51 protein-coding genes (2 of these 51 cut by a window edge) are annotated in these 57,671 nt (G+C 39.5%); 38 read left to right on the forward strand and 13 right to left on the reverse strand.

Annotated features, from left to right (window positions below; genetic code table 11):
* A protein-coding gene (gltX, locus tag ACO6S0_RS17550) for a glutamate--tRNA ligase (protein WP_422349588.1) crosses the window boundary here: on the reverse strand, positions 1 to 130 show its beginning. It extends 1,379 nt beyond the left edge of the window; the window shows 130 of its 1,509 coding nt (coding positions 1-130); its start codon is at positions 128 to 130; its stop codon lies off the left edge, out of view.
* A gap of 675 nt (positions 131 to 805) precedes the next feature.
* Between gltX and ACO6S0_RS17555 the strand changes: the two genes are divergently transcribed.
* The 5 genes from ACO6S0_RS17555 to ACO6S0_RS17575 all read left to right on the forward strand — a co-directional run bounded on the left by ACO6S0_RS17555 (position 806) and on the right by ACO6S0_RS17575 (position 7,713).
* Positions 806 to 3,703: a hypothetical protein gene (locus tag ACO6S0_RS17555; RefSeq protein WP_422349589.1), complete on the forward strand. Its 2,898-nt coding sequence runs from the start codon at positions 806 to 808 to the stop codon at positions 3,701 to 3,703.
* Positions 3,696 to 4,115 (forward strand): rRNA maturation RNase YbeY, encoded by a 420-nt coding sequence (gene ybeY / locus ACO6S0_RS17560; RefSeq protein ID WP_422349590.1) that lies wholly within the window; start codon positions 3,696 to 3,698, stop codon positions 4,113 to 4,115. The genes ACO6S0_RS17555 and ybeY overlap by 8 nt, the downstream gene beginning before the upstream one ends.
* 2 nt (positions 4,116 to 4,117) lie before the next feature.
* Entirely contained in the window at positions 4,118 to 5,986 is a 1,869-nt protein-coding gene (gene mnmG / locus ACO6S0_RS17565) for a tRNA uridine-5-carboxymethylaminomethyl(34) synthesis enzyme MnmG (protein WP_422349591.1), read from the forward strand.
* A gap of 150 nt (positions 5,987 to 6,136) precedes the next feature.
* Positions 6,137 to 6,967: a class I SAM-dependent methyltransferase gene (locus tag ACO6S0_RS17570; RefSeq protein ID WP_422349592.1), complete on the forward strand. Its 831-nt coding sequence runs from the start codon at positions 6,137 to 6,139 to the stop codon at positions 6,965 to 6,967.
* A gap of 239 nt (positions 6,968 to 7,206) precedes the next feature.
* On the forward strand, positions 7,207 to 7,713 hold the full coding sequence (locus ACO6S0_RS17575) for an OmpH family outer membrane protein (RefSeq protein ID WP_422349593.1): 507 nt from the start codon (positions 7,207 to 7,209) through the stop codon (positions 7,711 to 7,713).
* A gap of 54 nt (positions 7,714 to 7,767) precedes the next feature.
* Here the strand turns inward: ACO6S0_RS17575 and ACO6S0_RS17580 are convergent, their stop codons facing one another.
* From ACO6S0_RS17580 to ACO6S0_RS17590, 3 genes are read right to left on the reverse strand one after another with little or no spacing between them, the layout of a single operon-like run.
* Positions 7,768 to 9,759: an amidohydrolase family protein gene (locus ACO6S0_RS17580; RefSeq protein ID WP_422349594.1), complete on the reverse strand. Its 1,992-nt coding sequence runs from the start codon at positions 9,757 to 9,759 to the stop codon at positions 7,768 to 7,770.
* Between the two features lie 22 nt (positions 9,760 to 9,781).
* Complete coding sequence (locus ACO6S0_RS17585; RefSeq protein ID WP_422349595.1) at positions 9,782 to 10,177, reverse strand: DoxX family protein; 396 nt, start codon at positions 10,175 to 10,177, stop codon at positions 9,782 to 9,784.
* 12 nt (positions 10,178 to 10,189) lie between these two features.
* Positions 10,190 to 11,341 carry an ATP-binding protein gene (locus ACO6S0_RS17590; RefSeq protein ID WP_422349596.1) on the reverse strand — a complete coding sequence of 384 codons (1,152 nt, stop codon included), beginning with the start codon at positions 11,339 to 11,341 and terminating at the stop codon, positions 10,190 to 10,192.
* Positions 11,342 to 11,473: 132 nt separating this feature from the next.
* Here ACO6S0_RS17590 and ACO6S0_RS17595 point away from each other — a divergent pair, with 132 nt between their 5' ends.
* The 3 genes from ACO6S0_RS17595 (at position 11,474) to ACO6S0_RS17605 (ending at position 15,416) form a co-directional block, all read left to right on the forward strand.
* Positions 11,474 to 12,664, forward strand: coding sequence for a phosphoglycerate kinase (locus tag ACO6S0_RS17595; protein ID WP_422349597.1), 1,191 nt, complete (start codon positions 11,474 to 11,476; stop codon positions 12,662 to 12,664).
* A gap of 118 nt (positions 12,665 to 12,782) precedes the next feature.
* Positions 12,783 to 14,414: a LysM peptidoglycan-binding domain-containing protein gene (locus tag ACO6S0_RS17600; protein WP_422349598.1), complete on the forward strand. Its 1,632-nt coding sequence runs from the start codon at positions 12,783 to 12,785 to the stop codon at positions 14,412 to 14,414.
* Between the two features lie 12 nt (positions 14,415 to 14,426).
* Positions 14,427 to 15,416, forward strand: a complete 990-nt coding sequence (locus tag ACO6S0_RS17605; protein WP_422349599.1) for a DUF4837 family protein — start codon at positions 14,427 to 14,429, stop codon at positions 15,414 to 15,416.
* A gap of 86 nt (positions 15,417 to 15,502) precedes the next feature.
* On the opposite strand, the gene ACO6S0_RS17610 is transcribed toward ACO6S0_RS17605, so the two are convergent.
* The 3 genes from ACO6S0_RS17610 to tatA all read right to left on the reverse strand — a co-directional run bounded on the left by ACO6S0_RS17610 (position 15,503) and on the right by tatA (position 18,418).
* A complete protein-coding gene (locus tag ACO6S0_RS17610) occupies positions 15,503 to 15,673 on the reverse strand; it encodes a DUF6747 family protein (RefSeq protein WP_422349600.1) in 171 nt (56 codons plus the stop codon).
* Between the two features lie 261 nt (positions 15,674 to 15,934).
* A complete protein-coding gene (locus ACO6S0_RS17615) occupies positions 15,935 to 17,995 on the reverse strand; it encodes an OmpA family protein (RefSeq protein WP_422349601.1) in 2,061 nt (686 codons plus the stop codon).
* Positions 17,996 to 18,223: 228 nt separating this feature from the next.
* Positions 18,224 to 18,418 (reverse strand): twin-arginine translocase TatA/TatE family subunit, encoded by a 195-nt coding sequence (gene tatA / locus ACO6S0_RS17620; RefSeq protein WP_138836833.1) that lies wholly within the window; start codon positions 18,416 to 18,418, stop codon positions 18,224 to 18,226.
* A gap of 170 nt (positions 18,419 to 18,588) precedes the next feature.
* On the opposite strand from tatA, the gene ACO6S0_RS17625 reads away from it, so the two are divergent.
* The 17 genes from ACO6S0_RS17625 to ACO6S0_RS17705 all read left to right on the forward strand — a co-directional run bounded on the left by ACO6S0_RS17625 (position 18,589) and on the right by ACO6S0_RS17705 (position 38,293).
* Positions 18,589 to 19,458 (forward strand): M23 family metallopeptidase, encoded by an 870-nt coding sequence (locus ACO6S0_RS17625; protein WP_422349602.1) that lies wholly within the window; start codon positions 18,589 to 18,591, stop codon positions 19,456 to 19,458.
* Positions 19,459 to 20,955, forward strand: a complete 1,497-nt coding sequence (locus ACO6S0_RS17630) for a GH3 auxin-responsive promoter family protein (RefSeq protein WP_422349603.1) — start codon at positions 19,459 to 19,461, stop codon at positions 20,953 to 20,955.
* Between the two features lie 379 nt (positions 20,956 to 21,334).
* Positions 21,335 to 22,240 (forward strand): sulfate adenylyltransferase subunit CysD, encoded by a 906-nt coding sequence (cysD, locus tag ACO6S0_RS17635; protein WP_422349604.1) that lies wholly within the window; start codon positions 21,335 to 21,337, stop codon positions 22,238 to 22,240.
* A gap of 12 nt (positions 22,241 to 22,252) precedes the next feature.
* Positions 22,253 to 23,506 (forward strand): sulfate adenylyltransferase subunit 1, encoded by a 1,254-nt coding sequence (locus ACO6S0_RS17640; protein WP_422349605.1) that lies wholly within the window; start codon positions 22,253 to 22,255, stop codon positions 23,504 to 23,506.
* Between the two features lie 140 nt (positions 23,507 to 23,646).
* Positions 23,647 to 25,332 carry a DUF6909 family protein gene (locus ACO6S0_RS17645; RefSeq protein WP_422349606.1) on the forward strand — a complete coding sequence of 562 codons (1,686 nt, stop codon included), beginning with the start codon at positions 23,647 to 23,649 and terminating at the stop codon, positions 25,330 to 25,332.
* 1 nt (position 25,333) lies between these two features.
* Positions 25,334 to 26,392 carry a hypothetical protein gene (locus ACO6S0_RS17650; protein ID WP_422349607.1) on the forward strand — a complete coding sequence of 353 codons (1,059 nt, stop codon included), beginning with the start codon at positions 25,334 to 25,336 and terminating at the stop codon, positions 26,390 to 26,392.
* Positions 26,393 to 26,399: 7 nt separating this feature from the next.
* Positions 26,400 to 27,416: a UDP-N-acetylglucosamine 4,6-dehydratase (inverting) gene (pseB, locus tag ACO6S0_RS17655; RefSeq protein ID WP_422349608.1), complete on the forward strand. Its 1,017-nt coding sequence runs from the start codon at positions 26,400 to 26,402 to the stop codon at positions 27,414 to 27,416.
* Entirely contained in the window at positions 27,417 to 28,568 is a 1,152-nt protein-coding gene (gene pseC, locus ACO6S0_RS17660) for a UDP-4-amino-4,6-dideoxy-N-acetyl-beta-L-altrosamine transaminase (protein WP_422349609.1), read from the forward strand. It begins immediately after the preceding gene.
* Entirely contained in the window at positions 28,561 to 29,265 is a 705-nt protein-coding gene (gene pseF / locus ACO6S0_RS17665; protein ID WP_422349610.1) for a pseudaminic acid cytidylyltransferase, read from the forward strand. Before pseC ends, pseF begins: the two co-directional genes overlap by 8 nt.
* Positions 29,243 to 30,253, forward strand: coding sequence for a UDP-2,4-diacetamido-2,4,6-trideoxy-beta-L-altropyranose hydrolase (gene pseG / locus ACO6S0_RS17670; RefSeq protein WP_422349611.1), 1,011 nt, complete (start codon positions 29,243 to 29,245; stop codon positions 30,251 to 30,253). Before pseF ends, pseG begins: the two co-directional genes overlap by 23 nt.
* The gene (locus ACO6S0_RS17675) at positions 30,250 to 31,131 is read left to right on the forward strand and encodes a methionyl-tRNA formyltransferase (protein ID WP_422349612.1); all 882 of its coding nucleotides are present in this window, start codon (positions 30,250 to 30,252) and stop codon (positions 31,129 to 31,131) included. The genes pseG and ACO6S0_RS17675 overlap by 4 nt, the downstream gene beginning before the upstream one ends.
* A complete protein-coding gene (gene pseI, locus ACO6S0_RS17680) occupies positions 31,115 to 32,161 on the forward strand; it encodes a pseudaminic acid synthase (protein WP_422349613.1) in 1,047 nt (348 codons plus the stop codon). Before ACO6S0_RS17675 ends, pseI begins: the two co-directional genes overlap by 17 nt.
* 200 nt (positions 32,162 to 32,361) lie before the next feature.
* Positions 32,362 to 33,522, forward strand: a complete 1,161-nt coding sequence (locus ACO6S0_RS17685; RefSeq protein ID WP_422349614.1) for a hypothetical protein — start codon at positions 32,362 to 32,364, stop codon at positions 33,520 to 33,522.
* A 114-nt stretch (positions 33,523 to 33,636) separates the two neighbouring features.
* Positions 33,637 to 34,788 carry a hypothetical protein gene (locus tag ACO6S0_RS17690; RefSeq protein ID WP_422349615.1) on the forward strand — a complete coding sequence of 384 codons (1,152 nt, stop codon included), beginning with the start codon at positions 33,637 to 33,639 and terminating at the stop codon, positions 34,786 to 34,788.
* Positions 34,789 to 35,086: 298 nt separating this feature from the next.
* Positions 35,087 to 36,064 carry a hypothetical protein gene (locus tag ACO6S0_RS17695; RefSeq protein ID WP_422349616.1) on the forward strand — a complete coding sequence of 326 codons (978 nt, stop codon included), beginning with the start codon at positions 35,087 to 35,089 and terminating at the stop codon, positions 36,062 to 36,064.
* The gene (locus ACO6S0_RS17700) at positions 36,061 to 37,071 is read left to right on the forward strand and encodes a hypothetical protein (protein WP_422349617.1); all 1,011 of its coding nucleotides are present in this window, start codon (positions 36,061 to 36,063) and stop codon (positions 37,069 to 37,071) included. Before ACO6S0_RS17695 ends, ACO6S0_RS17700 begins: the two co-directional genes overlap by 4 nt.
* 157 nt (positions 37,072 to 37,228) lie before the next feature.
* Positions 37,229 to 38,293: an O-antigen ligase family protein gene (locus ACO6S0_RS17705; protein WP_422349618.1), complete on the forward strand. Its 1,065-nt coding sequence runs from the start codon at positions 37,229 to 37,231 to the stop codon at positions 38,291 to 38,293.
* 1 nt (position 38,294) lies between these two features.
* On the opposite strand, the gene ACO6S0_RS17710 is transcribed toward ACO6S0_RS17705, so the two are convergent.
* The gene (locus tag ACO6S0_RS17710; RefSeq protein ID WP_422349619.1) at positions 38,295 to 39,365 is read right to left on the reverse strand and encodes a glycosyltransferase; all 1,071 of its coding nucleotides are present in this window, start codon (positions 39,363 to 39,365) and stop codon (positions 38,295 to 38,297) included.
* Positions 39,366 to 39,405: 40 nt separating this feature from the next.
* Here ACO6S0_RS17710 and ACO6S0_RS17715 point away from each other — a divergent pair, with 40 nt between their 5' ends.
* The 8 genes from ACO6S0_RS17715 to purD all read left to right on the forward strand — a co-directional run bounded on the left by ACO6S0_RS17715 (position 39,406) and on the right by purD (position 49,610).
* Entirely contained in the window at positions 39,406 to 40,377 is a 972-nt protein-coding gene (locus ACO6S0_RS17715; RefSeq protein WP_422349620.1) for an NAD-dependent epimerase/dehydratase family protein, read from the forward strand.
* A 304-nt stretch (positions 40,378 to 40,681) separates the two neighbouring features.
* On the forward strand, positions 40,682 to 41,356 hold the full coding sequence (locus ACO6S0_RS17720) for a DUF4956 domain-containing protein (protein WP_422349621.1): 675 nt from the start codon (positions 40,682 to 40,684) through the stop codon (positions 41,354 to 41,356).
* A 21-nt stretch (positions 41,357 to 41,377) separates the two neighbouring features.
* Complete coding sequence (locus tag ACO6S0_RS17725) at positions 41,378 to 44,386, forward strand: hypothetical protein (RefSeq protein ID WP_422349622.1); 3,009 nt, start codon at positions 41,378 to 41,380, stop codon at positions 44,384 to 44,386.
* Positions 44,367 to 45,080 carry a polyphosphate polymerase domain-containing protein gene (locus ACO6S0_RS17730; RefSeq protein ID WP_422349623.1) on the forward strand — a complete coding sequence of 238 codons (714 nt, stop codon included), beginning with the start codon at positions 44,367 to 44,369 and terminating at the stop codon, positions 45,078 to 45,080. The genes ACO6S0_RS17725 and ACO6S0_RS17730 overlap by 20 nt, the downstream gene beginning before the upstream one ends.
* Positions 45,081 to 45,158: 78 nt before the next feature.
* Complete coding sequence (locus ACO6S0_RS17735; protein ID WP_422349624.1) at positions 45,159 to 45,788, forward strand: inorganic diphosphatase; 630 nt, start codon at positions 45,159 to 45,161, stop codon at positions 45,786 to 45,788.
* 70 nt (positions 45,789 to 45,858) lie between these two features.
* Positions 45,859 to 47,211: an undecaprenyl-phosphate glucose phosphotransferase gene (locus ACO6S0_RS17740; RefSeq protein ID WP_422349625.1), complete on the forward strand. Its 1,353-nt coding sequence runs from the start codon at positions 45,859 to 45,861 to the stop codon at positions 47,209 to 47,211.
* A 1-nt stretch (position 47,212) separates the two neighbouring features.
* A complete protein-coding gene (locus tag ACO6S0_RS17745) occupies positions 47,213 to 48,199 on the forward strand; it encodes a UDP-glucuronic acid decarboxylase family protein (RefSeq protein WP_422349626.1) in 987 nt (328 codons plus the stop codon).
* A gap of 139 nt (positions 48,200 to 48,338) precedes the next feature.
* Positions 48,339 to 49,610 (forward strand): phosphoribosylamine--glycine ligase, encoded by a 1,272-nt coding sequence (gene purD, locus ACO6S0_RS17750; protein ID WP_422349627.1) that lies wholly within the window; start codon positions 48,339 to 48,341, stop codon positions 49,608 to 49,610.
* 49 nt (positions 49,611 to 49,659) lie between these two features.
* Here purD and ACO6S0_RS17755 read toward each other — a convergent pair whose 3' ends face one another.
* Complete coding sequence (locus tag ACO6S0_RS17755; protein WP_420401455.1) at positions 49,660 to 49,881, reverse strand: DUF6341 family protein; 222 nt, start codon at positions 49,879 to 49,881, stop codon at positions 49,660 to 49,662.
* A gap of 39 nt (positions 49,882 to 49,920) precedes the next feature.
* Between ACO6S0_RS17755 and ACO6S0_RS17760 the strand changes: the two genes are divergently transcribed.
* The 3 genes from ACO6S0_RS17760 to ACO6S0_RS17770 are packed head-to-tail and all read left to right on the forward strand — an operon-like array spanning position 49,921 to position 52,528.
* Entirely contained in the window at positions 49,921 to 50,853 is a 933-nt protein-coding gene (locus tag ACO6S0_RS17760; RefSeq protein ID WP_422349628.1) for a DUF6427 family protein, read from the forward strand.
* Positions 50,854 to 50,889: 36 nt separating this feature from the next.
* Complete coding sequence (locus tag ACO6S0_RS17765) at positions 50,890 to 51,495, forward strand: DUF4254 domain-containing protein (RefSeq protein WP_422349629.1); 606 nt, start codon at positions 50,890 to 50,892, stop codon at positions 51,493 to 51,495.
* Positions 51,479 to 52,528 carry a glycosyltransferase family 9 protein gene (locus ACO6S0_RS17770; protein ID WP_422349630.1) on the forward strand — a complete coding sequence of 350 codons (1,050 nt, stop codon included), beginning with the start codon at positions 51,479 to 51,481 and terminating at the stop codon, positions 52,526 to 52,528. Before ACO6S0_RS17765 ends, ACO6S0_RS17770 begins: the two co-directional genes overlap by 17 nt.
* A 520-nt stretch (positions 52,529 to 53,048) precedes the next feature.
* Here the strand turns inward: ACO6S0_RS17770 and ACO6S0_RS17775 are convergent.
* Positions 53,049 to 53,666, reverse strand: a complete 618-nt coding sequence (locus ACO6S0_RS17775) for a TetR/AcrR family transcriptional regulator (RefSeq protein ID WP_422349631.1) — start codon at positions 53,664 to 53,666, stop codon at positions 53,049 to 53,051.
* Positions 53,667 to 54,196: 530 nt separating this feature from the next.
* Between ACO6S0_RS17775 and ACO6S0_RS17780 the strand changes: the two genes are divergently transcribed.
* A complete protein-coding gene (locus ACO6S0_RS17780; RefSeq protein ID WP_422349632.1) occupies positions 54,197 to 54,802 on the forward strand; it encodes a hypothetical protein in 606 nt (201 codons plus the stop codon).
* Between the two features lie 300 nt (positions 54,803 to 55,102).
* Positions 55,103 to 56,005 carry a class A beta-lactamase, subclass A2 gene (gene bla, locus ACO6S0_RS17785; RefSeq protein WP_422349633.1) on the forward strand — a complete coding sequence of 301 codons (903 nt, stop codon included), beginning with the start codon at positions 55,103 to 55,105 and terminating at the stop codon, positions 56,003 to 56,005.
* Between the two features lie 23 nt (positions 56,006 to 56,028).
* Here bla and arsS read toward each other — a convergent pair whose 3' ends face one another.
* The 3 genes from arsS to ACO6S0_RS17800 form a co-directional block, all read right to left on the reverse strand.
* On the reverse strand, positions 56,029 to 57,117 hold the full coding sequence (gene arsS / locus ACO6S0_RS17790) for an arsenosugar biosynthesis radical SAM (seleno)protein ArsS (protein ID WP_422349634.1): 1,089 nt from the start codon (positions 57,115 to 57,117) through the stop codon (positions 56,029 to 56,031).
* A 76-nt stretch (positions 57,118 to 57,193) separates the two neighbouring features.
* Positions 57,194 to 57,529: an arsenosugar biosynthesis-associated peroxidase-like protein gene (locus ACO6S0_RS17795; RefSeq protein ID WP_055397919.1), complete on the reverse strand. Its 336-nt coding sequence runs from the start codon at positions 57,527 to 57,529 to the stop codon at positions 57,194 to 57,196.
* A gap of 102 nt (positions 57,530 to 57,631) precedes the next feature.
* Positions 57,632 to 57,671, reverse strand: partial view of a TIGR04282 family arsenosugar biosynthesis glycosyltransferase gene (locus tag ACO6S0_RS17800; protein ID WP_422349635.1) — the final stretch only. The gene runs 620 nt beyond the window's last position; the window shows 40 of its 660 coding nt (coding positions 621-660); the start codon falls outside the window, past its right edge — the gene reads right to left on this strand; the stop codon is at positions 57,632 to 57,634.

Consider the following 57,671-nt stretch of genomic DNA (forward strand, 5'->3'; position numbering starts at 1 on the left):
CAATACGGAGGACAAAATCTCCGTTATGTTTTTTAGCAAACAGATAGTTAAAGAGGGCGGTACGAACACCGCCAATATGCAATGGGCCTGTTGGGCTGGGTGCAAAGCGAACCCGAACTTTAGTGGGCATAGAAATTTGATTTGCCTGCAAAGATAGTTCGGTTTAAAAGACGAAAAAAGGCCTAATCGTATCTGTTTTGGGCTTTTTGTATGGGTTTTAACAAATAATTTTCGATTGTATTGTGTTGTATCGGGTATCTTGGTTATAAATATAAAAGAGTTGGGTGAGTATCAACACATATTGGATAAGCTGGAGGACTTCACAAAAAAGTTCTATACCAAGCGCCTAATTAAGGGAGTACTACTTTTCTTGTCTTTGGGCTTATTGTTTTGGATACTTGTTTTGTCCTTGGAATATATGTTGTGGTTAAATCAGCTTGGCCGGCTTGTTTTGTTAAGCGTCTTCGTAGTAGCGGAGTTGGCACTTTTGTATCAATTCGTTGTTGTTCCTTTGATTTTCCTGTTTGGCTTAAGAAGGGGAATTTCAAATAGGGATGCTGCAAAAATTATTTCCATACATTTTCCAAATGTTAGTGACCGACTTCATAATCTGTTAGATCTAGCGGATGACACAAACTCCAGTGAACTTTTGTTGGCTAGTATTGATCAGCGGGCAAAGGACTTGAAACCTATTCCTTTTGCTCGTGCTGTTAAGGTAATGGAAGGATTTAGATATTGGAGATATTTGCTTATCCCGGCTGTTATATTGGTTGGTTTTTGGATGCTAGGGGACATAAGTTCTTTTATGAGTTCCCATTCTCGAATTATCAATTATGATGTTGCCTATGAAAGACCCGCTCCTTTTAAGTTTGTTCTTTTAAATGATAAGCTTGAGGTTTTGGATTCAGAGCCGTTAGAGATTAAGGTAGGGGTTGTTGGCGATGCTATTCCGGAGGATGTTTTCTTGGTTACTGAGGGCAAGGAGATTTTAATGAAGTGGGATGGAAGTTCCTTTGTTCATTTGGTTAATTCATTTAGTGGGGATATCAGCTTTCATTTTACTGCGAATGGTTGGGATTCCAGGGTTTATGCGATACGCAAATTACAGAGTCCGGTTCTAAAGGATTTTGTTATGAAGTTGAAGTATCCTGCTTATTTGGCCATGGCTGATGATGTGATTTCGGGTACAGGTAATGGTGTAGTACCTGAAGGAACCCGAATAGAATGGATGATAGAGGGAAACAATGTTGACGAAGTTAGTTTTGGTTATGCCGACACGTTAGTTTTGATGGGTCGATTGGATGATGGATTTCTATGGCAAAGGCAGATTTTTGAAGATTTTAGGTACGAGGTATCAACCTCAAACGGGGACGTTAAGGATTATGAGCGATTGGGATATGAGATAGAGGTAGTGAAGGATGCTTATCCTACATTAAATATGGAACAAGCGGTGGACTCATTGAACCCTAATGTGCTTTGGTATACCGGCTTGGCCAATGATGATTACGGGATTAGGGAGATAAGGGTGGTGTGTAGTGCCGTAGGTAGTAAAGGGGAGACTCAAAGGCTGGTTTTGGAGCGACCCAATACTGCGGTAAGGGAATTTTATTATACGTTTCCTTCTGGATTGAGCTTGGAAGAGGGGCAGGATTATCTCATTTACTTTGAGGTGGTTGATAACGATGGTCTTCGAGGGGGAAAAGTTTCTAGAAGTCGGACGTTTGAAACGAAAATTCATGACAATAAAGAACTGAAAGACAATGAGTTAGAGAATTCCAAACAAAGTTTGAGAGATTTTGAAAGGTCTTTGTTGGAGTATAAAAATAATGGCCAGGCGGTAAGTGAGTTTAACAAGAAGGAAGTTGTGAACAAGAATTCGTCTTTTGAAAAGGAGGGGGAGATAAGGGAACTGTTACAAAAGCAACAGGCTCGGGAATTAATGATGGAGAAGTTTGCTAAGGATTTAAAAAGGAGTGTTTCTGAATCTGATAGAAATGACGAATTTAAGAGAATGCTTGAAGAACGTTTGGAACGGCAAGAATTGGAAGCTAGGAAGAATAAAATGTTATTGGAGGAACTTAACAAGATAGCGGATAAGATCAACAAGGAGGAATTAAAGAGTAAGCTTGAGGAACTTGGCAAAAAGCAAAATTCTGGTGCTCGAAATCTGGAGCAGATTCTTGAACTCACAAAAAGGTATTATGTAACAGAGAAGATGAAGTGGCTTTCACAGGAACTTGATAAGTTGTCTGGGGAGCAAAGCAAGCTTTCGGAAGAGGAATTTGGAGAGAATTTGGATGATGAACGTCAAAGGGATTTGAATGATAAGTTTGAGCAATTGTCCAATGAACTTGATGAACTAAGGAAGGATGATCAGGATTTACGTAAGCCTGTTGGTCTTGAGGTTACACCGAAGGATCAAGATGGGGTTAGGGAGGACCAAAAGGATGCATTGAAGGAGATACAGAACGGCACTGAAAGTGAACAGGGCATAAGTGATGAGGAGGAAAGGGAAAGAGCCAATAAGGTAAAACAGAAACAGAAGTCTGCTGCCCAGAAAATGAAGGAAATGAGTGAAGCTCTAGGTGAAAGCTCCTCTGGTGGCGGCGGGTCTGACATCGTGGAGGATGCGGAAATGTTACGGCAGGTGTTGGACAATTTAGTAGTGTTTTCATTCAAGCAGGAAACCCTGTTTGACAAGGTTAGTGAGGCAGATGTTGATATTTCACGCTTCTCTGAAACTGTTAGGGATCAGAAGGAACTTAGGAGACTGTTTGAACATGTGGATGACAGCTTGTTTGCGCTGTCTCTACGCAGGGTTGAATTATCTGAGTTTGTTAATGAGGAGATAACCGAGGTTTATTATAACATTGATAAGGCTTTGGAAAGTATTGCCGACAACCAAATTTATAAGGGTGCTTCATATCAGCAATATGTGATTAATGCCACTAATTCATTGGCTGAGTTTTTGGCAGATGTTTTGGGGAATATGCAGCAGAGTATGAAGCCTGGTCAAGGAGGTGGTCAGGGAAATGATTTTCAACTTCCGGACATTATTCAAGGACAGCAGAGTGTAAAGGATAAAATGAACGGTTCCTCAGGTCAGGGTAAATCGGGCAAGGAGGGTGAACAAGGGGGTGAAAATGGTGATGGCAAGGATGGAAGTGAAGATGGAAGTAATGGACAGCAGGAAGGTAGCAAGCAGGGCAGCAAAGAAGGTAAAAGTGGAGAAGAAGGTCAGGGTTCGGAACCCGGTGGCCAAAATGGATCTGGTCAGGAGGATGAATTGGGATTGAATGAAATCTATGAGATTTATAAACGGCAACAGGCACTGCGAAGGGAATTGGAGGAGCAGTTAAATAATTTGATTGAGAAGGCAGACAGAAATTTGGCTAAAAAGCTAGTTAGGCAGATGGAAGATTTTGAAAATGATTTATTGGAAAATGGGATTACCCAACGCACCCAAAACAAGGTGAACCAAATCCAGCATGAGTTGCTGAAGCTGGAGAATGCTGCATTGAAACAGGGAGAGAAGAAAGAAAGAGAAAGTGATACCAGTAATGATGAGTTCGCTAACCCTATAACTACCAAGCCATCACTTTTGAATAGGGGGAACAATAACATTGAGATTTTAAACAGACAAGCCTTACCTTTGCGGCGAAATTATGAAAACAGGGTAAAGGGTTATTTCAATAATGATTGAGTTTCATTATAAAACCGATTTTGAACTTGAGGAGTCAGTAAAATATGTTGATTGGATAGAAAAGGTTCTTCATTCTGAAGCTTTTGTCTGTGGTGAGATTGATTATATATTTTGTTCCGACGAGTACTTACTGGAACTAAATCAGGAGTACTTGAATCACGACACTCTTACCGACATAATTACATTTGACTACACAGATACAAACCGGATTTCGGGCGATATTTTTATATCTGTTGATAGGGTAATGGAGAATTCAATGGCATTTGAAGAGGCTTTTGAAAATGAGCTGAAGCGGGTGATGGCACACGGTGTGCTGCACCTTATGGGATATAAGGACAAAAGCATAGATGATGCCAAAGTCATGCGACAGAAGGAAGAGGAAAAGATTAAATTGTTCCACGTGGAACCATAGGTATGTTTGATAAGGAATACGATGTAATAGTTGTTGGTGGCGGACATGCTGGAGCTGAAGCTACGGCTGCGGCCGCCAACATGGGCTCTAGGACTTTACTGGTGACTATGAATCTGCAAACCATTAGTCAGATGTCTTGTAATCCGGCCATGGGCGGTATTGCAAAGGGCCAGATTGTAAGGGAAATTGATGCGTTGGGAGGTTATAGCGGTATTATAACGGACAAGTCTGCAATACAATTTAAGATGCTCAATAAGTCTAAAGGCCCTGCCATGTGGAGCCCTAGGGCACAGAATGACAGAATGAGATTTGCTGAAGAATGGAGGATTGCTTTGGAAGGAACTCCAAATGCCGATTTCTATCAGGAAATGGTGTCTGGACTGTTGGAAGAGAATGGCAAAATCGTTGGTGTTAGAACTTCTTTAGGAATTGACATTAGGGCGAAGGCTGTCGTACTTACAAACGGGACTTTTTTGAATGGATTGATTCATATTGGAGAAAAACGATTTGGCGGTGGTAGAGCAGGGGAAAAGGCTGCCACGGGTATTACTGAACAGCTAGTTGATTTTGGTTTTGATAGTGGCAGGATGAAGACGGGAACACCACCAAGAGTTGATGGAAGATCGCTGGATTATTCCAAGATGATTCCGCAACCAGGAGATGAAAAACCGGAAAAGTTCTCCTATTTGGACACCCAAAAATTGACTTCTCAGAGGGACTGTCATATGACCCACACAAGTGCGCTGGTTCATGATTTGTTGAGAGAAGGTTTTGACCGATCTCCTATGTTCAACGGAAGAATAAAAAGTATTGGGCCTAGATATTGTCCGTCCATTGAGGATAAAATAAATCGGTTTGCTGACAAAGATTCCCATCAAATTTTTGTGGAGCCAGAAGGATGGAATACGGTTGAGGTTTATGTAAATGGTTTCTCAACTTCGTTGCCTGAAGACATCCAGTATAAGGCCTTAAAATCTGTAAAAGGATTTGAAGAGGTTAAGTTTTTTAGGCCTGGTTATGCTATTGAGTATGATTATTTCCCTCCAACTCAACTACGGCACACCTTAGAAACCAAATTGGTGGACAACCTCTACTTTGCGGGCCAGATAAATGGAACTACGGGATATGAGGAGGCGGCATCCCAGGGACTCATGGCTGGAATCAATGCGCATCTTAAGATTAACCAAAAGGAGCCTTTTGTGCTTAAAAGAGATGAAGCCTATATAGGGGTGTTGATTGATGACTTGATTACCAAAGGAACCGAGGAGCCCTATAGAATGTTTACATCAAGGGCAGAATACAGAACCTTACTGCGTCAAGACAATGCTGATTTAAGACTTACCCCCAAAAGCCATGAGATTGGGTTGGCAACGGAGGAGCGAATGAGAAAGATGGAACAAAAAGAAGCTCAGTCCGATAAGTTCATTGAGTTTTTTAGAAAAACTAGTTTTGTTCCAGAGGAGATAAATCCAATTTTAGAGTCATTGGATTCTTCCAAAGTGAAACAATCGGATAAGTTGTTTAAGGTTTTTTCCAGACCAAGGGTAACTATGGATCATATGCTACAATTGGAGTCCGTTTCAAAATTCGTGGATGAAAATGATTTTAATTCTGAAATTTTAGAGCAAGCCGAGATACAAGTAAAATATTCAGGTTACATCGAAAAGGAAAAAAACAATGCAGATAAGTTACATCGCTTAGAAAATGTTCGAATTCCTGAAAACTTTGATTATGCCCAGTTAAAATCGCTTTCATCTGAAGCCAGGGAAAAATTAAAAGTGATAAAACCTGTTACAATCTCTCAAGCTTCTAGAATAAGTGGTGTTTCTCCTTCGGATATTAGTGTTCTTTTGGTTTTCTTGGGAAGATAGACCAAAAATGTTCCACGTGGAACAAAATATACCCTTGATTATTTTATTAGTTTCTTTCCACAGGGAATATCTGGAGAATCTTGTTCTGTTCAAACAAGCTTATAGTGTATCTTCGAAATCCCAGTAAAGAAGTTTAGTTGTCACCCTTTTATGAAGTTGTTTCTTAAAACCAAAGATTATTCCGTCTCCAATGAAGAGTTTGATTTGCTCTATGATTCGGAATTGGATATGCTGGTTACACAACCACAACCAGAAGATCTGTTTCGGTATTACGAAAGTGAAGCCTATATATCCCATACAGACGCGAAGACTTCCGTTGTGGACAAGTTATATCAGCTTGTAAAGAGGTTTAATCTAGGAAGAAAAATTCAAATAGCTGAAAATCAGAATATTAGAAGTAAAAGTCTCCTAGATTTTGGTGCCGGCACAGGGGATTTTTTAGCCACCGCAAAAGAAAGGGGATTTGAAGTTTATGGCGTAGAACCTAATCAAAAAGCTAGGGACAGAGCCAAACAAAAGGGAATTGAACTCAGTGAAAGCCTTTCGAATTTAAAAGGCAGTAAGTATGGGGTAATTACGTTATGGCATGTATTGGAACACCTTCCAAATTTGGATGGGCAGCTGGAGGAATTAAAGGAGCTTTTGGAAGAGGATGGCTTATTGGTTGTTGCCGTACCAAACTATAAATCCTTTGATGCCAAACACTACAAATCGCATTGGGCCGCTTATGATGCACCTAGACATTTATGGCATTTTTCACGAACATCCATTTCCAAATTGTTTGAGCGGCATCAAATGGAGGTAATCCAAACACATCCAATGATTTTTGATTCCTTCTACGTATCCCTGCTATCAGAAAAGTACAAGGGAAACAAATTCTATTTCTTCAAAGCATTTGCCATAGGCCTATGGTCCAATATGAGTGCTTGGTTTAGCAAGGAGTATTCCTCAGTGATCTACCTCATCAAAAAGAGGCAATAGCCATTTTAAGCTGATTTACGGACATTTCGGGCTTTATAGCAAACCTATTGCCCGTGTTCAAAAAATAAGCGCACAGTATGCGTGTTAAGACTTCAAGAAAATAATTGAACCTTATCGACTCCCCCTGGAACAATAGATGTTTTCTATAGGCCTTGATTTGGGCCATAACGACTTATCAAAAAGATAATGAGGAGCATTAAAAAAGCTTTTCTATTTTAGCGCATCCTTAAAAGAAAAAGATGAAAAAATTAGTGATGGTTGTTTTGGCGATGAGCGCAATGGCTTGTCAACAGAACAAAATTGGATATGTAGATAATGTAAAACTGCTGGACGATTATCAGGAGAAGGTAGATATTGAGGCAAAGTACAAAACCAAGGTTGATGCCTTGACCAAAAAAAGGGATAGTATTTCCCAAGCTTTTCAATTGGAGCTTCAGGAGTTTCAGACCAAATCGCAAAAAATGTCCCAGAAAAGTGCTCAGGAGGAATACGCCTTGTTGCAACAAAGAGGGCAATTTATGGGACAGCAACTACAACAGGAAGAACAGCAATTACAGTTGAGCAGTCAAACCGAAATGGACTCATTGGTAAGCAAAGTAAGAAAGGAAGTTAAGGAGTATGGAAAAGCCAACGGCTTCACCTATATTCTTACTGGGGGAACAGGAGGCGCCGTGCTTTACGGACAAGACCCTCAAAACCTTACAGATGCCATTGTCAAAATCTTGAACGACAAGTACAAAAAGTAAGACCTAAGAAAAAATCAAATTAGGAAATGGCCCGTTCTTTGGAACGGGCTTTTTTTATTTGTAATGTTGAATACCGAGGGATTCATAAAGTTCCTTCGCATCGAAAACTTTACCGTCCTTAATGGTAAGTTCCACCCGTCGGATATCACTGATGTTTTCAACTGGATTTCCATCAACCAAAACCAGATCGGCCATTTTCCCTTTTTCAACAGATCCCAACCGATTGTCCATACCCACATTTTTTGCGGATACAATGGTGGCGAGTTGAAGTACTTCGTTGGCAGGAATACCGGCCTTCACATAATTTTCCAACTCCTTGTGCAAAGCAAATCCTGGCATGGCGTCTGTACCGGGAAGAAGCGTGACCCCATTGGAATGCAGGTTCTCAAGAATTTCCAAGAGTTTGGCAAAAGAATCCTTGTACTGTTGCTCCTTCCCTTCGGGAATGGGAAGCCCCCCAGAATAATAGCCACGTTGAACTTGGATGGGCAGACGGTCTATGATAGCTTCAAATTGGGGGTCTGGCTCTCCAGCTTTTGTAGAGAACATACCCTCAAAAATGGAAACTGTGGGGTCTATTTCTATTTCTTTCTCCTTTAAAAGTTGGACAAATGCTTTGAATTCAACCCCATCCAAATCCAAATTATGGGTGTTTTCGGCAACAGCAGAAAACCGCAAAGGCGTTCGGGTATCAATAGTATCTGACAAGAAGTTCAAAGCGACCATGTTTACGTGCTGAATTTCATCAAAACCATCTTTTATCGCATCTTCTGCCAACATATGCGCAGGAATATGCCCACTGAGCTTCATGTCCAAATCATGGGCTTTTTGCACAAGTGGCTTTACCCAGGAGGGATCAATGGAACTGTAGAGCTTAATTTGATGATAGCCGTGGTCCTTATAGTTTTGGATTGCTTCTTCCCCTTCGGCAACATTGGTAATGGTAAGGCCAGGTCCAGCAAAGGGCCCTTTCTGATCTATGAACCCAGCCAAGGTAACCACCCGAGGCCCAATATTGCTGTTTTCATCAAATTGTTTTTTGATTTCCAGAAGCTCCATAGAATTGGCCATGTCCCTAACCGAGGTCACGCCAGCTGCCAAATGCAATATGCCATCCTCTTTTTGCACATGGCAATGGTTATCAAAAAGCCCTGGCAAGAGCGTTTTCTCGGTTCCATCGATTATTTTGGTTCCTTCTGAAAGGTTTGGAGCCACGCTGGAAATTGATTCAATTTGGTTCCCATTGACCACCACATATTGGCCAGGAACAATACGTCCATTTTTTGCATCGAACAGGTTCACATTTTGAATCAGGGTTTTAGCTTCGGGAGTTTCTGTTAGTTCCTTGGCCAAGGAAGCAAAAAATGCATCTTCCTTTTTCTTCTGGATTTCCAATAAGGATTCAATCATTCCGGAATGTTCTTCGGAAATGATACTCAACCAGGAAGAGACGGAGGCAAAAATCCGATTATCCTCATCAATCCATTCATAGAATGGGGTAAACCCAAAACCTGTGATTTCAACCAAACGCAAAGGAATGGAATCCACAGTGATGGTTTCAATATTTGAAATGGCGGCCGTTCCACTGGGGAGTAATTCCACGGTATGGTTTTCAGCAGAGAGCAGGCGACGAATCAACAATTCGTTATCCCCAAGTGTACTGTTTACACTGGAATAAAATGGACTGCCGTCTGTTGCTTTTTCACCAGCTTCGGAGGTGCTTTTCCATTCTGCTGAGCCATTCAGGTAGGAATAGGCCTCTGCAACGGTATCTTTTAAATAATTGATTCCAGTAATTTCCAAATAGGAAATGTTGCCCGCCTTATCCAGTTTGATTTTTTCCAAAATCTCAGGGCCTCTTCCCCGATCATTAAACTCAAAAGTATATACATAGTTGCCCAAGGAATCCATTGAACTGGTATGGGAACCGGCAAGGTTGTCGCGCATGTATACTTGATAGGTTTGGGAGGCATATTCCTTTGTTGAGTCGGATCCTTGACAGGAAATCAAGAGTGCTATCAGAAGTAAGGGAAAACACGTTTTCATGAGGTTGAATTTGACTAAAATGTTATTGTAGAATGTAAACCAAAAAGATGGCCAAAATAAGATAAACGACAATGGTCTTGGCCCCTTCATAATCCTTGGCAATTCGTTGTCCAAGAAGCAGCATCAATAAGGTGATGGAGGAAAGGATCGCACCACAAAATGCCATGGAGCCGCCTCCGGAATACAGAAATTCATAAATACCAATAGCACATAAAACCCCTGAAGCCAATTCCCCAAAAAGAACCACGCCAAGGAGTACGGGCACCATGGCTTTGAAGACCGTTTTGGAAAAGTGTCCAGTAAGCCAGCTTAGATTGCCCTTCCAATCCAAGATTTTGTCAAATCCGCTCTGTAAAAATGTAATGGTGAGGCCTGCGAGCAAAAGTACTTGTGCCGCATTGGATGTAAAGTGTTCCATGATATGTTGGTTTTATGCCGCTTTGGTATGAAGCAGACGAGTTAGTTTTATAGACAGGTCCGTAAAGATGATTTTGGCATTCCCATTGCGTTCCACGTGAAAAATGGCCTTTTCCAGTTCCTCAACTATGGCCAAGATGTTGTTTTCATGTATAAAGGGAGCAAACTTGTTGAGATCAAATCCCTCCAAATGGATTTTTAGATAAACCAAATCATTGGCATTGTAATTCAGAAGTAGGGCTTGTCTCATTACGGTAAGACAATAGTGCAAAAATTGCTTTTGTACTTCCCGTCCGGTTTTGGCCACTTCATCACTCCACATAATAAGTTCTTGAATTGCCGTTTTATTGCCTTTTGCCTTAAAGGCACTTCTTACCCATTGTACAAACCAGCGTTCAAAAACTAGATCTTCGGAATCTTTGTTGAGCAGATCCAGTGCCTTGTTGAAGTTGCCGTTGGCTTCTTGTGCAATGGAATTGGCCTCGGAATCGGCCACACCCTTTTGTAGCAATGCATTTAGGATTGCAGTTTCGGGCAGGGGCGGAAAATGTAAAATTTGACAGCGTGAGCGAATGGTGTTGATGATCAACTCCTCATCCTCTGCAATTAGAAGAATAACTGTTTTTTCTGGAGGCTCCTCAATCAATTTCAGCAGTTTGTTGGAGGCGGAGATGTTCATTTTTTCGGCTATCCAGATAATCAAAACCTTGTATCCCCCCTCGTATGATTTTAAGGAGAGTTTTTTAACCACATCCTGAGCTTCATCAACTCCAATTTGACCTTGCTTCTTTTCTATCCCGATCAAGCGGTACCAATCAAAGAGGTTTCCATAAGGTTGATCCTGCACAAACTGTCGCCATTCTTCCAGATAATGATCACTGACCGCATGGGATTTAACTTTATCTGAATTCGAAACAGGAAATGCAAAATGAAGATCGGGATGGGTAAGTGAATGGCACTTGGTATTGCAGACCACATCGCCTCCCTCATTTTCTCCGCCAGTGTTTCCGCAAAGAAGGTATTGCGCATAAGCAATGGCCATGGGAAGTGTTCCGCAACCCTCAGGGCCAACAAAAAGTTGGGCATGCGCAACCCTACCGGTTTCTGCAGTGGTCACCAGGTGTTTTTTTATATGCTCGAGCCCCAAAACGTCTTTGAACAGCATAAGCCAAAGATACATTTTTTAGGTTCTGTGTGGTTTCCCATCTTTTTTGTTGAAAGTTTAAAAATATGGCACATCCCCAAGGTGGAGAAAGTAGGAAATCTTTACATTTGGGCTTACCTTAAACCAAGATAGATGAAGACCATAGATGATTATAATTTTGAAGGGAAGAAAGCACTGATCCGTGTTGATTTTAATGTGCCGTTGGATGGGGATTTCAATGTAACCGATACCAGTAGAATTGAGGCGGCCAAGCCAACCATTCTTAAGGTTTTGGAAGACGGTGGAGCTGCTGTTTTGATGAGTCATTTGGGTCGGCCCAAAGGGCAGGCCAATCCGGACATGTCATTGTCCCATATCGTTGAAAAGGTTTCAGAAATTATTGGGGTACAGGTAAAATTTGCCAATGACTGTATTGGAGACACTGCGGAAGCTGCTGTCTCCGAGTTACAGGATGGCGAGGTATTGCTTTTGGAAAACCTTCGTTTCTATGCGGAAGAAGAGAAAGGGGATTCAAGTTTTGCAGAATCGCTTTCCCAGTTAGGGGACATTTATGTAAATGATGCCTTTGGAACAGCGCATAGAGCACATGCCTCAACAACCATAGTAGCCAACTATTTTACGGATGCCAAATGCTTTGGGTATTTGTTGGCCAAGGAAATCAAAGCGATTGAAAAAGTGATGCAAACAGGAGAGAAACCTGTTACCGCCATTTTGGGCGGGGCCAAAGTTTCATCCAAGATCACCATTATCGAAAATATTTTGGACAAGGTGGATAACTTGATCATTGGTGGCGGAATGACCTATACGTTTGTCAAAGCCCAGGGAGGTACGGTAGGCGATTCTATTTGCGAGGACGACAAAATGGAATTGGCCTTGGACATTTTAAAGCAGGCCGATGAAAAAGGAGTAAAGATTCATTTACCCGTGGACGTCTTGGCCGCGGACGCATTTGATAACGGGGCCAATACCCAATTTATGGATGTGAATCAGATTCCCGATGGCTGGCAGGGTCTGGATGCCGGACCACAAACTCTGGAAAACTTCAAGCAAGTTATTTTGGAATCCAAGACCATACTTTGGAATGGACCTGTAGGTGTTTTTGAAATGGAAAGCTTTGCCAAGGGAACCATCGCTGTGGGAAATGCTATTGACGAAGCTACCCAAAGCGGGGCGTTTTCTTTGGTTGGCGGAGGGGACTCCGTAGCCGCCGTGAAGCAATTTGGGTTTCAGGACAAGGTCAGTTATGTATCTACTGGAGGAGGTGCCATGCTGGAGAGTTTAGAGGGCAGAACCCTACCTGGAATTGCTGCAATATTGGGCTAACCCACACGTTATGAATTAATAGGAGAAATCCTAAAAGTGTTAGGTTTTTGACCGAAAACTTTAATTTTTCGGAAAAAAACCCCATTTTCGTTTGCCCCAAAATCAAACCCAATCCAGCATGAACCAAGTTTTTAGAAAAGCTGTTATAGTGGCGCTGATATTCTCAGCTCCATTGATGAACGCCCAAGAGGCGAAGTCTACAGCGACTACCCAAACCGATTCTGGGGAGCAAAATGCACAGATTACCGATTCCGTTTCTACCCCCAATGCGAGCTCATTCGAGATAAAAAATACCGAAAAACCTATTGATGGTGTTCAGGTGATTGAAGCCAATGGCGAAAAAAAGTATGTGCTCAAGGATAGGAAAGAAGCCAGAAAATATGATAGTCTTTGGTTGAGGGAATTGCATCAAAGTGCCCAACTGTTCAGTGAGTTGGAGCTGGAAATTATCAACCCGAACGAGGACGAAATAGAAATGGTAGACCTGCCAACGGATACGCTAAAGGCAAGGTTGGCCCTGTTGGACGAAAAAACACCCTTCAATATTTCTTACAACTCTTCTTTGGAATCTGTCATCAAATCCTTTTTAGTCAGAAAGAAGGACTTGATGCAACGCATGATCACGGCAAGCCAATTTTACTTTCCATTATTTGAACAGGAACTGGATAACCATGATATTCCCTTGGAAATAAAATATTTGGCCATTGTGGAGTCTGCCCTAAATCCAAAGGCGCGTTCCCGAGTTGGTGCAAAAGGCCTTTGGCAATTTATGTATGGCACAGGAAAAATGTATGGGTTGGATGTGAGCAGTTATGTGGATGAACGCCACGACCCCATTTTGGCCACCAAGGCAGCCAGTAAATATTTGTCCAAATTGTATGACATTTTTAATGATTGGGATTTGGCTCTTGCGGCCTATAATTCTGGCCCAGGAAATGTGAACAAAGCGATTAGACGTTCTGGGGGATATAAAAACTATTGGAACATCCGTAGAAATCTTCCCCGTGAAACAGCTGGATATTTACCCGCTTTTTTGGCTACAATGTACATTTTTGAATATGCGGAGGAACATGGCCTGCATTATAAAAAGGCAGAACGACCCTATTTTGAAACGGATACAATCCATGTAAAGCAACTGATAACCTTTGACCAGATTTCCAAGTTGGTGGATATAAGCACTGAAGAACTGGAAATGTTGAATCCTTCCTACAAGCTCAATATCATTCCAAAGGTAAAGGGGAAGGACTATGCATTGCGATTACCGGTGACCAAAATTGGTCAGTTTGTAAGTAATGAAGATGAGATTTATGCTTTTGTAAAAAAGGAGCTGGATTCCTTGGAAAAACCTTTGCCCCAATTTGTTGAGACCAAGAACCAGATTCGCTATAAGGTTAGAAGTGGGGATTATTTAGGAAAGATTGCAGAGCGATACGGCGTAGGGGTAAGCCAGATCAAAAGATGGAATGGATTGCGAAGCAATAATTTAAGAATTGGGCAGCGACTGACTATTTTCCCAAGGAAACCCTATATCCCTAGAAAAACGACGCCCAAGCCAACAGCCTCAAAGACCAGTTCAGGTTCTGTGGCTAGCGGCAACAAGGTTCATACGGTGCAAGAAGGGGACTCCCTTTGGACCATTTCCAGAAAGTATCCTGGAGTTTCCATTGAAAATCTTCGAGAATGGAACGGTCTTAGCGGGAACAATCTTAAACCCGGCACAAAACTAAAATTGTGCGATTGTTCTTCGTAAATTGAACACGATATGAAAAAATTTGGAACACTATGCTTCACCATTTTTCTTTTGGTGGGGATATCATGTGGGGATTCTGGCCCCAAGAAACGCTTTTTACCCCCCTCTACCGGAGGAATCAACTCTTTGATGGTTGTAATGGACACCGAACTGTGGAAGGGCGGTGTAGGAGATAAGATAAGGGAGCATTTTGCCGCACCTATCCTAGGACTTCCCAGGGCGGAACCCAAGTTCACCATTACCCAAATACCCCCTCAGGTATTCAAGGGAGCTACGGCGTATTCGCGATCTGTTCTTTTTGTGGAACAGGATTCGGTATCCGCCGCCCACATAAAGACAAACGTGTATGCCAAACCTCAAAGGATTGCCGTGGTTACTGGGGAAACCTATAACGATTTGGCCGGTAATTTGGACTCTATTGCAGGAATGGCCATTGCCGCTTTTAAAAAGGTGGAGATTGCAGAGGCCCAACGTAGGTTTACCCGCTCTCTTACCAAAGAAACGGTTTTCGAAGACGAATTCGGAATCAGTTTAAAGGTGCCTTCGTTGTATACCGTTGGAAAGCATGAAGATAATTTTGTTTGGATGGATATCCAGATACCCAAAGGCTCCATGAATATTTTGGCCTATGAAATGCCATGGGACAGTTTTGCCACAGACTCCACTTTTGTTCAGGATATTGTTAAAATGAGGGACAGTATTGGAAAGAAATACATTCCAGGACCGTATGATGGCACTTATATGATTACGGAAAAGGCTTTTTCGCCCTATGTTTTCCCAGCTCAAGTGGGTGGAAAGAAGGCCGCTGAAACGCGAGGTACCTGGGAAATTGAGGGATATCCAATGGCAGGTCCTTTCGTCACCTATATTATCAACGATAAGGAAAACAATCGAAAAATGGTACTGGAAGGTTTCACCTTTGCACCAAACGAGGAAAAGCGTGATTATATGTTTGAACTGGAGGCCATCTTAAAGACAGTGGAGTTCAAATCAGGACCTTGAGGAAATAGGATAAAATAGAAACAGAAAAGCCCAGTATGCCGGAACATACCGGGCTTTTTTGTTCTCTAAATGCTTAAACGTAATTTTTAGTCAAAGGCAAATCCTGTAGCAATTCTGTAAACAAAAGCATAAAGAACTATAAAGAACATGATGAAACAGAACCAGGAAAAGGCCTTAAAATATTTTTCCAAGAGAATATGACCTAAGTTTCGGAATCCCTCTAAGTAGATTTCTTTAATGAGTACTAGTTTTTTCATAAGTATAAGTTTTAAGATTTAAAGACATTACAAAGATTATGCAAGCTCAAACCGATCAGAAAACAATGGGATAAACGGGCGTAAAAATTTGATAAATGCAATCAAATTAGTGGAAAACCCCACTAACGTAGAACTTTCATCGACCAACGGTAAAGGGAAGTATGTTGCTTTATCGAGAGACTTGATCGATAAAGTGCATGGACGGATTTATAAACTAAAAAAGGCCCCGTTTTCGGGGCCCAATATTTGGTTGATTAGTTGTTACATGTTCACAATGATAAATTCCGATCGGCGGTTTTCGCTGTGTTTGGTTCTGCCGCACCGTACTCCATCTGAGCAGTGGTTGAGCAGCTGCTCCTCTCCGTAGCCCACAGCACTTTCTATCCTGCCAGGGTCTATCCCGTGTGCAATAATATAATCCCGTGTTGATTTGGCCCGTTTGTCAGATAGATATTTGTTGTACGCGCGGGTACCAATGGCGTCCGTATGGGATTCAATTTTGATGACCATATCGGGGTATTCGGTCATGACCGCTACCAGTTTGTCCAATTCTTGCGCTGCTCTAGATTTAATATTGAATTTGTCAAAATCAAAATAGATGGTCTCCACCTCTAGCTTTAAGACCCCCTCCTCTTCTGCAATGATCTCTTCCACAGGAATAAGCGATTGTATCAATGAGATATCCTCATTTTCTTTGGTGTCAACATTGGTTGCAGCATCAAAATATCCTTTTTTAACGGTTTTTAAAGTATACCGGGTTGTCGGCTGAAGGTTCTTGAAGATAAAACTTCCATCTGGCTCTGTTCGCAATTGTGCGATTTGGATTTCGTCCTTATCGAAAAGCATCACTTCGGCCTCGTCAATGGCTTCACCCGTTATGTCGTCCAAAACATTTCCAGAAATGGCATTTAGGTTGAGGATGTTTTTAAAGGAATAGATATCATCATCTCCCTTACCACCTTTTCGGTTGGAGGCAAAATATCCTTTTTCGCCACTTTCGTCAATAATATAGGAGAAATCGTCTCGGTTGCTGTTTATGGGTTCTCCAAGGTTGATACCTACACTAAAGATTCCATCAACATGATCAGACTTATATATGTCCAATCCACCGAGCCCCATAGTTCGGTCCGAAGAGAAGTAAAGCGCATCATTGGTGATGTATGGAAACATTTCCTTTTTACTGGTGTTAACAGTTCGCCCTAGGTTTTGGGGCTCTGAGAATTTGCCATTGCCAAGAATATCAGCCACGTAAACATCAGTTCCCCCAAATCCACCAGGTCTGTCAGAAACAAAATAGATTTTTTTGCCGTCAGGACTTACCGAAGGATGCCCCGTGGAGTAGTCTTCGCTGTTGAAAGGCAATTCAACAGCCTTGGTCCATTCGCCGTCCACTAGTTGGGACTTATAAATTTTAAGGTGGTTGATTCCATTTTTGCCCCGCTTTAATTTTTTACCATAGTTGTTACGGGTAAAATAGATGGTTTTTTGGTCAGGGGAGAAGGATACGGAAGCTTCGTGATATTTGGTGTTGATTTTCCTTGAGAACTTTTTAGGCTGGGTCAGATTATCGTTCTCAACATCCGCTTTTGCCACATAAAGGTCCAAAAACGGTTGGTTGTTCCAGCGGTATTTTCTGGTGGCAAGAAAGGAGGAATCCAAGGAAGAAGCAAAAACCACTTCAGAATCGTTATGGAACATAGGTGAAAACTCGGAATATTTGGAGTTAATGGCCAAATTCTTGACCTCCACCAACCGTGGACTCTTCCAAGTGGTTGGGTCTTTTCCTAGCTCGTTCAGGGGCTCGTTTCGTTTTTGCCTAAACAGTTGTGTAAGTTTGGCGGCCCTGCGGTAACGTCCAGTACCCTTAAGAGCGTGGGCATATTTAAAAAACTTTTCTTCGGAGATGTCATCAGTAAAGGTCAAATACAATTCATGGTACCATTTATAGGCTTTTTCCATGTTGCCGGAGAAGTAGTGTGAGTCCCCTGCCCTGGACAACAGCTCAAAAGTGTGTTCTGCTTCACTTTTTTCAAGAACAATGTCGAAAATACGTGCAGCTTCTGCATACCACATCTTATCAAAGAATTCGTTGGCTTGCTTTATAAGCTTTTCCGTTACTCCTTTTTTGCGTACAAATTTGGAAAGGGATTTATTGCTCATCCCCTCCAGATGTTTTAAAAATGCGGTTTGGGAGGAATATGTTTCGCGAACGCTTTGGGTTTCCTTGTATAGATCTTCATCCTCAAATTGCAAAAAGGACACAGATTGGGCATTAAGCCCCAAGGCCAGCATTAGGAATAAAATAAAAACAGGTCTTTTCATAGTCCCTCCTTCTGAACTACACACCATTTGGTATGGTTGCTACATAGGCCTTTTACCTATTAGTAGCATATCTACCGCTAAAATAAAATATGGTATTAGCGCAAATAAGTTTTTGTTGTGAAAGGGGGGAATTATGGCATGAACTAGTCAAATATGTTGTTTTTCATCGACAATCCCCTATAAATACAGGGAATTCGTGAGTAAGAAAAATCTGCCAAAAAAATGGATTTAAGCTTCGGGTTCCTTGCCGCTTTCCAGCTTTTCGTCTTCTTTGGAAGCATCTTTGAATTCTTTAATGCCGCTTCCCAAACCTCGCATGAGTTCAGGAATTTTTTTGCCTCCAAACAGCAAAAGAACAACTACCACAATAAGTACAATTTGCCATGGGCCTAGCATACCAAGAAAAAAAGTTTGAGCAATCATAATCGCAATGCCTTTAAATGAAAGGTAAAATTAGTAAAAAGAACTGTAAGGCTCTAGGTGATTAACGAAAATTAGCAGTTTCAGCAGTTTCTGGAACAAATAGTTGCTCAAGAAGGGGTTTTATAAAAGCTTAACATCTATATAAAAATCTAAGGCTATCTTTGTCCATCATGGCAAAGGACAAGAAGAAAAGAAAAGAAATCAAGCAAAAGCTTCTGCACAAGTATCGTTTGGTGATTTTGAACGAGAGCACTTTTGAGGAGAAGATCTCATTTAAACTGAGCAGACTCAATGTTTTTGTTACCGGAACTCTTTTTATAATCGTCCTAATAGGACTGACCACCTTGATCATTGCCTTTACACCCTTAAGGGAATACATTCCGGGCTACTCTTCAACTCGCCTAAAAAGACAGGCTACGGAGCTTACCTATAAAACGGATTCCTTGGTCACTGTGCTCAATTATACCAACAGGTATTTGGACAATGTGCGTTTGGTCCTCAGAGGAGACGTGGAAAACAATGAGGTCAACCGGGATTCGCTTTTTGAAAAGTACAAATTAGATCCTTCAACGGTGGATTTAACCCCCATTCGGGAGGACCTGTTGCTTCGGGAAGAAGTGGACTTGGAAGACAAGTACAATCTTTTTGAAAGGAACATCGAAAATGTAGGCACCTTGTTGTTTGCCCCACTTAGCGGAACGATATCGCAAAACTTTGACCCCAATAGCAAGCATTATGCAGTGGATGTTGTGGCGCCCAAGGACACTCCCGTTAAGTCCATAGCTGATGGAACGGTACTTTTTTCTGAATGGACGGCAGAGACGGGCTATGTGATCATTGTTAAACACCAGGATGACTTGACCTCCGTGTACAAACACAATGGCTCCTTGAGCAAATCACAGGGAGACTTGGTCAGGGCAGGGGAAGTGATTGCTTCTATTGGAAATACCGGCGAATTGACCACGGGGCCCCATCTTCATTTTGAACTTTGGAAAAAGGGCAAGCCCGTAAACCCACTAAATTATATCGACTTCAAATAAATGTCCCTAAAGTCATTTGCAGCAAAACTTTTTGCCAAAAGAATAGCCAAAAAAACAAGGGCATGGTCCAGCAACCCTATCCAAGTTCAGGATAGGCTGTTTCAAAATCTAATTGCAAAGGCCAAAACCACCCAGTTTGGTTTAGATCATGGTTTTGATGAGATTAAATCGCATGCGGATTTTACCAAAAAGGTTCCTGTACGGGACTATGAGGAGCTCAAGGACTACGTGCATAGAATTATTGATGGCGAAAAAGATGTGCTATGGCCCGAAAAGCCGGTTTACTTTGCAAAAACTTCCGGAACTACTTCTGGAGCCAAATACATACCCATTACCAGGGAATCCATTAAAAATCAAGTTGAAGCCTCCAGAAACGCAATTCTGAGTTACATTCATGAAACGGGGAACGCAGATTTTGTGGATGGCCGTATGATTTTTTTACAGGGAAGTCCGGAATTGGAGGATAAAGGAGGTATAAAATTGGGGCGACTTTCTGGAATATCGGCCCATTACGTTCCCAACTATTTACAGAAAAATAGACTTCCTAGTTGGGAAACCAACTGTATTGAAGATTGGGAAACCAAAGTGGACAAAATTGTAGAGGAGACCGAAAATGAAAATATGACAGTCATAGCCGGCATTCCGTCCTGGGTCCAGATGTATTTTGAAAAGCTGAATGCTAAATCAGGCAAGAAAGTAGGGGAGCTTTTCAAAAATTTTCAATTGTTCATTTATGGAGGAGTGAATTACGAACCCTACCGGGCCAAATTTGAGGAATTGATGGGTAGAAAGGTGGATAGTATTGAATTGTTCCCTGCAAGTGAAGGCTTCTTTGCTTTTCAAGACTCCCAGAAGGAGGAGGGAATGCTCTTATTGCTTAATGCGGGCATTTTCTATGAATTTATCAAGGCGGACGAGTTTTTTGACGAAAACCCCAAACGAATAACCATTAAGGAGGTGGAAGCCGGGGTGGACTACGCCATGATTATTTCAACCAATGCTGGACTGTGGGCCTATAACCTGGGAGATACCGTTCGGTTTGTTTCTACAAAACCCTATAGGGTTGTGGTATCTGGGCGAATCAAACATTTCATTTCTGCTTTTGGCGAACATGTAATTGCCAAAGAAGTGGAGGAAGCCATTCAAACGGCCATTTCAAAGTCAGATGCCATTGTCAATGAATTTACTGTGGCACCACAAACTTCCCCACCTTCTGGAGAACTTCCCTATCACGAATGGTTAATAGAATTTGAAAAGCAACCCTCTGATGTGTCAACCTTCATTTCCCATTTGGAAGAAAGTATGAAGGGCCAAAACAGCTATTATTTGGATTTGATCGCTGGAAATATTCTACAACCGCTAAAAATTTCCAAAGTACAAACAGGCGGATTCCAAGAATACATGAAGACCATAGGAAAACTGGGCGGACAAAACAAGGTGCAACGTCTTTCCAACGACCGTAAGGTGGCTGAAGGCCTGCAACCTTTTCTCTTGTAGAATTCATGAATTATTTTGATTCGATTTCACGAGGTAGCCACTTGACACCTCAAGTCAATTAAATATACTGTAAGCGTAAAACGAGTAGCGGCATTAAAGATATTTGAACAAGCGGGAACTCCCTTTGCGAATTTTATCAGGTAGGGATAACTCTTAAAACTTGATTTTATAACACTTTCTATTCAATTCGGGCATAAAAACATACAGGTTAAAGGTTGAAAATATCTTAAGAGCGATTAATTTTGACTTGTGGTTGGCAAAATCTTTCCGAATGCTGTCTAAAGATTTGGAAACTAATTAAAAAGGTGAAGCAAGAAGTAATCGGATAGCATTGAAATCAACGATCGGGCTATTCGTGAAAAATTAGAACTTAAGAAACATGAGCAAATACTATTTGAACTATCTGGATGAACTGGAATCAGAGGCCATATACGTACTTCGTGAGGTATGGGCGCAATTTCAAAATCCAGTGATTTTATTTTCGGGCGGGAAGGATTCCATTGTCGTGACCCATTTGGCGAAAAAAGCATTTTATCCGAGCAAAATCCCTTTTGCCCTGATGCATGTTGACACAGGCCATAATTTTCCTGAGACCATAAAATTTAGGGACGACCTCATAAGCGATTTGGGGGTTAGGTTGATTGTGGGCTCGGTTCAAGAATCCATTGATACCGGAAGGGTTGCCGAGGAAAAAGGAAAAAACGCCACGCGGAATGCACTTCAGATTACCACGCTCTTGGATGCCATTGAAACCAATAAGGTGGATTGCGCAATTGGTGGAGGTCGAAGGGACGAGGAGAAGGCCAGGGCCAAGGAGCGCTTCTTTTCGCACCGTGACGATTTTGGTCAATGGGATCCTAAAAACCAAAGGCCCGAATTATGGAATCTTTTCAATGGGAAGCACTTTGAAGGAGAGCACTTTAGGGCATTTCCAATTAGCAATTGGACAGAAATGGATGTTTGGAACTACATTAACCGGGAAAACATAGAAATCCCATCCCTGTATTTCGCCCACGAAAGGGAAGTGGTATGGAGGAATGATTCCTGGATTCCAAATTCCGAGTTTTTAAAGTTGGAGGACAACGAAAAAATTGAAACCAAAAGAATTCGATTCAGAACCCTGGGCGACATTACCATTACGGGGGGTATAGAATCGGATGCAGATACTGTGGAAAAAATTGCCCAAGAAGTGGCCGCTATGAGGCAAACGGAAAGGGGCAACCGAAGCGACGACAAACGTTCGGAAACTGCCATGGAGGATAGAAAAAAGCAAGGTTATTTTTAGACAGACAGACAAATGTTAGACAACAATCAGTTATTACGATTTACCACTGCTGGAAGTGTAGATGATGGAAAGAGTACCTTAATTGGGCGACTCCTTTACGATTCCAAGTCCATTTTTGAGGATCAACTGGAAGCCATTGAAAACACGAGCAAGCAAAAAGGACATGCGGGTGTTGACCTAGCACTTTTTACGGATGGGTTGCGGGACGAACGGGAACAAGGAATCACCATTGATGTGGCCTACCGCTACTTTACCACCCCAAGACGGAAATTTATCATCGCGGACACACCAGGCCATATTCAGTATACCAGAAACATGGTAACAGGGGCCTCTACGGCCAATGCCGCAATTATTCTGGTAGATGCCAGACATGGGGTAATTGAACAAACCAAACGACATGCGTTCATTGCCTCCTTGTTACAAATTCCACATATAATTGTGTGTATAAATAAAATGGACTTGGTCGACTTCAAAGAGGAAGCCTACAACAATGTAATTGGCCAGGTCGAGGAGTTTTCATCCAAATTATTGGTGAGAGACGTTCGTTTTATTCCAATAAGTGCCCTATTGGGGGACAATGTGGTTAACAGATCGGAACATATGGACTGGTATCAAGGAGCACCTTTGCTACATACGCTTGAGACCATGCACATCAGCAGCGATATTAACAAAGTGGATGCCAGATTCCCTGTGCAAACCGTTTTGAGGCCTCAAAGTGAAGAATACCGTGATTATCGCGGATACGCTGGCAGGGTTGCAAGTGGCGTGTTCAGGAAAGGGGATGAAGTGACCGTGCTACCATCTGGGTTTACTTCAAAAATAAAATCTATTGATACCAATAATGGAGAGTTGGAAGAAGCTTTTGCCCCTATGTCCGTTTCCATTACACTGGAGGATGATATTGACATAGGCCGAGGCGATATGATTGCACGCTCCAACAACAAACCAGAACCTAGTCAAGATGTGGAAGCCATGCTTTGTTGGTTGCACAATGACCCTGCCAAACCAAGAGCAAAATACACGATCCGGCATACCTCCAATGAGCAGACAGCCATGATCAAAGAGGTTGTTTATAAAATTGACATAAATACGCTCAATAGAAAACCAGACGATGTTGAATTGGGAATGAACGATATCTGCAAGGTCAGAATAAGGACCACAAAACCATTGCTGATAGATTCATATAGGGAGAACAGAACCACGGGAAGTTTTGTTTTAATTGATGAGAATACCAATGAGACGGTGGCTGCCGGTATGGTAGTTTAACCAACAAATAACAGGCTGTATTCCAGAATGCATTGTTTGAGTTTGTTTTCAAGCATTCTGCTGGCTTGTACCTTATTCTTATTAGATTTCGCTTTTAGGCTCAGCTTTCGTAGGAATTCATGTATTTTTGTCGCTAAATTATGATGACCACCAAAGTAAAACAGGCGACCCGCGCACAGGAATCCACTAATGCCATAGAGCGACTTTATATTACCATGCGCCATTTACTGAACCGCGGGTTTTATAAACCATCGGGCGTATCGGGCAATGCGCTTAGGACTGCCCTTCTGTTGTTAAGGCCTGAGATTTATGGTTCTGTTGCAGAGGATAAGGCAGAACTGAACGGACTTATTTATGTATTGGAGCGATTGCCAGAAGGCATAGAGGAATGCCGATTTATCAATCTTACCTCGGATGAGGGATTTTCCAAATCACATTTGTCAGCCATTATTCCTCCTAAAAGAAGGAGGAATTGCTATCGGATAGACGAGGAGCAAATGAATATTGAGATTACTCGTGGCCGAAGTGATATCTATGATATTCTCACCCACCTTACGTTTCTTTACATTGAATCGGGAAAGATCTGCAAACGGGTGTTGGTGAACCAAACCGAAACCATTCGGGACTGGGATAAGCTTTCGGAGTTTATCACTAGTGAAGAAAAGAGTAGTGCCGAAAGGGAAATCGCCATGATTCATGCTGCCAACATTCTAGGCAGGACTTTTGAGGAGGTGGTTGAGATTCAGGATAAACTTAGAACTCAGGAAAATCCAGATCGCTTTTTGGATGTGATTTATTGGCTTGGGAAGTTGGCCATAGAGGAAGAAACAACGGGCTTAAAACGGACCATCACTTTTAGCCCGCTATTGCGTGAAAGATTGGGGCATCATATTCATGGAGAACGATGGGCGGACCTGATCAAGCAAACACTGGTCAAAAACAATTTAATGGATAGGCCTTTGCATATTATTAGCGCCAATATGCACAGCGTCATGAATTCCCTGTTCGCAAAAAAGACCTTGTCCAAGGAATTACCGGAAACAAAATCCTTGGACATTTATGAAGCTTTGAGTTCGTCTAAAAACAAAGGGTTAAGAAAAAAAGTGCAGCAAGTGGCTGAAAAGAACGGGATGTTATTTTTGGATGACAAGTCTGGAGCCAACATCGATGTTCAAATCTTTGACTCGGCCAAATTTGGTGCCAATGCATGCTGTTATGACTTTCCAGATGGAATTTCTGAGGCGGACAAACCTGTTATCTTTGTAATGGACTACGCATTTGGCGAACAGGCGTATGAGACTATAGACGAGCTATTAAAGCCAATAGAGAACAAGGGAAAGAAGCAATTTTTGAATGTGGATTCCATTTCCATTATGGGAAAGGCTGGAATTTTGGAAGGCGGCAAGGGGGATTTGATGATTCCTTCGGCCCATATTTTTGAAGGATCTGCGGACAATTACCCCTTTGACAACGAATTGTGCAAGGAAGACTTTGAAGGGCATGACCTTCTGGTTTTGGAAGGAGCAATGGTAACTGTTTTGGGCACCTCCTTGCAGAACAAGGACATCCTCAAGTTTTTTCATGAATCTACCTGGAACGTGATCGGCTTGGAGATGGAGGGCGTACATTATCAAAAGGCCATTCAATCGGCTTCAAAGATTCGAAAAAGCATTAAAAAGGATGTAAAAGTGCGTTATGCGTATTACGCATCAGATAACCCATTGGAAACAGGGAGTACCTTGGCATCGGGTGGACTAGGAACCACAGGGGTAAAACCAACGTACTTAATTACAGATCGGATTTTAAAACAAATATTCAATTCATAAGATGGCAGAACAACCCGTAAACAACAACAATTCCGACGAAATGGATTTGGGACAATTGTTTCAGATGATCGGAAGGGCTTTCGAACGTTTTTTCAATTTTATTGGCAGCATTTTAAAAGGGGTTTTCCATTTGGTGATTCTGCTTCTCTTATTTATTCAAAAGAACTTTATCATTTTGTCGATGGCATTGGTAATTGGTGCTATAGCGGGCTATTTCTTGGATAGAAATTTGCCGGAAAAATATGTTTCCAAGATGGTGGTGGAACCCAATTTTAACAGTGTCCAACAACTGTACAATAATATTGATTTTTACAATGATTTGGCCACGGCTCAGGATTCAACGACTTTGGCCACAGCGCTTAACATAACCGAACATGAAGCAGGGAGTATTAGGAAGATTTATGTGGACTCTTATTCGGATGAAAATCAAAAAATTGAGCTGTTTGACGACTTCATAAAGAACTTGGATACTACGACGATCAAAACTATTGACTTTGCCAATTATCTAAAAAACTTCAATTCACTTGACGCAAGATTTCATCAGATTTCGGTGGTGAGCACCGATAATAGAGTGGCAAAAAAGTTACAGCAGGCAATAATTGAATCCATTTCCGTTAATGACTACTTTAAACTGCAAAAAAGAATCAACGATAAAAACCTTGATTTACAGGAAAAAATTTATCAGAAGCAATTGACTGAAATTGATTCGCTTCAAAGTCTGTATAGAACTGTTCTGATTAAACAGGCCGACAAGCCTATGCAAGGAACCAACATTAATTTAGCTGAGAATGGTGAATCCCAAAATAAGGAATTAGCTCTGGTGCAAGAGAGAGAAGTGCTCAAGGAACGTTTGGTTGAATTGAACAAGGAACGAGCCAACAAATCTGAAATTCTAAACATTATTAGTGACTTTCCAACTCGCGGTGTAGAGCAAGATGGATTCTGGAAGAATTATAAATTTTTACTGCCCATGATTTTAGTGGGTGCTGTGATATTTATCTTAGCCATTCTACAATTGAACCTTTTTTTAAGCGAATACAAAAACAAAAAGCAACAATAACTATATTATGACATTTGAAGGAAAATCATTGTTGATAACCGGGGGAACAGGCTCCTTGGGAAAGGCATTGACGCAGTACATTTTAAATAATCACGCCGAAATCAGAAGACTTATCATTTTTTCTAGGGATGAGCAGAAACAATTTCAGATGGCTCAGGATTATCCAATAGAAAAGTATCCTCAGATACGTTTTTTTATTGGAGATGTGCGGGATAAGGCAAGATTGATAAGAGCTTTTAAAGGAGTGGATTATGTGATACATGCGGCGGCAATGAAACACGTGCATTTAGCAGAATATAATCCTGAAGAATGTATTAAAACCAACATTGGTGGTGCACAGAATGTGGTTGATGCTTGTTTGGAAACCCAAGTTGAACGAGTAGTTGCACTATCAACAGATAAAGCATGTGCACCAATAAACCTTTATGGAGCAACCAAACTAACTTCAGACAAATTATTCATTGCGGCGAACAACATTAAGGGTAAAAATCCAATACGGTTTTCGGTGGTCCGGTATGGAAATGTAATGGGCTCCAATGGTTCGGTCATCCCATTTTTTATTAAAAGGAAAAAGCTGGACAATAAGCTTCCTATTACAGATAAGAATATGACAAGATTCAACATTTCGCTTTCAGGCGGTGTTGAGATGGTAATGCATGCATTGGAAAATGCTTGGGGGGGTGAATTATTTGTTCCAAAAATACCCTCATATAAGATCATGGATGTGGCACAAGCCATAGGGCCCGAATGCGACAAACCTGTTGTTGGTATTCGACCTGGTGAAAAAATACATGAAGAGATGATCACTCCTTCAGATTCTTTTTATACCTATGATTTGGGCAAGTATTTTGCCATTTTACCTGCAACACCAAATTGGGACTTAACAGAATTTATTCAAGCTTTTAATGCGACTAAGGTACCCCAAGGATTTAGCTATAATTCTGGAAATAACGATGAATGGGAGACCATAGATGGATTAAGGGAGTTGATTAAGAATCATGTTGATGCAACATTTGAGGTATAGATGAATAAAAACCCAATTCCATATGGCAGACAGGACATTGATGATTCTGATATTGAAGCGGTCATTTCTGTCTTAAAAGCAGACTTTTTAACCCAGGGTCCGAAAATCCAGGAATTTGAAAACGAATTTGCAGGATACATTGGTGTCGAATATGCCGTTGCTGTAAGTAATGCCACGGCAGGGCTTCATTTATCAGTGGCTGCTTTAGGCCTAAGAAAAGGAGAAAGAATTATTACCACGCCCATCACATTTGCCGCTTCTGCAAATTGCGCCAGATACATGGGAGCTGAGGTTTGGTTTGCAGACATTGATCCAGAAACATACCTAATTTGCCCCACAAAGACAAGAAAACTTCTTGAAAGCAAACCAGAAGGTTTTTTTAAGGGGATTATTCCAGTTGACTTTGCTGGCCTTCCTGTTAATTTAGAAGAGTTTAGAAAAATAGCAGAGGATTTTGGCTTGTGGATTATAGAAGACGCGTGTCATGCACCCGGAGGGTTTTTTACAGACTCTTCAGGGAACAAACAAATGTGTGGAAATGGACATTATGCGGATATTGGGGTTTTCTCTTTCCATCCGGTAAAACATATTGCCTGTGGGGAAGGAGGGATGATTACAACTAACAACGAAAACCTATATAAAAACCTTCTCAAGTTGCGAAGTCATGGAATTACCAAGGAGAACATGAGCGAAAACCATGGGGGATGGTTTTATGAGATGCAGCTTTTGGGTTACAACTATAGACTTACGGATATTCAAGCGGCATTAGGAATTACCCAGCTGAAAAAAAACCCTAAAGGAGTTATACGAAGAAATGAGATTGCAGATAATTACAAAAGCGCGTTCAACGGAAAAGTAAAATACCAGACACTCCCAGACAACAGCTATAATGCCCACCACCTCTTTGTTATTGAAGTGGAAAATCGAGAAGGGCTCTATAATCATCTGAGAAACAACGGGATATATGCCCAAATACATTACATACCTGTGCATACTTTACCCTATTATAAGGAGATTGGATATGATGGAGCAGACTTGTCCAATTCAGAAAACTATTACAAACGATGTATAAGCCTGCCCATGTACCCTACATTAGGTACTGAAGAACAGGAATTTGTAATTTCCAAAGTACTACAGTTCATCAATGGGTAACTTATGTATCATACCAGCAAGGGGAGGCAGTAAACGAATACCAAAAAAAAACATCAAAAGTTTTTTGGGCAAACCTATTATTGCCTATTCAATAGAGGCAGCTTTAGAAAGCAAATTGTTTGATGAGGTAATGGTATCTACAGATAATGCAGAAATTGCGGAAATTGCAAAAAACCATGGTGCAGAAGTACCATTTCTGAGAACTAAACGCAATGCAGATGATTTTGCAATTTTAGTAGATGTAATATATGAAGTCTACCAGGAGTACTCAAGGAGAAATATAAACTTTACGCATGTATGTTGTATACTGCCCACAGCACCCTTTGTTGGGCCAGATAACTTAAGAAAAGCTTATGAAAAGCTGGTGCAAGAACAATATGACTGCGTTTTGCCAATATTGGAGTTTTCATTTCCAGTACAGCGTTGTTTAAAATTGGAAAACAGTAGGGTTTTGATGGTTCAGCGAGAACATTTAAACACCAGATCTCAAGACTTAGATAAACGGTATCATGATGCAGGTCAATTTTATTGGTTAAGAGCTGAGTCTTTTTTAAGTGAGAGAATTTTGTTCACCGATAATAGCGGTGCGATCATAGTTTCTGGGTTATGTGCTCAAGACATAGATACGGAAACGGATTGGAAATTAGCCGAATTAAAGTACAAACTCATGCTTGATGACCAAGAAACTAATCTTTAGGGCTGATGGAAATTCGACGATTGGATTAGGTCATTTGTACAGATTATTCAGTCTGGTTGAAATAACAAAACACACTTTCGATTTTGTGTTTTTAACACAAAATAGCACAACAAGTTCGGTAATTCCGAAGGAATATGCCACTGTAATTGTTCCAAATGGTATTCGAGTAGAAAATGAACCAGAGTGGTTGGCGTCTACCTTTTCTCCCAAAGAATATTGCATTATTGCAGATGGGTATCAGTTCAACGGAAAATATCAAAATTTACTAAAACAAAAGGGCTTTGGTCTTATGTATATTGATGATTTGGCCACAGAGCATATGTACGCGGATATAATTATTAATCATTCTCCATATATACAAGAAAAGCAGTATTTAAAGGAGAGTTATACGAAGCTGGCACTTGGGACGAATTACGCCTTGGTTAGGCCTCTTTTTTTGGAAGCCGCAAAAGTGAACAGGATAGTTGATAAAATTGAAAACGCATTTGTGTGCTTTGGTGGAGCGGACCCATTCAATCTTACAATTAAGGCAGTACGTGCATTACTGCAGATACCAAGATTTAAGAAAATATATGTGGTCTTAGGGGGCTCTTATCGCGAAAATGAAATTTTTGACTTAGAAAGAAAACATACAAAGGTTTTAAGTGTGAATAAAAATGTCTCTCAAAAGGATCTTTTGAACATAATGTGCAAATGCCACTTTGCAATTGCATCTGCGAGTACGATTTTATACGAACTTTGTTGTGTTAAAATGCCAATTTTAAGCGGGTTTTATGTTGATAACCAAGAATTGATTTACAAAGGTTTTTTACAAAATGCTGCAATCTATGGAGGGGATAATATGAAGAACTATGAAATTTCTGATTTTTTGTATAGGATTGAAATCGTTTTGGGTAATCGTGATTTCAGCAATCTAATAAAGGAGCAAAAAAAGTTATTTGATGATGAAATAGCTGAACGACATCTAAAACTAATTGGAACCCTATGATATCTATTGGAATCCTTTGCAGTGGACTACTAGGTTTGGGAACACTTGTAAAAATAGCAGAAGATTATCCCATAAAATTTATTATGACGGATCGCAATTCCGAAGGAGTTATTAGTTTTGCTGAACAACATCTTATTCCGTTCTATGCGGGTAATCCTAGGGGCGGAAAAGGGTTTGATTTTTTAAAGGAATTTGAGGTTGATGTGATTGCATCTATCAACTATCTTTTTTTGATTGAAGAAGATATTATAGGGCACTCTAATAAATTGACCTTTAACGTTCACGGTTCTTTATTACCGAAGTATAGAGGACGGACCCCACATGTTTGGGCCATTATCAATGGAGAGAAAAAAACAGGAATTACAGCACATCAAATAGATGTAGGCTGCGATACTGGAAAAATAATCCACCAAATCGAAATACCAATTGAGGAAGAAGATACCGGAGCTCAAGTGCTAAAAAAATATTCTGAGGAATATTACCCTCTGGTAAAAAAGGTTTTACAAGATGTTTTAACCGATCAGTTGAAATTGATACCTCAAAATGATGCTGATGCAACCTATTTTGGTAAACGAACACCAGCAGATGGTGAAATTAACTGGAATTGGCCTAAAGAAGCAATAAAAAACTGGGTAAGGGCCCAAGCATTTCCTTATCCGGGAGCATTTGCATTTTGCGATGGACAAAAAATCATTATTGACAAAGTATCAATTTCAAAGGTTGAAACAGAATCTGAACAAAAGAACGGCGAGATTATCCAAACAGCACCAACAGTGGTTGTCAAAACTAGTAATGGTGCACTTTCACTGGATGAAATTCGCGATGCGAATTTCACCTTAACTGTTGGAAAAATATTAAGAAATGAGAATAGGGAATAAGAACATTGGAGGAAAAAACCCATGTTTTATCATAGCGGAATTGTCTGCCAATCACAACGGAAATCTCGCTGTGGCGATCGATACCATTAGAGCGGCAAAAAAAACGGGTGCAGATGCCATCAAATTACAAACGTACACCCCAGACACGCTCACCATTGATTGTGACAATAAGTATTTTAGAATTGAAGAGGGCACCCTTTGGGACGGTAAAACACTCTACGAATTATATGGAGAAGCTTATACCCCATGGGAATGGCACAAAAAACTATTTGAAGTGGCTAGTGAAGAAGGGCTCATATGCTTTTCATCACCTTTCGACTTTAGCGCTGTTGACTTTCTTGAAGAATTGAATGTTCCAGCTTATAAAATAGCCTCATTTGAGATTCAGGACATTCCTCTTATTGAATATGCCGCTTCCAAAGGTAAACCAATGATAATCTCAACTGGAATTGCTGAAAAAAATGATATTCAATTAGCGGTGGATACATGTAGAAAAGTAGGAAACAATGATATTGTTTTGTTAAAGTGTACATCGTCATATCCAGCACCATTGGAACTGGCAAACTTAAACACCATTCCAGATTTAAAAAAAGAATTTGAAGTTGAAGTTGGGTTTAGCGATCACACATACGGTTCTCTAGCACCAACTGTGGCAACTACTTTGGGAGCAAAAGTGATTGAAAAACATTTTATTTTGGACAAGAAAATTGGGGGTCCGGATGCAGATTTTTCTTTGGATGTTGATGAATTTACAGCTTTGGTGAGGCATATTCGAGACACAGAAAAGTTGTTAGGGAAAGTATCATATGAAATTTCTGATAAAGTAAAAAAGAATCGGAAATTTGCAAGATCCCTGTTTGTAGTAAAGGATGTAAAGGCTGGAGATATCTTAACCAAGGAAAATGTTAGATCTATAAGACCGGGCTACGGTTTGCATCCTAAGTTTTTGAACGAGATACTTGGAAAACAATTCTCCAAAGAAGTTAAGAGAGGAGAGCCGTTGGAAAAAGAGATGATTGAATTCAATTGACAATATTCAATACAAAAAAGACAAGATTAAAATTGATTTATGCCTAATGTTTTTTGATCATGAAGAAAATTGCTTTTGTTGAAAGCCGATATGTTACCTACCTATATGATGCGATAGCGGAAAGACTTATCAAAGATGGATTTGAGGTTCATTGGATTGTTTTGAACCATCAGTTTAAGCCAATTCATGGGCATTCGACCATGCTGAAATATCCAAGAGGGAGGAAAATGGAAAGGCACCGAAATGACTATATCAAGAAGGTAATCTCTATAGATAGGCAATTACGATTTTTTGATAAGACGAGCACGGAACATTTTTATTACTATGATGTAAAAATTTGTGAGGCAATAGATAAAATTAGGCCTGATATAGTCTTTGGAGAACCCACTGCGTTTCATCATCTAATTACGTTGGAAATATGTAGGCAACGTGATATTCTGTACCTTTTCCCTGGATCCTGCAGGTACCCGATAAACAGATTTGCTTTTTATAAATATGATTCACTGGAACCCTACATGGGTAGTATGGAGTTAATGGACAAGGCAACTGCTGTTAAAACAATTGAACAAATAGTATCGAGAAAATCACCGCCCAATTACATGGTGTTGCCGAAAATAAGTTATAAGGATAAAATAGCTGACAAAGCCAAAGTACTCAGGGGCTTTCTTGAAGGAGAAAGAAATAATACTCCCCCTCCACTAATAAAAGTAAAGAAAAACAAGTTAAACAAGCTTAACTTGGAGAAATGGGATGAGATTGGAATTAAAGAGTTGGACACTTCTAAGTTTATAATGGTATTCCCGTTGCATATGCAACCCGAATCCAGTATTGATGTATGGGGCAGAAAATATTCAGACCAAAACCATACGATAAAAGAGATTGCAAAGCAACTGGGAGCGGGTGAAATATTATACATTAAGCCCAATCCTAAATCTTCTTTTGAAATTAACGAGGAGCTGATAGACCTTGTCCGTAAAACCAACAATATAAAGGCACTGCACAGTACTATTGGCATGAATGCAATTTTCAATTCGGTTGATCTGTTTATCAATGTGGTAGGGACAATTGCCATTGAATGTGTTTTGGCGAACAAACCCATAATTAGTTTGGTGAAGACGTATTTCAACGATACGGAAAACTCCTTCAATATTTCTTCCTTTGACGAAATACCTGAAATAGTTAAAACGGTTCAGAATAAAAACCACAGGAAGTACAGCAATGAGGAAAAAATAGATTATATAAACAGATTGAATGCTGTAAGCTATAAGGGAGTTATTGCAGATACTTTTTTGAACAAAAATTGCGTAGAAAAATCTAATATTGACAATCTTCATGAGGCTTTTTTACATGTAATTCAATAAACTTTCTAAAAATGGGATATTCTTGTTTTGATTAAGAGAAACCTTCTTTACTTCCTCACCTTTGGTTTAAGCAAATCCACTGTTTTTTTCGCCCCTTTGTTATTGACGGAATTTATGACTAAGGACGAATACGGCAAGGTAGAATATGCGCTCGGCGGTTTAGGTTTTATTATTAACACTATTCTAGGTTTTGGGATTCCTGCGTCCTACGCCTTCTTTGTCTTAAAAAAGGGAGACTTGAAATCCAAAACAGGATACAGTCTTTATATTCTGTTCTTGTCTATTTACTTCTTGCTTATTCAAGTACTGTTTCCTTTGGTTCCCAGACATATTTATTTGTCTTTGGTTATAAGTTTCATATTGGCAAATCAAGTATATTATTCATACGTTTTTAAGGCAGAAGGAAAAGGGATATATGCTACCTTGATGGATTCTGGAGTTTATATTGTTATATTATTGGTAATCTTGGGAAGTACTATTGTTGGTTCAAAGATTGACCTTGATTCCTTTTTTGCACCAATGTTAACCTATAGTGCGGCCTTTGTTGTAAAAGGCATATACGATAACAGAAAGTTGATTCTAACAAAGGCACTTTTGCAACTTAAAAAAATAGTTTCGTATAGCCTTCATCTATTGATTGGTGCGTTTGGAATAATACTACTTTTAAATTCCGGAAGGTTCATTCTGGAGTTTTATTCAGATAAGTTTGAAGAAATAGGAATCTTTGGGTTTTATCTTAGAATTTCAGGTATTTCCCTAGTGATTTTTCAGATGTTATTCATTCTTTATTTTAAAGAAATGTATGTAAGAAGCATTAAGTATTTGGACAAAATATTTTCTTTTTTCCTGATTTTTATGCTGTTATATTCAATAACTAGTTTATATGTTTTGCCCTTGATTTTAGACCGCTTTTCTCAATTTTTCGGTGAAACATTTTCCTCGAACCGAACTTTGTTCAGTACGCTTACTTTTTTCACCTTTTTTTGGACAGGTTACAACCTTGTTTCAAACATTGTGGTTAGGGAAGGTTTAGCAAAAAACTATAACAGTTACCTGTTGGTCATTGTGGCCTTGTTTACGATAGCCTTGATATTGGTTCCGGGAATCAACGTGAAAATATTTTCAATGATTCAGTTGATAATAGGGGCATTGGTCGTTTTTACGCAGCAAATATTATTGTTTAGAAAAGGATATTTTCTTAGTAGAACAACATATACATTGATTTTAGGTGTTGTTCTTACCTCTATCTTTGTATTGATTTATTAAGTAATAAACGATGGAAACGAAAGTAGCATCTCCAATGAAATCTGCCATTTATGGTGTTATTTTTTGGGCGTTACTTTACTTAGTTTCTCCAATAAATTACAAGTACCCAATATCTTTTACAGCCTTTTTTTTATTGGCATCTTCATATTTACTCTTTTTTACCGGCTATTTTTTTGGCGGTAGAATCAAATTAATAAAACTTCCGCTTGGGACACCCAAGGAACAAAAGTGGCTCTATTATTTCTTTTTTTTGGTGTCTTTGTTCTCAGTAATATTTATCATAGTAGATAAGTTTTTATTGAGAGGAGTAAGCCTAGGGACAGGTGCCTTTGAAAATAGGGAAACACTTCAGAATTTCCCTCCAACAATTATTGGTGTCATAGGCAATGTTTTTAAAGCAAGCGTGTTCCTCACCATCTTTTTATACTATAAATTCAAGATTAAAATTCGGGTGTTTGAAATTGCCAACTATTCCTTTCTAGTATATTTTATATTGGAAAGCTTTTTAATGGGGTCAAGGTCCACACCGGTTTTTTATTCAGTTCTGACATTATTGATTTTAATGCACTTTGGCAAAATCAAGATTAAGCTGAAATATTTGATTCTATTGCTTTCTTTAGGGATTGCTTTTTTTGTGGTTCTTACAGAGGTATATATATCTAGGACTGTTGAATTCATGGAAACAAGGGAACGAGCCATTGAGTTTATTCTTATGAAAGGAAGTTACATGGATTACACAAATTTGGACAAAGGATTTGTAAAGTTTGTCCTCTCATTGGATTCTTACTACTTACAGTCATTTTTTGTGGGCTTGGCTTCCTTTTTGGCCTATTACCTACATAGTGTTGTAGAGTACTCCTATCTTTTAGACCATTTTGATTCATCAGCCCGAATGGGCACCCATACTTTTTTTGTAATAACCAAATTCTTCGAAATAATTTTAGGAATATACGATGGGAGAACTTATGAATATATACCAAGATTGGGCAAGTACACTACTTTTTTTGGGGACATTTACATGGATTTTAAATATTTCTCCCTAGTGTTCATGCTTTTCTTTGGCTTTTGGCAAGCCCAGTTATATAAAAGGGCGGTTAACAAAAATGGCTTCGCGATAATTCCGTTACTTCTTTTTTTATGTATGCTGAATTTTATTTTTCCCGTTTTTAACTTGATATCTGGAGGTAATGGCCTCTATTTAATAGTTGGATTCTTAATTTTAAATTTTGTTTATAGACTTCTTTCCCATATCAATTTTAGTAATTCTGCAGGGTGAACAATGTTAGATGGAAAATGGCATGGAATGTTTTGAGCTGTATAGCCTTTTTGGGCTGTGTTGACAACCATGCACCGATTACGAAGCACCGAACTAAAGAATCCATACAGAAAGATGCGATTAATGATTCTGCATGGGTTAAAAACAAAGAATATGCGTATGGCGATATTAGAAGATATGGCTTTGTTAATAAAACGCTTTCCCAAATACAGTTGGATTCCATTATGGAACTTGCCGATCAAGGAATTAAGATTGTTTTTCCTTCAGGATCATATCCTATAGATTTTAATATTCATAACAGAGAGAATATAAAATTTCATTTCAATGGTTCCACCATAACCGGCAAACTATCATTACACAATGCTCAAAATATTGAGATTACTGGAGACCTAGAAATATTGGATATATTGTTTCTCAGAGATTCAAAGCAAATAGTTTTTGAAAACATAAGCGTAAGTACGGATATTGATAAATGCAAGAGCAAAAAAGCGAACAGGGGGGTAAACATATATTCAGGCTGCAACAACATATCATTTGATAAGCTTAACATTTCAAACTTTGGTGGTGAAGGTGATTTTTTTGCTTATGCCCATGCGGCTCTAATGATTCATGGATTTGAGAATACTCCGGAGAATATAAGAATCAAGAATATTTTGATCGAAAACTCTAAAAGAACGGGAGCCTATATATCAGGAAAAAACCATGGGATAGGCAGGATTGAAGTTGTAAACTATGGCCTGAGCAACCGTTCTATGGACAGCAAACCCGTTGAGAAAGCATCTATAGGTGAGGAAAAAATATATAGTGGAATCTGGATGAATTTGACGGAAAACAATTCAATAGACACGCTGATTGTGAGGAACCAAAAGTCAATGGGAAACTATAGTGTTATTTTTGATGAAAGTTTGGGAACCATACCAAATATTATTAAGACTATATCCTTGTCAGATCCTAACATCCATAAAACAGATTATAATTCAAACATTCTGGTTCTAAATGAGTTTTAATTGGTTTTTTGAACATAGGAATTACATCTACCATTTTCTGTTATTTTTTTTGGTTGTATCCCTTCCATGTGGTTTTAAGCCTAGCACCATTACTTTGTATATTTTGATCTTGTTTTTTTTTCTTGATAAAAAAAAGAACATAATTGTCAAAATCCGGATGTTGCTTAGAAGTAGATTGGTTCTTTTGTATGCGCTGTTTTTCTTAACACAACTGGTTGGATTAGTCTATACGGAAAACCTTCAGGCAGGGACACGTAAAACAATGGTATTGTTGCCATTTCTTGTTTTGCCCGCCATTATTGTAGGTGAAGCAAAGAATGTTTTTGTAACAAAGCTCTATTCCGCTTTAAAATTTGCCGTTCCGTTGGTCTTTGTTGTCATGGCCCTACTTTACTTTATAAGTAAAGATTTCCATGGCCTGGGAAGTTTTGTACAGCTTTGGTTTGTAAATCGATTGGGAATAAGCCAGTTTTATCTTGTGTTTCTATTATTGCTGCCAATTTTTTTCTGTGCAAAGGATATCGAAAATAAGAACGCCCTGTTGAACACAATCTTGGTGTCTTCCAGCTCCTTTTTTATATTGTTGATGAATAATTTTACAGGTCTTCTTTTTTTGGTAGTGGCCCTTGCGTTGTTCTTAAGAAATTTGTTTCGCAACGCATCAAAAGGCTATTTCTTGGTAATTATGCCAACTGTAATCGTTATTTTGCTCATGGTTGTTTTGGCAAACCCAACCATAGAAAAAAAATTTGACCCCTTGATAACAACTAGTATGGAAATCAATGAAATTAAGGTCAAGAATAAATATGGCTACACAAGAAACACCTTTGAACACAGGCTATACATACACTATCTGGCAATCTCTGATTTCAAGAACAACTTCCCAATTGGTGTTGGTACTGGGGATACCCAGGAATATTTAAATCAACTTTATCGGAAGAACAACTTTCTCGTGGGAATAAAGCGTGAGTTAAACGCACACAGCCAATATTTGCAGGAGTATTTGAAAACAGGCCTTTTGGGATTTTTGTCCTTGTCATTGCTTTTTTTTTACATGTTGAAGCACTGTCAAAGTAGAAATTCTATTTTTTTCTTTTATATCCTATTTTTTGCTGTGGCCTGCGCAATGGAGAGCTACTTGAATAGGTATCATGGGGTAATCATTTGTTCTGGCATAATACCTCTTTTGATGATTTACGGAGCAAACAAAGAAATAAAATAAGTTAAGTTGTCCGGTAGACAGAAACTAATTCTGAAAAATTTTTTTGTATTTCGAAATACTGGCTGCATCTTTTGAGTCCGTTGGCGCCAAGACGTTGTCTTAATTCCTCATTGTTAATCAATCTGGCTATATATATGCGGGCTTCCTCGAAGTTGTTATAAAGATAGCCAGTTTCTGTATGTGCCACCGCATCTTTGTTTCCAATCACGTTTGAAGCCACAACAGGTTTACTAAATGCCATTGCCTCCAAAACAGCAATTGGCAAACCCTCCCAGAGAGAGGTTTGCAAATAGATATCCACTTTGTTAAGGTGTGCATAGCCCTCCTTTTTATCGGTGAACCATCCTGTAACTTTTACATTGGGGGCGGTGATTAGGTGTCGCAATTCACCATCACCTATCCATAAAAAATTAACTTCTGGAAAGGTCAGGGCTATTTCATTAAAGAACTTTGGGTTTCGTGCAAAAGTCAGCCTACTTAATATACCTATTGTGACAACCCCATTACTGTTTGGAGAATAATAGTCCGATAATTTTGACAGATCTACCCCATTTCTAACAAGTATTGCATTACCCAACTTTTTAGCATATTCCAGCTCTGTATCACCACAGGCCACTATAGTGGATCTGGAAAGAAAAGAAACTAGTTTTTCAACACCATAAAAAAACCTCCGCTTAACAACTGAAATGTCCTTTCTTAAAAAAGCAAAACCATGGGCCGTATAGAAAACTTTGATTTTAGCTCCAAGCAAAGTAGATACCAACCTTCCAAGAATTCCTGCTTTTGAAGAATGAGCATGGATTACGTCAGGATCTAATCTTTTGAGCTCCTTATATAACGCAATAAAACTTTTTGAATCTTGAACTGGATGTATTTCTTTGGCCATATTCAGCTCAACTAGGGTCGTAGACTTAGGAATGGAGGTTATGTCAGTCCCCTTTCTTAGCCCACTATATATGATAATATTGTGGACATCCTTATCCTTTGCGATGACAGAACTCAAATCTTTTAAATAAGTCAACACTCCTGTTGCCAAAGTTTCTGTAATATGGACGACCTTTAATTGCTTCATTTAATTAATTTCGCCAAAATTACTTCTAAAAAGAATTAGAATGGCAAATTATTTGATATTTGGAGGAAGCGGCTTTATTGGTTGGCACTTGGCAAATTATATTGCGGATCATTTAAAAGGAAATGCAGTTATATTTGATATTGAAAACGCCAGAAATTCGGATATAGAGTTTGAAAGAATTGATGTCAGAAATAGTATATGCTCGAATTATTCTCCCAATGGCGAATCTGTTATTTTTAATCTAGCTGCCGTACATAGAACCCCTGGCCACCCGTCAAATGAATATTTTGAAACCAATTTGCAAGGAGCAGAGAACGTATGTAATTATGCAAGAGAGCACAAAATTAATACCATCGTGTTTACCAGTTCAATTGCGGTGTATGGCACATATGAGCAACAAAAGAACGAGAATACCATACCCATGCCAGATATACCCTATGGAATATCCAAGTTAACAGCAGAGTACATTCATCGATTATGGCAATTGGAGGACCCTGAACAAAGAAAATTGATAATTGTAAGACCTGGCGTTGTATTTGGCGAACATGAAAATGGAAATTTTACAAGACTGATTAACTCGATATCAAAGGGCCGTTTCTTTTATCCAGGTAGAAAAGATACAATAAAAGCGTGTATTTATGTAAAAGACCTAGTAGAGACAATGATGAACATGCTTTCAAACGAAAAAAGCGGTATTCATCTATATAACATGACCTATGACCCGCCTCCCTCTATTGAAGAAATCTGTGGGGTTATAGGTGAAACGGCTAAGGTTAAAAAACCAAAAGTTAAACTGCCCGCAACCATTCTGCTTATGGTTTCCAGAGCCGTTTACACAATTACACAGAATGAAAACTTCCATCCAGACAGGGTCAAAAAACTAATGGTGTCAAACAACATAAGCGGAACAAGGCTGAACGATGAATATTCTATGAAGTATGGATTGCTGGGGGGGATTGTCAATTGGATGAAAGAAACGGGATTTGATCAAAGAAAAAAGGAAATCCATTAAAAGGATCTAATCAATTTTCCAACCTAGCCTGTGTTTTGGTTATCTCCTTCATTGCCGTATCATTTGGCTTTACACCAAGCTTACAAAGCGGTATGTGCAAACTGAATTCTATTTAATCAGTTTTCATTCACAAGTCCATTTATTTGAAACTCCATTCGCTGTGCTGTGATTAATACAGGGTTGCATGGTTAACTAAAACGTGTGTCCAAAACATTAATTTATCGTTAACCAATCCTTAAAAAAGCTACTTTTGTGGTTGGTTTTAGGGACCGACATAATTTTAAAAAGCAATAAACCAAATCCTATGAATGAAATTCTAAATCAACTCTCACAGAATTTTGATGAATCTTTTTCAATAATTAATTATGTGATTAATATTATCATTTGTGCTATTCTATTATACATCCTGTCAATTTTATATGTAAAATTTGGACGATCAATATCAAATAGATTTCAGCTGGCACGAGTTCTGATATTGGTGGGAGTAACCACTTTCATAATAATTTCCATTGTAAAATCTTCCCTTGCTTTGTCGTTGGGTTTGGTAGGTGCCCTTTCCATTATTCGATTTAGGACAGCAATAAAAGAGCCAGAGGAATTGGGTTATTTTTTTATGGCCATATCTATTGGTCTTGGTCTTGGGGCCAATCAATTGTACCCAACAATATTGGGATTTGGCGTCTTAGCCGTAATTATTGCGTTGTCTAGCTATAAAAAGGGGAATAACCTATCGCAAAATTTGTTGATTACATCAAAGTTGGGTGAAAATAATCGCTCCAACGCTGATGAAAGAATAAGTGCCATCGTAATGAAAAATTCAAATCAAGTAGAACTGAAAAGAATGAAATACGATAACGATGCAATTAACATCAATTTTCTAGTGAACATAGATTCTTTTGAAAATATCAGAAAAATTACGGATCAGCTAAACGACTTGGACAAAGACATAGAAATTACCTTTATAGATAGTGAAATCTAAATTGCTTATAACCGAATTTTCATGGAACTAAAACGGGCAAAAACCAACAGAAGACTATTTTTTGTTTCATTATTGATCATTGCAATTACAGCATCTTCTTTTATAGTGGATTTCAATGGTCGCACCAATGTTCCGGCTAAGAAGAACAGTCTGAATTCCAAAACACAAATCGCAGACAATAGAATTGACTATGAACAACTAATCGCCAATAGAATCAATCTTATCCATGAAGACTCTATTTTTAGCATACATATAGTTGAACAGCTAGGGATAAACAATTTGATTTTTGCGTATAAAAACCCTTTGCAAGGGCGGCAGAAAAGTGACATTTTCTTTGTTCACCTATTTTTAAAAGATTCCACAAAGTTGATTAGCGGTAAGTTCATCAACCTCGATTTCCCAGCCCCCCAACCCGTACAGAAAATGATAGGTGGTACAAACCATTTCTTTTTTACAAGACCATTGGTATCAACTAGGTTTAAAGGAAGATTTATTGATGTAGATGATATTGAGCACATAAACACCGGCAGGTATTCTCCAGGAATAAACCGTTCGCAAAACATTCTTAATCTTAAACCCTCGGGTATATCGCCAATCGAATTGACAACTAACACCTTGCCTAAGGTTAATATATATGTCAAGGATAAAAGTTTCCGAAAAATACGTTCAAAGAGGGAACAGGCGATCAATGATGGTGTGCTTACAACTGAAGAAGATGACATGGTTAAGGGCAAAATAGCACTTCAAGGACAATCGGAGTTAAAAGCAGAATTTAGGTTGAAAGGAGACCTTACTGATCATCTAAGGTCTGAAAACAAATGGTCGTATCGCTTTATTATGGATGGAGAGGCAACTTTTAAGGGGCTTCGCAAATTCTCGATTCAGCATCCAAGGGCAAGAAACTATCTGTGGGAATGGCTTTTTCATCGCACCATAAAGAATCAGAATATCATAGGTCTTAGATATGATTTTATAGATGTCAACATCAATGTAGATTACGGGGTGGATTCCGTACAACAAATTCCTATGGGAATTATGGCTCTAGAAGAATCTTTTGATAAGATTTTAATTGAAAACAACGGACAACGGGAAGGTTTGATTCTTGCCTTTGATGAATCCCTATTATGGGAAGACAGAAAAAGGCAAATGAGCTCCGGGCTTGATTTGTCCGCTAGATCGGCCAATTTGGTCAATGTGTCGAGTGCCCCTATAAAAGTCTTTAATCGTAACAAAGTACTATCAGACCCCAAACTGGCAAAGCAATTTAAGATTGCTAAAGATTTACTGGATGGCCTGAAAACTGGGAAATATAAAATATCGGAGGTTTTTGACGTGGAAAAACTTGCCTCTTTCACAGCTTTATCCAATTTGTTTGGTGGGCAACATGGACTTATATGGCACAATCTCAGAATTTACTATAATCCAGTTACTAGCAAACTAGAGCCAATTTCATTTGACACGGATGGAGGAAAAAAAATAAGCAAGTTGCAAAACTATCCCATGTCTTCCGGAGACGCTGAATATGAAAGACAGTTGATGAAAAAGTTGGAAATGGTTGCTAACGAAGAATTCATAAATGATATGGTGGGAAAGCACTATGCTAAATTGGATTCTACATTGATCAATTTGAATTCAGAGTTTGATATAGAATTTGACTTGTCAGTACTCGAATACAACAGCAATTTTATTAAGAAACAACTTAATCCTGAAAATGTAATCACCGCCGGCTTGATTGACTTTGACAAAGATCGTATGGCCATTGAAATTCAAAATCTGACTCCATATGATATCAAAATGGAAGGTTTGGTGAACAAAAAGGGAAGAATGCTTAGCACAAATGTTAATCAAGCACTGATAAAGGGCGATGAAAGAAAGGTCGTTGTTTTTCAACTGAATAAGCATTTTGATAATGCCTTCGTGTCGAAAAAGAATAAAAAAGGAGGGTTTAGGTTTCCAAACGACGTGGACAAAATCAAGATTAGCTATTATTTGGATGGACTTGGGATTGACAATCTGAGGGAAGGGGATCTTATTCCATACGGCACCAGTCAAGATTTGGATGAAAGTGTCAAGAAGCGTAAGACGATGTTTGAGGCCAACTATTCACAGTTTAGTTTTGTTAAGAAAACTGGCAATGAAATCACTTTTATCCAAGGTGAACACTCTTTGAATACAACAATGGTAATCCCCACGGGAATGAAAGTTGTAGTTGAAGAAGGATTTTCTTTGGACATTAAAAATGGAGCGTCTTTGGTTTCCTTCTCTTCAATTTTTGCTAAGGGATCAAAAAAAACTCCAATACATTTTTATTCGAGCGACGGTTCGGGGAAAGGAATTTTTATAACTAATACCAAAAGGAGTTCCAGACTTGAACATTGTCGTTTCTCAAATTTATCCAATCCAGTAATTAACCAATGGGAGCTTTCTGGAGCTGTAAATTTTCATGAAGCTACAGTTGAAATTAGCAACTCCGTTTTTGAAGGCAATAATTGTGAAGATGCCTTAAACATTATAAGGTCGGACTTTCTAATTACAGAGTCGGTTTTTCAGAACACATACTCAGATTCCTTTGATGGCGATTTTGTCAAGGGAGAGATTATAGATTCCGAGTTTATAAATTCTGGAAACGATGGAATAGATGTTTCTGGTTCGGAAATAACGATTAAAAATGTTCGCATTGACAACCCATCCGATAAAGCCATCAGTGGTGGTGAAGGAAGTGTAATTAAAGGAGGAGGAATCAAAATATCAAACGGAGAGATAGGAATAGTCAGTAAGGACCTTTCCAGGGTGGAACTTTCTGATATTGAAATTTCGGGCACGAGGCTGGGACTTTCTTCGTTTCAAAAGAAAACCGAATATGGACATGGACTAATCAAAATATCAAATCTTAAATTGAAGAACATTGAGGTAGACCACCTAGTAGAAAATGGTTCAACATTGACCATAGACGGAATTCCTGTCCAAACCGTATCTAACAATGTAATTGATCAAATGTATGGGAATGAATATGGTAAAAGTAGTAGATAACGTAGCGCATGGCCCAGCATATCACAATCTAAGGTTTGAACGTAAATTTGTTTACCCAAACGCTATCGTTGATGATGTGATTAACAATGAGGTATTAACCAATAGCTTTGGATTTCGAGAAATATTTCATAAAAGAACGGTAAACAACATTTATTTTGATGATTGGAGCCATACCTTTTATAAAATGAATATATCAGGTGATGGAAAAAGGGAGAAATTGCGTCTAAGATGGTATGGCGATGCCTTTTATGAGGTAAAAGCCCCAACTTTAGAAATAAAGAAAAAATATGGGGAGGTAGGTGACAAGTATTCTCATAAAATAAAGAACCTTGAGTTTGATTTGAGATTATTGCCAATTGATAAATTGAGCCATTTTGTTAAAGGAAATATTGATGACAACTCGCTTTTGTCCAAAATGGAGTTATTGTTCCCTACGCTGTTTAACTCATATGAAAGAAGATATTTTCTGTCTGATTGCGAAAAGTTTAGAATAACAATAGATTACAATATGGTTTTTTACAACCCAAATAGTAATCCATATTATCTTACTGAATCGAAACTCGAAGACATAATCTTAGAACTAAAGTATAATACGGCCGATGATATGGAGAGCAGGGAAATTACCCAGTCGCTCACTGAGCGTTTATCCAAGAATTCCAAGTATGTCCGGGGATACGATATCTTGTACCACTAAAAGGTGCACAGGAGATGGTAATGCCCAATGTTTAAGCAGTTCATCATTGTGTCTTTCATGGCCAAAATATCCTATAGCATGTATCTGACAAGTATTGGAATGGAAAAAGCCAAACATAACATTGGTTTTTTATTTCTGTTATTAGGTCTATTACAATGTACGTCCAAACCTGATGTTTACGACATACCTGCATTTTCATCCAACAATGTGGTCAATTGCATCATAGAAATACCTGCGGGAACGAATAAAAAAATAGAATTTAACAAGGAGACAAAAAAGTTTGAGATCGATAGGAAACATGGGCAAGAAAGGGTAATCAACTTTCTGTCCTATCCGGGCAATTATGGCTTTATACCATCTACCTATTCAAACCCAAAAAAAGGAGGGGATGGAGATGCACTTGATGTAATTGTTTTATCAGAATCAAGCGAAACAGGTACCGTAATGGAGGTGCTGCCAATAGCGATATTTAAGCTTTTGGACAACGGGGAACAAGACAATAAGATTGTTTGTATACCCTTGGAGGAAAACCTAAGAACAATTAACGCTCCAACTTTTGATCAACTAAAATTAAATTATCCAAAAGTCATTACAATATTAGAAACATGGTTTTTAAATTATGACATTAAGGATGTACTTCAAAGTAAAGGATGGGGTGATGAAAAGGAAGCATATTTTGAAATTAGGAAATCTCTCAAAAAACATTGAATTCCGTTTCGGACCAGTTTTAATTATAGAGGTATATTTGTTTTTCAATGTATCCTAATCTTTTGAACAGGTGTTTTTTAGACAGCATAGATTTTCAAACCTCATCATCCCTATATCTTACCTTGTAGATATAGCTGTTATAAATTTTCTAGCATATTGGCTTCCCATCCAATTTCAAACACCAGCGCTTTTCCATGCCTATATTACCGTGGGTTGGGTAGTGATATCATTAAAGAATGAATTTTATAAGATATATCGCTATACAAAAGTCACCAACATTCTCATTCTACTTTTCACACAATTTGTTTTCTTTTTTTTAATACTTTATGCTTTTATAGGCTTCTTTAAACAACCAATAATAAGTCGTTTGGCGTTAGGTCAGTTCTTTCTATTTGTTTTCATAGCGGTTTTTGCCCTAAAATTTTTGAACTATACCTTATTAATGAAATATAGGGAACGGGTTAAGGGAAACATTAGAAACGTTGTTGTCATCGGCAAGAACAAAAAAACAGACCAGTTAATTTCAGTCTTTCTTGAAAGGGCGGATTTTGGATATAATTTTTTGAAACAATTTTCACCAGGTACTACAGGTTTTAATACCAAGGAATGTTTCGATTATATTCTAATAAATCACGTGGATGAAATATACTGTTCGGTGGCAAACTTAACAAATAGCCAGCTGGCCGAGTTTATCAATTTTGCTGATAACAACTTAAAAACGCTCAAATTTATACCGGATAATAAAAATATTTTTGCCAAAAAATTAAAATTCGAATATTACGATTATATTCCAATTTTATCCCTTAGGGATATTCCGCTTCATAGCCCAATAAATGCCTTCTTAAAACGCAGTTTTGATATTGTTTTTTCTTTGGTCATAATTGTGGGCTTTCTCTCATGGCTTACCCCTGTTTTGGCAATTTTGATCAGATTGGAGTCAAGAGGGCCGATTTTTTTTAGACAAACAAGGAATGGCATAGATAATAGAGAGTTCTACTGTTATAAATTCAGGTCTATGGCTCCAAATAGGGACGCGGATAATCATCAGGCCACAAAAAATGATATGAGGGTAACAAAGGTTGGGAGGTTTATTAGAGCAACCAGTATTGACGAATTACCTCAATTTTACAATGTCTTTTTTGGCACCATGTCTGTTGTTGGGCCTAGGCCTCACATGGTTAAGCATACCAATGAGTATTCAGACAGGGTTGATAAATATATGGTAAGGCATTTCGTTAAACCTGGCATAACCGGATTGGCACAGGTTAAAGGATATCGCGGAGAAATAGAAAGTCATTCAGACATCCAAAATAGAATAAAGCTGGATATATTCTACGTTGAAAACTGGTCAATGTTCCTTGACCTAAAAATCATTGTTCAAACTATAATTAACGCCATTAATGGTGAAGCCAAGGCGTATTGATATGAAAAAAACCCTTATTACAGGAGCAGCTGGTTTCTTGGGATCTCATCTTTGTGATCGGTTCATTGCCGAGGGGCATCATGTCATAGGCATGGACAACCTAATCACGGGCGACCTGAAGAACATTGAACATCTTTTTCCGTTGGAACGTTTCGAGTTTCACCACCACGACGTGTCTACCTTTGTGCATTATGGCGGGGACTTGGATTACATCTTACACTTTGCCTCTCCTGCAAGCCCAATAGATTATCTGAAAATCCCAATTGAAACCCTAAAAGTGGGTTCTTTGGGTACGCTTAATCTCTTGGGCCTGGCCAAAGAAAAGAATGCCCGTATTTTGGTCGCTTCCACTTCCGAGGTATATGGTGATCCCCTTGTTCATCCCCAGAATGAGGAGTACTATGGAAATGTGAGCCCCATTGGCCCTCGTGGTGTTTATGATGAGGCCAAACGTTTTATGGAGTCCATTACTATGGCCTATCACCGTCATCATGGTTTGGATACCCGTATAGTTCGGATTTTCAACACCTATGGCGCCAGAATGCGATTGAATGACGGCAGAGTGGTGCCGGCCTTTATGGGGCAAGCACTACGTGGAGAGGATTTGACTGTTTTCGGGGATGGCTCACAAACCAGATCTTTTACCTATATCGACGATCAAGTTGAGGGAATTTATCGCCTACTGATGAGCAGCTATGTTGAACCAATTAACATTGGAAATCCTGACGAAACCACAATCCTCGAGTTTGCGGAGGAAATCATAAAACTTACGGGAACCAATCAAAAAATTGTATTCAAGCCGTTACCAGTTGATGATCCCCTGCAGCGGCAACCGGACATTTCGAGGGCGAAGGAAATCTTAGGCTGGGAACCCAAAGTGCATCGTTCCGAAGGCTTGAAAAAGGTTTATGAATACTTTAAATCCTTATCTCTGGAGGAATTGCACCAAAAAGAACATCGAGATTTTTCACATTTAAATGGGAAATAGGGATTGTCGTTTCGAAGAAGTGGAGCGACTGAGAAATTTAACAATTAATTTTGGAAACCAATTCCGTGTTACAGTTGAAATGATACCTTTCTTGCGGAATTACCTTTGAATTGAACTATTTTTGCCAAAATTTTGATTGATGAACATTCTTGTCCTTGGTTCAGGGGGTCGTGAACATGCGATTGCCCATAAGATTTCACAAAGCCCAAAAATCAACAATCTTTACGTCGCTCCTGGTAACGCGGGCACTTCCCAAATTGCCAGCAATGTTGAGGTAGGGGTCAATGATTTTGAAGGAATCAAAAAGTTGGTTTTGGACAAGAACATCAATCTGGTTGTTGTGGGGCCGGAAGATCCGTTGGTAAACGGAGTGCACGACTTTTTCCTGAACGACCCAGAACTACAAAATGTGTCCGTGATTGGTCCGCAAAAGGCAGCTGCGGCCTTGGAAGGGAGCAAGGAATTCGCCAAAGAATTTATGATGCGACATAACATTCCTACCGCTGCCTATCAAAGTTTTACTTCTGATAATCTGGAAGAAGGTTATGCCTTTTTGGAAACTTTGCAACCTCCTTATGTCCTCAAGGCAGATGGTTTGGCTGCTGGAAAAGGTGTTCTTATTCTCCAGAACATCGAAGAGGCCAAAAAAGAACTTAGTGCCATGTTGCTGGATTCCAAATTTGGGAAGGCCAGCGCAACAGTGGTAATCGAAGAGTTCTTGAACGGAATAGAATTAAGCTGTTTTGTACTAACGGACGGAACCAATTATAAAGTCTTGCCCACCGCAAAAGACTACAAACGTATTGGCGAGGGAGACACAGGATTAAATACAGGCGGTATGGGGGCCATTTCTCCCGTTCCATTTGCGGATAATGCCTTCATGCAAATGATAGAGAAGCAAATTGTTATACCCACCGTAGAAGGCCTTAAAAAGGATCAGTTGCCTTATGTTGGATTTATTTTTATTGGATTGATCAAGGTTGGGAATCAACCCAAGGTTATAGAATACAATGTTAGAATGGGAGATCCGGAAACCGAAGTGGTTATCCCAAGGGTGCAAACAGATTTGGTAGACATTCTGACCGCGATGGCAAATGGAACACTAGATCAAATTGACCTTCAAATTGATGAAAGGGCGGCTACCACGGTTATGGCTGTTTCAGGCGGATATCCAGAGGCATATGAAAAAGGCAAGGAGATAACGGGAATAGATAAGGTGGAAGGTTCTTTGGTTTTCCATGCGGGAACCAAAACCACAGAAGGAAAAGTGGTAACCAATGGCGGAAGGGTAATCGCTATAACTTCCTTTGGAGATGATTTCCACCAAGCCCTGAAAAAATCCTACAACAGTATGGAAAAACTCCATTTTGACGGGATATACTACCGCAAAGACTTAGGATTTGACCTATAGCCAAATAGCCAGGATTATCCTAAAAAAGAAAACGAATATCGGGGAGATCTTATAGGTAAGTGTGGGAAGTGATACTCTTGTCTTCCTCGCCGTTGTCATTGAAAATCTTCAACTCCTTCATCCAATAAACCATGGCTACAAAACCGATAATGGTAAAGATCCAGTTTACAGTATTGGAGGCCCACCAGCTTTCCATAAAGCGGAATAAATCATAAGGGGCAAAAAGGTAGTTTACAAATAAGTCTTCAATGCCGTAAAAAAACTTGCTCATGTTGGCTATATTTACTTTGCAAAAGTAGTAAAACCCGCGATGATTTCAAGCTTTTTCGGAAAAACAAAACCCATAAACTACATTGTTTTGTCCGTCTTTTTGGTTCTGTTCTATGGCTTGTTCCAAATTCTTCAAATCCATGGTAGCGAAAGGAATCTTTCTATCCCATTGGAAGTCTTGACCTTAGGCACTTTGACCCTGACCATTTTTGTGATCAATCAGATTATTAAAACGGAAAAAGTCACAGAGTTTAGCTCCTATGCCATGTTGTTTTTTGTTTTGCTCTTGGTCGCATTTTCGAACATCATTCAGGATAAAAACGCAATTTTTGCCTCCTTTTTTCTATTGCTTGCCATCTGGAGACTCTTGGCTGTTAGGTCCATCAAAAATGTGAAACACAAGATTTTTGATGCTTCTTTTTTAATATGTGTGGCCAGTTTGTTCTATGATTGGGCTATTGTGTTCCTAATTTTGGTGTTTGTGGTGATCAACGTATATGACAGGAAAACCGTAAAAAATTGGATAGTTCCCTTCATGGCCATTTTTACCGTTTTTGTTTTAACATTTGGGATTATAAGACTGTTTGGCAATTCTGATTTTTATCTAATGCACTATCAATTTTCCTTTGGCTTTTTGCAAGATGGGTTTTTCGCCCAAAAGGGAGTGCTGCTGTCGCTAATTTATTTATCGCTGGTGGGGGCTTTGGCCTCGTTGGTGTTTCTTCAAGTAAGAAGAAAGGGGGGTGGAAGACTGGTACCCTTGCGCATTTTGTTTCTGGCTTTTATTTTGGGTGCCATATTTTGTTTTCTCACCCAAAACGGAACAGCCACTATACTAATCACTTTTTTCCCTGCCGCTGTTTTTTTGACCAATTTTTTGGAAACCATCAAGCGTCCACGAATCAAGGAATTGGTTTTGGCCGCCTGTATAGTGGTTCCTGTTTTGCTTTTTGTTCAAAGCTTAAACCAATAAACCATAAAGCAATATCTTTGCGCAAATTGATACAACATGTTTAGTGCATTTGCTTATAGCATTTTTCAGGAAAGTATAGATACCTATCACATTAAGGACGACGTATACCAGGATTTTGCAAATCCTTATCCAAAGAATCAAATAGAGCATTTGTTATATCGAAAAAACTGGATAGACACGGTGCAATGGCATTACGAAGACATTATTCGTGATCCCGCCATTGAACCTACTGCGGCTCTGGATTTAAAGCGAAAAATCGATGCCAGCAATCAGGACAGAACAGATTTGGTCGAGTATATTGACAGTTATTTTCTTCAAAAATACCAATCGGTTCAAGTGAAGAATGATGCTACCATCAATACAGAAAGCCCAGCCTGGGCCATAGACCGTCTTTCCATTTTGGCATTGAAGATTTACCACATGCAGGAGGAGGTGGATCGTACCGATGCTTCGCAAGAGCACATTGAGAAGTGCTCCGCCAAACTTGTTGTGCTACAAGAACAGAAAAAGGATCTTTCTTCCGCCATTGATCAACTATTGGCCGATATTGAAGCGGGAAACAAGTACATGAAAGTCTACAAACAGATGAAAATGTACAACGATGATGAACTAAATCCAGTGCTTCGTGGACAAAAAGGGTAAACCTGTCCACATTTTGGTCATCCGGCTTTCGGCCATGGGTGATGTTGCCATGACCATTCCTGTTTTAAGTGCTGTTTTGGATGCGCATCCGGAAGTGAGATTTACCGTTCTCACCAAAAAACATTTTGCTCCTATTTTTTCACAACTGAATAGGGTATCTGTATACCATGCTGAGGTTAAAACCAAGCATAAAGGCCTAATTGGGCTATGGCGATTGTACAAGGAACTGTCCAAGTTTAAGTTTGATGCCGTGGCCGACTTTCACAATGTCCTCCGAAGTCGTATTCTGAAGAAATATTTTGCCCTGGATGGGGTACCCTTTGTTCAAATTGACAAAGGAAGAAAAGAAAAAAAGGCATTAACACGGAAATCCAACAAAGCCTTCCATCAATTAAAGACCACCCACCAGCGATATGCGGATGTGTTCTCCGAACTGGGTTACCCAATTAATTTGGAGGATGCAAAACCCCTTGCTCGATTACAGCTTTCAGAAAATGTGCTGAAAGCGGTAACACAAGATGCCAAGAAATGGGTGGGCATAGCGCCTTTTGCGGCCCATGGAGGTAAGATGTACCCCTTGAAACTCATGAGGGAGGTCGTAAAAGCCCTTTCGGATACCGATAGGTACAAAATCTTGCTTTTTGGGGGAGGTGCCAGCGAAGTAGAACAGTTAAACGCCATTGCGGTATCCAATAGTAACATTCAAAATATGGCGGGGAAGTTGAGTTTGGCCGAAGAGTTGGAATTAATATCCAATCTGGATGTAATGCTTTCCATGGACAGTGGCAACGCCCATTTGGCGGCCAACTATGGTATTCCAGTGGTAACGCTTTGGGGGGTTACCCATCCCTTTGCGGGCTTTGCCCCATTTGCACAGCCCAAGGAGAATGCGCTGCTATCAGACCGAAATACATTTCCTTTGGTTCCAACCTCTGTATATGGAAACAAACTGCCAAAAGGATACGAATCTGTGATGGAATCTATTCCACCCCAGAGAGTGGTGGATAGGCTTATCAACGTATTGGAGAACTAAGAGGAAAATTTTCGTCCGTTTGAGTGGCAAATCAAAGATTTGGTATATCGAAAACAAGAAAATTTCGGGCTTTAAGCACTTCTCGATACTAAATGCTTTCAGCATTTAACTCGAAGTGACGGATTCTACACCGATTTTCGCCACTATCTGCCACAGGATACGAATCCGTGATGGAATCCATTCCATCCCTATAGATGGCGGATAGAATTATAAGAATATTTGAGCTTTAATATCGTCTAGGTTCGGCATTAAATTTGATTACCGTTTGCCGATTTTACAGAAATAGGTGTAAATCGAGCGAAATTGCGTTTCGCATGGCAAAAAAGAGCATGTAGCGGTAGGATTTAGCAGCGGTTTTGTGATGCAATCACAAAAATTTCCTTAAAATCGACTTGATTTTTTGGTTCGTTTTGTATCAAGACAAAATGAACAGAGAGAAATTGTTTCAGAACAGTTTAGAACACTTATGGATACTAAATTTCAAAGAAATTTAACTCGAAGTGACGTAGTCTTATTGCAATTATGCCACCACCCGTCTTTCCTCAATAGCGTTAAAATACAATTTTAGCTGCTGCACATAATTATACTTCAATTGCCTATTAGTACTTTCGGATAAAAGCGTTCGCATTCCCAAATAAGAGGCAATAATATAGCTTGCAGCACCTTCGCAGTCTACATGGCGGGCAATATAGCCATCCACTTTTCCCCGTTTTAGGATGGAGACCAAGTTGACTTCCCATACTTTTAGGATATCCCGCAAATAGGTGGCAATTTCTTCATTTCGCTTACTGAATTCCGTGATAAAATCATTCAACATAAAGCCATAGGCAATTTCATTGGATTTACCGGGCTCCAAGGCCTTCTCAATACTGTCCAAAATTACCGGCAACGGATTTTCATGGGTATTTAATGGTTCTACCAAAAGGGCGTACACCTTTTGCTGCACTAGATTTTGCACAATGGCAATAAAGTAATCCTCCTTGGATTTAAAATGATGGTAAAATGCACCTTTAGATAAGGAGAGGTCTTTTAAGATGTCATCCAGATTGGTGTTGTAATAGCCTTTTTCATGGAAAACTTCCAGGCCTTTGGCACACAGGCGGTGCATGGTTTCGCGTTTTTTTAGGTTTTTGTCCATAAGATTTGGGTTTTGGGTTTTTCAAAAGAATTCCCAGCGGTTTAAGCTGGAATCTTTTGAGTTGTCATTCCACATTTTATGTGGAATCTTAACAAGCGAATTTCATTTTTCCGAAATTCCTTGATTAGACTGTTAAGTCGGTTACAAAGTTTCCCCAGTTTTGGCCCAGACTCAAGAATCAAGGACGTATTTATAAGAAAAATCGGCGAAGTGACCAAAAAGACCCTAAATCTGGCAAGGTGAAAAAATGGAACCGACCCGCGGGTCGGTTTAAACGGGCTCTTTTAAAGACAAAAGGTATGAGTAAACTATTTACAACAACTTATCGGTAGTAAATTTTTGGGTTCTCCAATACCCCTAAAAGGCATTTCATAACCCTATAAATCAATAATAATTTAAAAGGGTGTTCACTTTAGGCAAATGATCCAACTGTCAAATAACATCAACTTAAAGTATAGTGTACAATATGTAAGAATCTAGTAACCATGTGGTAACTTCAAAATTAAAGGCGTGGACTAGTTTGCGCCTTAATGAAAAACCTTAATATAATCTTCGTGCTATCCACATTGGCCGCGATGGTTCTAATACTTGAACTGGACAATGGGGAAGCAACCTTAAGAACGGGGGATATTTCCTTTATATCTTTCAAATCAACAAATGAAGATGGTTTTGCCATTATAACTTTTGTAGACCTGCCCCCTGGAACTAAAATTCGGTTTATTGATTCGGAATGGAATGGGAATCATTTTGGGTTTGATGAAAACGATGTTTTATGGCAGACTGGCGATAAATTAATTGAAGCAGGATCTGTAATAAGTTTTATGGATTTAAACTCGGAGCAATCTTCTGTAGATCACGGAAAAATACTCGGTACGATGAATTTGTCGAGTAAAAAGGAAGCAATATTTGCTTATGTAGGAGATGAAAGAATGCCAACCAAGTTTTTAGCTGCATGTGCAAACAATTCAATAGGCTACAAAACCCTCATAAATACGGACCTGGTTGAGGGGCAGACGGCAATTACATATCCCGAGGGCACAACTTATGCTCGTTATATTGGGCCAAGCTACTATCAAAACAGCACTAAGTTCCGCGAGGCACTGAATCATATGGGCAACTATTTTCTTCAGAACTGATAGCTATTATTAAGTAAGGTTTAAGGGATTCTTTTTTGGGATTAAGAACATAAAGCCAAAACCGATAAGCAAAAATTTAGATAGGATTTTTAATCAAAATTTCCCGAACTTCATCTCTACAAGTTCGTTTAGGCGCATTTTGCCATAAAAAATCATCTTTAGAAGTAATTCTTCAATTTTAACCTACATTATGAATAAAATTTTCAACCCTATTTTCCTTCTCTCTACATTCACTTTTTGGCAAAAAGAATCATAAGACTATTATTAATTTATATAACACCTAAAAACAAAGAATAAATAATGACAAAACACACGCTTGCTGCAGTCTTGACCTTATTCATAGTTTCCATTCGGGGCTATTCGCAAAAAATGGAAACCTTAAGACATCAAATAGAGAGCATTATAAATTCCAAAAACGCAACTGTTGGGGTGGCCATCAATGGGATGGATGGTAAAGATACCTTGAGCATCAACGGTCAAAGGCACTTTCCTATGCAAAGCGTGTTCAAGTTTCCAATTGCATTGGCCATTTTGGCTGAAGTCGATAAAGGACATCTTTCGCTAGACCAAAAAATCGATATCAAGAAAAGCCAATTATTACCAGGTCTTTGGAGTCCACTCCGAAAAAAGTACCCTGAAGGGGGCTCCATCGCCTTAGATGAAATTATAAAGTATACGGTCGCCTTGAGTGATAACGTGGGTTGTGATGCGCTGTTAAGACTACTGGGCGAACCTCAGGCAGTTGAAAGATATTTTGCCAAACTGGGCTTTACCGATTTTGCGGTTAAGATAAATGAAGAGGTCATGCAGGGCAATTGGGAACTTCAGTTCTTAAACTGGACAACCCCAAAAGAAGCCAACAGGATATTGGCAGCATTTTATGAGAAGGGCAACAACTTGCTTTCCCAGGAGAGCTATGATTTTATCTGGAACATAATGAAAGGAACCAAAACTGGAAAGAAACGATTAAGGGGGCACCTACCTGAGGAAACCATAGTGGCGCATAAAACAGGTTGGTCGGGAAAACATAAGGAAACAGGAATAACCGCCGCAGTGAACAACATCGGGATTGTTTTCTTGCCTAACGGGGAGCATTTTACCATTAGCGTCTTTGTCACTGAATCATCTGAAAGCCTTGAGGCCAATGAGAAAATAATAGCGGACATTTCCAAAGCAGCTTGGGATTACTTTATGGAGAAGTAAACGGCCCAAAGACATGGGAGGGATTAGGCCACCGTTCCTTGGCAACTGCTTCCCGCTCCTGCAGTGCACCCATAACAATGTTGGGATATCACTATGTTTCGGTCGTTTAGCAAGTCCTCATTATAATCTTTTATGTGCTTCACCTTGCTGGCAACTTTCAGTTCCAACATTTGGTTAAAGTCACAGTCGTACAACCAGCCGTCCCAACTTACCGAAATGGTGTTGGTACACATGACATTGGCAACCGCTGCAGGATTATAGGCCTCCACCAGGGCATACATATAGTCCTCATAGTTGTCCGATGCAATCAAATAATCCAAGAAACGGGATATGGGCAGATTGGTGATGGCAAACAGATTGTGGAACTGGATTCCAAAGTCTTCATCCAGAGCTTTCTTAAAGTCGCGCTCCATGGCCATTTGGTCACCAGGTAAAAAAGCACCCGAAGGATTGTAGACCAAATCCAATCGCAAATCACTTCCCGGCATGCCATAGCCTACGGCATTCAGTTCCTGCAAAGCTTTGATGGACTTGTCAAAAACCCCATCCCCACGTTGTTTGTCCGTTTTACCACGGGTGTAGTGCGGCATAGAGGAAACCACATGAACATTATGCTTTTTAAAGAACTCTGGAAGGTCATAATACTTCTTGTTGGCTCGGATTATGGTGAGGTTACTACGCACAATAAAATCCTGGATACCCGCTTTGGCAGCTTCCTCAACAAACCATCTAAAATTCGGATTCATTTCTGGGGCTCCCCCAGTAAGATCCAAAGTATGGGCACCTGTATTTCTGATGACTTCCAAACACAGCTCCATGGTTTCGCGCGTCATGATTTCCTTCCGATCGGGCCCGGCATCCACATGGCAATGTTCGCAGACCTGGTTGCACATGTATCCCACATTGATTTGCAAAATTTCCAACTTATTCGGTCGCAGAGGGAATTGGCCTATCTCCGCAATCTTATCCTTAAAATAAGGAAGTTCACCATCAGCAAAAATTCCCCCATTCAGGATTTCCAATTGCTTGTTGGTTTCCGCAAGCTCATTTTCCCTGGCCTTAAGGGATTTTTTGGCTGCCTTTTTTATTTGAGGTAATATGCTTTGTTCCATTTGTGTATACTCAATTATTTGGTCTTGTTTCTAGAAGCGAAGCGGTCTAACATCCAAGTGCGCAGCGCGTCCATACTTACATAGATAATTTGTTGTACTTGTTCATCATTTGTACCCCATGCACTAGGGTAGCACCACTTTCAATGGCGGCTCCGGCGTGTACCGCTTCCATCATTTCCTCTTTGGTGATTCCTCGCTGTAACCCATCTTTGGTATAGGCATCAATGCAATACGGGCATTTGACCACGTGTGCCACTGCAAGGGCGATCAAAGATTTTTCACGGGCACTAAGTGCGCCTTCCTCAAAGACTTTTCCGTAGTAATCAAAAAATTTGTTGCCCAATTCCTCGCTCCACTCGGTGATTTTTCCAAACTTCCGCAAGTCCGCGGGATCGTAATATGAATTTGCCATTTGTTTTGCTTTTTTGGTTCGTAAATGGAAATAACGCTAAAGCACTATTTCAAATAAATTAACAGGATAAGAACCTGTGAACAGGTTCAAGAATTAGTGGGATTAAGCAAAACAGAAAGGAGATCCTTTATTGTAGGGAGTT

The organism is Flagellimonas sp. (assembly GCF_965233845.1).
Lineage (GTDB): Bacteria > Bacteroidota > Bacteroidia > Flavobacteriales > Flavobacteriaceae > Flagellimonas.

Bases quoted from the DNA above. Each gene is read 5' to 3' on its own strand.
- ACO6S0_RS17705 (WP_422349618.1), top strand. From the start codon at position 37,229: ATGTTGCTTAGAAGTAGATTGGTTCTTTTGTATGCGCTGTTTTTCTTA.
- bla (WP_422349633.1), top strand. From the start codon at position 55,103: ATGACAAAACACACGCTTGCTGCAGTCTTGACCTTATTCATAGTTTCC.
- pseG (WP_422349611.1), top strand. From the start codon at position 29,243: ATGACCAAGAAACTAATCTTTAGGGCTGATGGAAATTCGACGATTGGA.
- ACO6S0_RS17780 (WP_422349632.1), top strand. From the start codon at position 54,197: ATGAAAAACCTTAATATAATCTTCGTGCTATCCACATTGGCCGCGATG.
- tatA (WP_138836833.1), bottom strand. From the start codon at position 18,418: ATGATTGCTCAAACTTTTTTTCTTGGTATGCTAGGCCCATGGCAAATT.
- ACO6S0_RS17745 (WP_422349626.1), top strand. From the start codon at position 47,213: ATGAAAAAAACCCTTATTACAGGAGCAGCTGGTTTCTTGGGATCTCAT.
- ACO6S0_RS17575 (WP_422349593.1), top strand. From the start codon at position 7,207: ATGAAAAAATTAGTGATGGTTGTTTTGGCGATGAGCGCAATGGCTTGT.
- ACO6S0_RS17645 (WP_422349606.1), top strand. From the start codon at position 23,647: ATGATGACCACCAAAGTAAAACAGGCGACCCGCGCACAGGAATCCACT.
- cysD (WP_422349604.1), top strand. From the start codon at position 21,335: ATGAGCAAATACTATTTGAACTATCTGGATGAACTGGAATCAGAGGCC.
- ACO6S0_RS17650 (WP_422349607.1), top strand. From the start codon at position 25,334: ATGGCAGAACAACCCGTAAACAACAACAATTCCGACGAAATGGATTTG.
- ACO6S0_RS17585 (WP_422349595.1), bottom strand. From the start codon at position 10,177: ATGGAACACTTTACATCCAATGCGGCACAAGTACTTTTGCTCGCAGGC.
- ACO6S0_RS17795 (WP_055397919.1), bottom strand. From the start codon at position 57,529: ATGGCAAATTCATATTACGATCCCGCGGACTTGCGGAAGTTTGGAAAA.
- purD (WP_422349627.1), top strand. From the start codon at position 48,339: ATGAACATTCTTGTCCTTGGTTCAGGGGGTCGTGAACATGCGATTGCC.
- ACO6S0_RS17610 (WP_422349600.1), bottom strand. From the start codon at position 15,673: ATGAAAAAACTAGTACTCATTAAAGAAATCTACTTAGAGGGATTCCGA.
- ACO6S0_RS17755 (WP_420401455.1), bottom strand. From the start codon at position 49,881: ATGAGCAAGTTTTTTTACGGCATTGAAGACTTATTTGTAAACTACCTT.
- ACO6S0_RS17685 (WP_422349614.1), top strand. From the start codon at position 32,362: ATGCTGAAATATCCAAGAGGGAGGAAAATGGAAAGGCACCGAAATGAC.
- ACO6S0_RS17715 (WP_422349620.1), top strand. From the start codon at position 39,406: ATGGCAAATTATTTGATATTTGGAGGAAGCGGCTTTATTGGTTGGCAC.
- pseC (WP_422349609.1), top strand. From the start codon at position 27,417: ATGAATAAAAACCCAATTCCATATGGCAGACAGGACATTGATGATTCT.
- ACO6S0_RS17775 (WP_422349631.1), bottom strand. From the start codon at position 53,666: ATGGACAAAAACCTAAAAAAACGCGAAACCATGCACCGCCTGTGTGCC.
- ACO6S0_RS17735 (WP_422349624.1), top strand. From the start codon at position 45,159: ATGTATCTGACAAGTATTGGAATGGAAAAAGCCAAACATAACATTGGT.
- ACO6S0_RS17600 (WP_422349598.1), top strand. From the start codon at position 12,783: ATGAACCAAGTTTTTAGAAAAGCTGTTATAGTGGCGCTGATATTCTCA.
- pseF (WP_422349610.1), top strand. From the start codon at position 28,561: ATGGGTAACTTATGTATCATACCAGCAAGGGGAGGCAGTAAACGAATA.
- ACO6S0_RS17630 (WP_422349603.1), top strand. From the start codon at position 19,459: ATGTCCCTAAAGTCATTTGCAGCAAAACTTTTTGCCAAAAGAATAGCC.
- ACO6S0_RS17640 (WP_422349605.1), top strand. From the start codon at position 22,253: ATGTTAGACAACAATCAGTTATTACGATTTACCACTGCTGGAAGTGTA.
- ACO6S0_RS17720 (WP_422349621.1), top strand. From the start codon at position 40,682: ATGAATGAAATTCTAAATCAACTCTCACAGAATTTTGATGAATCTTTT.
- ACO6S0_RS17730 (WP_422349623.1), top strand. From the start codon at position 44,367: ATGGTAAAAGTAGTAGATAACGTAGCGCATGGCCCAGCATATCACAAT.
- ACO6S0_RS17590 (WP_422349596.1), bottom strand. From the start codon at position 11,341: ATGCTGTTCAAAGACGTTTTGGGGCTCGAGCATATAAAAAAACACCTG.
- ybeY (WP_422349590.1), top strand. From the start codon at position 3,696: ATGATTGAGTTTCATTATAAAACCGATTTTGAACTTGAGGAGTCAGTA.
- ACO6S0_RS17555 (WP_422349589.1), top strand. From the start codon at position 806: ATGAGTTCCCATTCTCGAATTATCAATTATGATGTTGCCTATGAAAGA.
- ACO6S0_RS17580 (WP_422349594.1), bottom strand. From the start codon at position 9,759: ATGAAAACGTGTTTTCCCTTACTTCTGATAGCACTCTTGATTTCCTGT.
- ACO6S0_RS17690 (WP_422349615.1), top strand. From the start codon at position 33,637: ATGACTAAGGACGAATACGGCAAGGTAGAATATGCGCTCGGCGGTTTA.
- ACO6S0_RS17615 (WP_422349601.1), bottom strand. From the start codon at position 17,995: ATGAAAAGACCTGTTTTTATTTTATTCCTAATGCTGGCCTTGGGGCTT.
- pseB (WP_422349608.1), top strand. From the start codon at position 26,400: ATGACATTTGAAGGAAAATCATTGTTGATAACCGGGGGAACAGGCTCC.
- ACO6S0_RS17605 (WP_422349599.1), top strand. From the start codon at position 14,427: ATGAAAAAATTTGGAACACTATGCTTCACCATTTTTCTTTTGGTGGGG.
- mnmG (WP_422349591.1), top strand. From the start codon at position 4,118: ATGTTTGATAAGGAATACGATGTAATAGTTGTTGGTGGCGGACATGCT.
- ACO6S0_RS17760 (WP_422349628.1), top strand. From the start codon at position 49,921: ATGATTTCAAGCTTTTTCGGAAAAACAAAACCCATAAACTACATTGTT.
- ACO6S0_RS17625 (WP_422349602.1), top strand. From the start codon at position 18,589: ATGGCAAAGGACAAGAAGAAAAGAAAAGAAATCAAGCAAAAGCTTCTG.
- ACO6S0_RS17595 (WP_422349597.1), top strand. From the start codon at position 11,474: ATGAAGACCATAGATGATTATAATTTTGAAGGGAAGAAAGCACTGATC.
- ACO6S0_RS17710 (WP_422349619.1), bottom strand. From the start codon at position 39,365: ATGAAGCAATTAAAGGTCGTCCATATTACAGAAACTTTGGCAACAGGA.
- arsS (WP_422349634.1), bottom strand. From the start codon at position 57,117: ATGGAACAAAGCATATTACCTCAAATAAAAAAGGCAGCCAAAAAATCC.
- ACO6S0_RS17765 (WP_422349629.1), top strand. From the start codon at position 50,890: ATGTTTAGTGCATTTGCTTATAGCATTTTTCAGGAAAGTATAGATACC.
- ACO6S0_RS17675 (WP_422349612.1), top strand. From the start codon at position 30,250: ATGATATCTATTGGAATCCTTTGCAGTGGACTACTAGGTTTGGGAACA.
- pseI (WP_422349613.1), top strand. From the start codon at position 31,115: ATGAGAATAGGGAATAAGAACATTGGAGGAAAAAACCCATGTTTTATC.
- ACO6S0_RS17570 (WP_422349592.1), top strand. From the start codon at position 6,137: ATGAAGTTGTTTCTTAAAACCAAAGATTATTCCGTCTCCAATGAAGAG.
- ACO6S0_RS17725 (WP_422349622.1), top strand. From the start codon at position 41,378: ATGGAACTAAAACGGGCAAAAACCAACAGAAGACTATTTTTTGTTTCA.